Here is a 54,420-nt window from a genome sequence, read left to right on the forward strand (position 1 = left end):
CGACGATCTCCCAGCTTCGGCACAGCGTGTCGAGGCGGGCTCGCAAGAGGGGAAGAAGCTCGCGCAGGTTGCGGGCCTCGTTCAGGCAGGGCAGGACGCAGCTGACGTGGACATCGTGGAAGGCGCAATTCCTGGGAGCGGCCGCCTCGGGAAGAGGCAGGACCACGCCGGGCAGCGCCGGGCCGAAGCCATCCAGATCGTGTTGGACATCCATGAAACACTCGGAAAGAACGACGGGAACGGCGCCAGTATGGTCGGGCGTGCGTCGAATTTTCGTTGAAGGGATGTCGAGTTTCCGTGGCCAGGACCGTTCAGCGGAACGTCAGTTTTCGGGCGCCCCGTAGGTGCGTTCCCCGCGTTCGGCGATCACCTCCAGCAGTGTGCCGGTGAACGCCTCCAGGACCGCCGGTTGTTCCCGCCCGCGCTTGGTGATGAGATGGAAGCCCAGGGACAGCACGGGGTCGGTCAGCAGCGCGGTGACGACCGGCACGTCGGGTCCGACCGGCGCGGCGAACGAGGGAATGATGGTGGGACCGACGCCGGCCGCCGCCATGCCGATCAGCGATTCCAGGTTGTTCATCCGAATGCCGCCCTCCGGGCGCAGGCGTTTCGACGCCGTCTTGCGCTTGTCGATCAACTGCTGGAGTTCCGAGGTGGGGTGCAGTTCGACGAAGGGCACGTCGGGCAGGTCGTCCCAGCGTATGCGCCGGGGCCTGCCCTGCGCCTTCAGCCGCAGCGGGGCGGTGCGGCACTCCACGTACAGGAAGTCGAACTCGAACAGCGGGCGCCGCGAGACCTCGGGCACGTGCCGGGGAAAGATGCCCAGCCCGCAGTCGAGTTCGCCGCTGCGCACGCGGCGTTCGACCTCGGGCTTGGGCAGGTCGAACACGTGCAGGTCCAGCGTGGGCTGGGTGACGCGCAGCTTCATGTATACGTGCGGCATCACGCTGGCGGAGAATATGGGCGTGGCGCCCACGCGCAGCGTGCGCCGCCGTTCTTCCGAGAGCTGGCTGAGGACGGGCGCGATGGTTTCCACCTCGTCCACGACGTGCTGGGCCACGGGCACCAGCCGCTGGCCCGCCGCGGTCAGGTGGACCGAGCGGGTGGTGCGCTCGAACAGCCGGCACGCCAACTGGCCCTCCATGTCCTGCATCATCAGGCTCAGGCCGGGCTGGCTGATGTGCAGCTGTTCCGCCGCGCGGGTGAAGCTGCGCGTATGCACCACGGAAAGAAACGCCTTGAAATGCCGGATCGAGAGATTCATAAGTAACGTAAATCAATAGATATAAGAGATATATTAGACAAATTAAACGGCTGTTCCTAGAATTTCCCGCAAGCAAGCACAGATGCACCCGCCGGCCACGCCGGACGGGGCGACGGGAGACGGGACGATGAACGAGGCGACAGCCAAGCGGCGCCAATTCCGCGAACTACTGGCCAGGGACGAACTGCTGGTCATGCCCGGAGGCTTCAGCCCCCTGCTGGCCCGCATTGCGCAGGACGCGGGGTTCGAAAGCTATTTCATCGCCGGCTCGCAGCTGTGCGCGTTCCTGTATGGCTATCCCGACACCGGCGTGATGGGCATGCGCGACGTGGTCGACCATGCGCGGCACGTCGCGGCCCGGACCGACATCCCCATCTTCCTGGACTTCGATACCGGCTTCGGCAACGCGGTCAACGTCTGGTACGCGGTGCAGGAGGCGGTGCGGGCCGGCGTGGCGGGCTTGCAGATCGAGGACCAGGAGGCGCCCAAGAAGTCCGGGACCAGCGCGGGCCGCCGCTGCATCCCGGTGGACGAGGCCGTGGGCAAGTACCGCGCGGCCGTCGCCGCCCGCGACGAGATCGACCGGGAGTTCGTGGTGTGCGCGCGCTGCGACGCGCTCGGGGCCGCCGGCGAGACCTTCGAGTCCGCGCTGAACCGCTGCGTCGCCTATGCCGAGCAGGGCGGTGTGGACCTGGTCTGGCTCAATTCGGTGCAAAGCCGCGAGCAGTTGAAGATCGCCTGCCGCGAGATCCCGGTGCCGGTGCTGACCATCTGGGGCGGGCAGGGTCCGGCGCCGACGCTGGAGGAATACCGCGAGCTGGGCTTGCGGGTGGTGCTGTATCCGACCATCGCCGCCTCGTCGGGGATGCAGGCCGCCTGGCGCGTGCTGCATGATTTCCGCCGGCGCGGCCAGGCCGCGCTGGCCGACTGGGCCGCCCAGGTCAACGCCTGCCCGGACGGACCGGCCGACTACAAGACCCTGTCGGGCATCCCGAAAGTGATGGAGCTCGAACGCCGGTTCCTGGCCGAGGACAGCCGTCCCGACTATGCAAGCACCTGGGGCCACGGCGGCACGCTGGAGCAGAGCGGCAGGCAGCCCCCGAAGTGACCGGGGCCGGCGCGGCCGGCCCTTTCTTCCTCCTTCCTGGAAACGAACATGGATCGACGTCAATTATTGAAGGTCGCGGGCGGAGCCTTGCTCGCGCCGGCCGTGGCGCGCGGCGACACCTATCCCGGCCGGCCCATCCTGCTGCAGGTGCCGTTCCCGCCGGGCGGCGCGGCCGACGTGATGGCGCGGCTGGTCGCGCGCAAGATGAGCGAAGCGCTGGGCCAGCCCGTGGCGGTCGAGAACAAGCCCGGCGCGGGCGGCATCATCGGCGCGGCGGCCGTGGCCCGCGCGGCGCCCGATGGCTACACGCTGCTGCTGTCCACCACCAGCACCCATTCGCTGGCCGCCGCCATCAAGTCCTCGCTGCCCTACGATCCGGAGAAGAGCTTCGCGCCCATCATCGAGATCGCCAACGGCAAGAGCGTGCTGCTGGTGTCCAGCGCCTCGGGCATCCAGGACGTCGCCTCGCTGGTCAGGCTGATGAAAAGCCGCGGTGCCGACAACAATTTCGGTTCGGCCGGCGTGGGCACCCTGGCGCATCTGAACGGAGAAGCCTTCAAGCGCGCAGCCGGCGTCGAGATGACGCACATTCCCTACAAGGGCATGTCGCTGGCCGTGCAGGACCTGATAGGCGGCCAGTTGACGATGATGTTCGACAGCGCCGTGTCCGCGCTGGCGGTGCTCAAGGGTGGGCGCGTACGCGCGCTGGCCGTGGCCGGGCGCAAGCGCACGCCGGTGCTGCCGGACGTGCCGACGCTGATCGAGGCCGGCGTGCCGGGCTTCGACATGGAAGCCTATTTCGGCCTGTGGGCGCCGGCGGGCACGCCCGCGCCCGTCGTCGAGCGGCTCAACGGCGTGCTCAACGCCGCGATCGCATCGCCCGACCTGCGCTCCGAGATCACCAGCCTGGCCGCCGACCCCGCGGGCGGTACCAGCGCCGCCTTCGCCGAACGCATCGCGCGCGACCGGCGCAAGTGGAAACAGATCATCGCCGACGCGGGCATCACGCCCGAGTAGCGTCCCGCCGCCGTGCGCCGTCCGGGCGCATGGCCATGTCTTTCTTCAGGAGCAGTTCTTGAGCCATTCCTCGTTCCACCTCATCGCGCGCCGCCTTTACACCGCGCTGGTCCTGCCGCTGCGGGACGATCTCGGCATCGACGAGCCGGGCCTGCGCCAACTCGTGCGCTATTACCTGCAACAGCCGAGGTTCGCCGCCGAGGGCGGCCTGATCGCCAATCCCGAGGCGGGCGAAGCCTTCTACCTGACCCGCGAGGAAAAGCGGCGGGTGCTGGAAATCGTGATGGAGGAAGCCGCGGGCCGGATGCCGGTGCTGGCCGGCACCTTCGCCTGGACCACCGCGGAAACCGTGCAGACGGCGCGCGACGCGAAGGCGCTGGGCGCCCAGGGCATCTTCGTGGTGCCGCCGGCCGGTTCCATGGACGTGGCCATCGCCTGGGACTCGGTCCGCTATCCGGAGGTCTGGCTGGACCAGATCAAGGCGCAGGACGCGGCCGTGGACCTGCCCATCTTCACCCATCCCATCACCAGCGCATCGCAGCCCTGGGGACTGGGCCTGCCGCTGGAGCCCACGCTGAAGTTCTGCCGCGAGGTGCCCAACATCGTGGGCTGGAAGACGACCTATGCCTACCAGGGACACCGCATCCTGGCGCGGGCCATGCGCGAGCAGGCGCCCGGCGTCGCGCTGCTGTGCTCGAGCGCGCATTTCTTCCACGAGTACCTGGCCAGCGGCAATTTCGACGGCACCATCAGCGGCTCGTGGAACTATGCGCTGGAGCCCATGCTGGACCACATCGAGGCGATGCGCGCCGATGACCTCGCCGCCGCCCGCCGCATCTGGGACGCGGGCCTGGCGCGCCTGCACGAATACATCTACGCCGAGCCCGGCCGGCTGCACGTGCGCTACAAGATCGCAACCTGGCTGCGCGGCCTGATCGAGTCGCCGCGCATGCGTCCGCCCATGCCCGAGCCGCGCGCCGAGGAGATCGGCCGCATCGACCAGTTGCTGCGCGGCGCCGGCATCGGCGTGGTGCGCGAACCGGCGCAGATGGCCGCCGCCGGGAGGCAGGCATGATGGGCGCGCGCCGCATCGCGGCGCTGGCGCTGGCAGCGTTGCTGCCGGTGGCCGGCCTCCATGCGCAGGAATACCCTGGCAAACCCGTCAAGATCGTGGTGCCGTTTCCGCCGGGCGGCTCGACCGACGTGGCGGCCCGCATTCTCGCGGCCAAGCTGGCCGAGGAGTTCCGGCAGCCGGTCTACGTCGAGAACAAGCCCGGCGCCGGCACCACCATCGGCGCCGCGTACGTCGCTTCCTCGGCGCCCGACGGCCATACCCTGTACGTGACGGGGCCGATCACCCACGCCAGTTCGCAGGCGCTCTACAGGAAGCTGCCCTACGACGCGCTGCGCAGCTTCGCGCCGGTCGGCAACATGACCGTGTCCCCGTTCATCGTGGTGGTCCATCCCGCCTCGCCCGCGCGGTCGCTCAAGGACCTGCTGGAAGCAGCGCGCAAGCAGCCGGGGCGGCTGAGCTACGCCTCCAGCGGCAACGGCGCCGCCCCCCATCTGGTGACCGAGATCATCGCGCGTGCCGCCGGGGTGTCGTTCACGCACGTGCCCTTCAAGGGCGTGGGGCCGGCGGTGGTCGCGCTGCTGGGCAACCAGGTGGATTTCATGATCGCCGACGTCGCCGTCGTGCCGCAGATACGCGAAGGCAGGCTGCGCGCGCTGGCGCTGACTACGGCGGCCGAGTCGCCGCTGGTGCCGGGCGTACCGTCGATGGTGGGGGCTGGCATGCCGGGCGTCGACGTGCCGAGCGGCCTGGCCCTGTTCGCGCCGGCGGGGACGCCGGAGGCGGTCGTCGCGCGTATCAACGCGTCGATGAACCGCGCGCTGCAGGACGCGGAGGTCAGGCAAAAGTTCGCCATGCAGGGCTTCGAGATCCAGACCGGCACGCCGGCCGATCTGGCGGCGATGATGGCGCGCGAGATCGAGCGCTACGGGCAGGTCGTGCGGCAGACGGGCATCAGCATCGATTGACGCGGGCCGCGCCGGCGGGGTCCGCGGCTCAGGCGCGGCGCAGGCAGGCCAGCGCCGCCGCCGACAGCAGCAGGGCGGCGCCGCCGTAGATCAGCACGGCGGGCGCGGCCGGCAGCAGCAGGCCGGCCAGCATCGGTCCCGTGCCCGCGCCGATGTCGCGCCAGACCGCGCGGGAGGCCAGGGCCTGGATGCGTTCGTGACCGGGGTGGCGGTGCGCCACGATGGGGGCCAGCAGCGGCAGTTGCAGGGCGCGCAGCACGACGATGGCGAAGGCGCAGCCCCACAGCCAGCCGGCGCCGAAGCCGACCAGGGCGACCGAGGTGGCCAGCGACAGCACGACCAGCATGTGTTCGGCGCCCAGGCGGTCGGCGATGCGCCCGCCCAGCGGGCTGAGCAGGATCTCGGACAGGTATCGCAGCGCCATCAACACGCCGGCCGCCAGCAGGGCCCAGTCGGGCAGCGCCTCCTGCGCGAGCAGCGACAGGCCGATGATGAACAGGCCGTCCAGCGTCAACCCTTCCATGAAGGACCAGGCATCTAGGCTGCCGGGCGGCCGTATGCGGCGCGCGGCTTGCGGCGCGCTTTGGGGTCGGCGGTGCGCGGGCAGGCGGCGCGCCAGCGGCAGGGCCAGCAGGGCGAGGGCGGCCAGGATGAAGAAGATGAAACGCGGTCCGGCCAGATCCGCCAGCCAGGCACCCGCCGGCAGCGCCAGCATGGGGCCCGCGGCGATCAGGGCGCGCGAGCGGCCCGTGCGCTGGGCCGAGCCGGACAGGCTGGCGGTGGCCAGTGCCAGGGTGGACAGGTTCAGCGCCGCGTAGGACAGGCCCCACAACAGCCGGACGGCCAGCAATAGCCAGAATCCGGGGAACAGCGCATAGCCCAGCGCGCAGCAGGCCGAGGCCAGTACCGCCAGCGTGCAGGCGGCGCGGTCGCCGCGCTCGGCGTACAGCCTTGCGACCCAGCCATAGCCGACTATCCGGACCAGCCGGTTGGCGGCCAGCAGCACGCCAGCCTGCGCGAGGCTGACGCCGAACTGTTGGGCGTGGACGGGAAGCAGCAGGTAGAGGACGGTGTCGGCGGGCAGGCACAGGCCCAGGACAATCGAGGCATCGCGCGAATGGCGATCGGCGGTGGAGGTGTCGGGATCGGACATAGGCCGACATGGTGACGTCCGCATGACAGGGCGACAAACGATTTAAACTGGCGCCACACGTGAGAAAATTGCACGCATGCACCATCGTCCGCCGCCCCTCAATGCCGTCCGGGCCTTCGTCGCCGCCGCCCGCCATCTCAGTTTCACCCGCGCCGGGCAGGAGCTGGGCGTGACCCACGGCGCGATCAGCCGCCAGGTCCGGCAACTGGAGGACTACCTGGGCGTCGAACTGTTCGAGCGCCGGACGCGGCAGATCGTGCTGACCGCGGCCGGCGCGCAGTTCCTGGCCGATACCGCGCCCGCGCTGGCCAGCATCTCGGCCGCCGCCGAAGTCTTCGTCGGGCGCAGCGCGCCTCGGGTGGTCAGGATCAACGTGCGCCCGAGCTTCGCCGTGCGCTGGCTGATTCCGCGCCTGCCGGATTTCGTGGCCCGCCATCCACAGGTCAAGCCGGAAGTGGTGACCAGCACCCTGGCGCCCGAGAAGGCGCTCGAAAGCTTCGACGTGGCCATCCGGCGCGGCCGCCGCGGCTGGCCGCCCTCGATCGAAGCGCGCGGCTTCATGCAGGACGAAGGCCTGGTCGTGGCCGCGCCGGAGCTGCTGCGGGTCCGGCCGGTCGATCGGCCCGCCGACCTGGCCGGACATGTCCTGCTGTATTCCCGCTCCCGCCGCGCGGATTGGGAAGCCTGGTCCGCGCAGGTCGGCCGGCCGCGCGCGCGCAAGCAGCAGACGCTGCAGTTCGATCACCTGCATTTCGTGATGCAGGCGGCACTGGATGGATTGGGGTTGGCGCTGGCCCCGGTTTCGCTGCTGGGCCACGACCTGGCCAGGGGCCGTCTGGCGGCGCCCCTGCCCGACCTGCGGCTGGTGCTCGATCGCTACTATTACGGCGTGGCGCCGGACGCGGGGCCGCCCGCGCAATTGTTCGTGGCCTGGCTGCAGGACGTGGCGCGGGCCGAGACGCGGCAATTGCTGAAGCTGGCGGGCGCCGCCGCCAGCTGAGCGGTCCGGTCAGGCGCGCGTGACCTCGCTGTCGATCTTGATCGTGGTGCTGGTCATCAGCTTGTGCACGGGGCAGCGGTCGGCCACCGCGTGCAGCTCTGCCACCTGTTCGTCGGTCAGGTCGCCGCTCAGCACCAGGCGCGCGGTCAGCCGGTATTCGCCGCGCCGCTCGTCCTTGTCGTCGCGCACGATTTCCACGTCCACGCCATCCAGGGGAATGTTCTTGCCCTTGGCGTAGACCATCAGCGTCAGCGCCTTGCAGCCGCCCAGCGCGGCATCGAAATAGTCGTGCGGGGACGGGCCCTCGCCCTTGGGGGCGGGCATGTCCAGGGGCACGTCGTGGGCGCCCAGGGAGATGGTGTAGCGCATGCCGCCGGGCATGTTCGATTTGACGTGTACGCTCATGATTGCTCCGTTGCGGGGGAGGCGAGTGGGGATTCGGGCGTCTCGCGGTAGGCCTGCCAGGCGTCGTGGCCGCCCAGCAGCGCCCAGGTGCTGGTATAGCCGGCGGCACGCAGCTTGGTCGCCAGCATGGCCGCCGAGATCTCGTTGGGACAGGCGCAATACACCACGATGTCGGTGTCGTAGGGGCCGAGTTCCAGGCCGTCCAGCGGTGCGTGGATGTCCACCGCGATGGCGCCCGGCAGCGGATCGTCGGGCTGGGGCCGCACGTCCAGCAGGATCGGCCGGCGGCCCGCGCGTTCCCAGGAGGCGAGTTCGTCCACCGCCAGGCGGGGAACGGTGCGCAAGTACTTGATGACGCGCCACCGCTGGACCAGCCGATAGGCGATGTACAGCGCCAGCAGCGTGCCCAGGAACAGGATGCCCATCTGGCCGTATTGGTCGATGGCCAGCAGGATGTCGGCCACCACGGGATGGAAGACCGCGCCCAGCAGGATTGCCGAACCGCCCCAGATCAGGGTGCCGGCGATCTCGTAGCCGACGAAGGTGCGGTAGGGCGCGCGGGTCAGGCCGGCCATCACGGTGCTCAGGGCGCCGGCGCCGGGCAGGAACTTGGCCACCAGCAGCAGGCGCGGTCCCACTTGCAGATAGCGGCTCTGGGTCTGGCGTATGCAGGAGTCCTGCGAGAGCGAGATGCGGCAGATGGTGCTGAGCAGCCGCGCGCCGTGGCGCTGTCCGGCCGCGTACCAGGCACTGTCGGCGATCAGGCTGGCCGCCACGGTGCCGGCCAGGATCAACGGCCACGAGAGCTGGTCCTGCGCGGCCAGCGCGCCGGCCACGACCAGCAGCGGATAGGCGGGTATGGGCAGGCCCGCCTGTTCCAGCAGCACGTTGAAGAAGACCAGCCATGCTCCGTAGAGCACGAGCAGCGTCTGTAGATCGGCCAAGTGGGCCTCCTGGATGAGTTCTCTAGGAGAGGATAGGGGCGCTCGCGGCCGAAACAAGCCCACGGGCCGTGGGGGATTTCGCCCCGCGCCGGCCCACCTTACCACAGGCCACGGGCGGCTTTCCCGGCCGCCCGCCGGTTCATTCGGCCGTGATGTTCGCCGCCTTCACCACGTCCGCCCAGCGCTGGGCATCCTTGGCGACGAGCTTGCCGAATTCGGCCGGCGAGGCGGTGGCCGGCACCATGCCCTGCGCCTCGAACGCGGAAGCCGTGGCGGACGATTTCAGCGCCTGCGAGATTTCCTTGTTCATGCGGGCGATGATGTCGGGCGGCGTGCCCTTGGGCGCGAACACGCCGTACCACATGTCCACGTTGCCGCCCTTGATGCCCGCTTCCTCCAGGGTCGGTACGTCGGGGAGCTGGGCCAGGCGCTTCGCGCTGCCGGTGGCGATGGCCTTGAGCTTGCCGCCCTTGATCTGCGGCAGGGCCACGTGCACCGGCAGGAACATCGCATCTATGCGTCCGCCCAGGATGTCGGTGACGGCGCCCGCCGTGCCCTTGTAGGGCACGTGCATCATCTGGGCCCCGGTCTGTTGCAGGAACAGCGCCATCGACAGGTGGTGGGGCGTGCCCACGCCGGGGGTGGCATAGGTCAGCTTGCCGGGTTCGGCCTTGGCCGCGGCCACCAGTTCGGCCACGGTGGCGGGCTTGCGCGAGGTGGGCGACACCAGCAGCAGGGTGCCCCACGAGGTCAGCGCCACGGGGTCGAAGTCGGCCACCGGGTCGTAGGGCAGCGACTTGTACAGGCTGCGGTTCATGACCAGGGTGTTGACCTGCACCATGAAGGTATAGCCGTCGGGCGCGGCGCGGGCGGCGCGTTCGCTGCCGATGTTGCCGCTGGCGCCGGCCACGTTCTCGACCACGATGGGCTGGCCCAGGGTCTTGCCGAGCTGGGTGGAGAGCTGGCGGGCGACGAGGTCGATGCCGGTGGCAGGGGTGTAGGGAACGATGAAGGTAATGGGGTGGTCGGGCCAGGCGTAGGCGCTGGCGCACGAACCGGCCAGGGCGAGGGCGCCCAGCGCGCGCAGGTATCTCGGCATCTCGATGTCTCCTTGGTAGGGTCTCCTGCCAGTATGCGGAAAGCGATATGCTTTGGAAAATGAATTTTTGTTCTCATCCATATCAAGCGCGATATGGCTGGGGTGACCCTTTCGTTTCCGGTTTCCGCCCATGGATTGGACCCACCGCCTGCGGCTGCGCAATCTCCAGATGCTGCTCAGCCTTGCCCAGACCCGCAACATCAGCCATTCGGCCGCCGCGCTCAACACCACGCAGCCCGCGCTGTCGAAGTGGCTGCGCGAGCTGGAGGACGACATCGGGCTGCCGCTGTTCGAGCGGCATGCGCGCGGGCTGCGCCCGACGTCCTACGGCGAGGCGCTGATCGCCCACGCGCGGCGCATCGAGACGCAGCTGGATCGCGCGCACAGCGACATGGAGGCGATGCGCGAAGGGGGCAGCGGGCAGGTCCTGATCGGCACCTCGGGCGCGGCGGCGCCGGACACGGTCCCCCTGGCGATGCTGGCCCTGCTGCGGCGCATGCCGCAGGCCCGGATACGGGTGGTGGAAAGCACGATGGACCAGCTCATGGAGCAATTGGCGCGTGGCGACCTGGACATCGTGGTGGGGCGTTCGGCGCCCGAGCTGCACGATCCGGCGATCCGTTCGGAGGCGCTGTACCTGGAGCCCATTCATTTCGTGGCGCGGCCGTTGCATCCCTTGTTCGAGGCGAGCGAGCCGACCTGGGATGCGGTGATGCGGCATCGGTGGATCCTGTGGCCCCGGGGTACGCCCATACGCAATGCGCTGGACGCGGCGCTGGCGGCGGCAGGGCGGAGCCTGCCGGTCGATTACGTGGAGTCGAATTCGGCGACGCTGAACATCACGCTGCTGGCGCACAGCGACATGGTGGGGGTGGCTTCGCATCGGGCGGCGATGCGGCTGGTGACGATGAACGCGGTGCGGATCGTGCCGCTGCGCCTGTCGGGATTCGGGTCGGTGGAAATGTATTGGCGCAATGACGCGTTGCGGCCGGCGGGGGTGGAGGCGGCGTTGGAATGCCTGAGGGAGGTCGTGCGAGGGCAGGGGGAGCCCTGAGTCCTTGAGACGGCGGTATCCGGAGCGTATCGGCCCCAGGATGCGGTGGATCCGGCTCCCCCGGTCCACCCGCATCGCCCCCTGGGGGGGCGCTTCAGCGCGTAGGGGGGGGACTCTTCTTTTCTTTTTCTTCTTTGACGCGGTAGACCAGGACGGCGACGTGGGCCAGGGACAGCACCTTGGCGGTGACGCTGCCCAGCAGCAGGCGCGAGAGGCCGCTGCGGCCGTGGCTACCGATGAAGATCAGGTCGCAGCCGGTTTCGGCGGCGGCCTGGACGATGCCGTCGGCGACGTTGAAGTTCGAGACGGACAGGGCGGTGCTCTTGACGCCGGCGGTGTCGGCACGGCTGGTGACGGCGTCGAGGTACTTGGCGGCCTGTTCGGCCGAAGCTTTCTCGTAGGCGTCGTCGGTGATCGCGTAGGCGGCGGCCATGCCGTCGAAGCCGATGGTGGCGGCGAAGGGCTGGGTGACGTGCAGGGCCACGATTTCCGCGTTCACGGAGCGGGCGAAGCTGACGCCGGCGTTGGCGGCCTGGGCGGACAGCGGCGAGCCATCGGTGGGGATCAGGATTTTCTTGAACATGACGTTTTCTCCTTGAAGATCACGAAGATGACCGCTCGAACGCCGGTGCAATGGCGCGGGCGTTTTTTCGTTACCGCGCAGTACACCACATCTTGAGCGGCTATGTCTTGATCGGTATCAAGCCAATACCTTGCGCAGGAAGCCCGAGATGTCTCCGAGTTCCGGCGCACAGACCGAGTGGGGCATGGGATAGGCATGCCATTCGACGTCGTAGCCTTCCTGGCGCAGCAGGTCGCGCGAGGCCGTGGCGCGCTCGAGCATGACGATGGGATCGGCCGTGCCGTGGCCCATGAAGATGGGCGTATGGGCGTTGGCGGGGCTGCGTTCCGCGGCGAAGGTGGCGGCCAGCGGCAGGTAGCCGGACAGGGCGACCAGGCCGGCGAGTTTCTCGCGCAGGCGCAGGCCGGTGTGCAGGGTCATCGCGCAGCCTTGCGAGAAGCCGGCCAGCACGATGTGCTCGGTGGCGATGCCGCGCTGGTTCTCGTGCGCGATCAGGTTCTCGACGTGGCGCTGCGAGGCACGGATGCCGGGATCGTCCTCGCGCCGGACGAGGTCGCTGACGATGATGTCGTACCAGGCGCGCATCGCCATGCCGCCGTTGATGGTCACCGGCTGCACGGTGGCGTGCGGGAAGACGAAGCGCACCGGCGGCAGGCCGCGCAGGTCCAGTTCGGGGACGATGGGTTCGAAGTCGTGGCCGTCGGCGCCCAGGCCGTGCAGCCAGATCACGGCGCGGGTGGGGTTCGGGCCGGTTTCGGCCTGGACGCATTCGAGCAGGGTATCTGTCATGGCGTTCTCGATGAGAGGGGCCGGCGCTCAGGGCGCGGGGCGGATCGCCGTCTTGGGGCGGAACGCCTTGCACACGGTTTCGTCGGTTTCGACGTAAGGGCCTTCGATGAGCTGGATGCAATAGGGCACGGCGGCGAAGATGCCGGGCACCACCAGCTTGCCGTCGGCCTCGCGCAGTCCTTCCAGGGTCTCGCGTATGGCCTTGGGCTGTCCGGGCAGGTTGATGATGAGGGCGGCGCCGTCCGCCGCCGACGTGCCGCGTTCACGGATGACGGCGACCTGGCGCGACAGGATGGCGGTGGGCACGAAGCGCAGCGAGATCTGGCGCATCTGTTCGCCGAAGCCGGGCATCTCTTTCGTGGCCACCGCCAGGGTGGCCTCGGGCGTGACATCGCGCCGCGCCGGGCCGGTGCCGCCGGTGGTCAGGATCAGGTCGCAGCCGAGTTCGTCGCACAGTTCCGCCAGGGTGGCGGAGATGGCCGGCGCGTCGTCGGCGACCAGCCGCTCGACGTAGCGCACCGGCGTGCGCAGGGCGCCGTCCAGCCAGGTCTTGAGCGAGGGGATGCCTTCGTCGGCATAGACTCCGCTGGAGGCGCGGTCGCTGATGGACACCAGGCCGCACAGCAGTTCGTCGGGATGGTTGCGCACGAGGCGCTTGGCGGAAGTGGTCATGGCGGCGGTGGGATCAGTGTTCGTCTTCGTCGTCGGCCGGGGGCGGCGACCCGGCATCGGGAGCGGCCTGCAGCCGCTTGATTTCCTGGAACAGCGCGCGATAGTGCTTGCGCTGCGGCTCGCGCCCGGGCAGCAGGGCGGCGTTGGCGGCCTGTTCCTTGCGCGCACCGCGTATCAGCGCCCGCAGGGGCTGGGCCTGGGCGTGGGGGTACAAATCCATGAAGCCCGTGAAATGTTCGTCGCTGGCCAGGAGGCGGTCGCGCCATAGTTCGAGCTGGTGGAAGGCGGCGATCTGTTCCATGGATTCGCCATCCCACTCGGCCAGCATGGCCTGGATGGGTTCGACGTGCGCCTCGCGCATCAGCTTGCCGACGTACTGCAATTGCCGTCGCTTGCCCTCGTGGGCGGTGATGCGCTGGGCCTCGCGTATCGCGTCGTACAGGCGTTCGGCCAGGGGAAGTTGCCGCAGCTTGGCGTCGGGCAGCCCGACCAGGCGTTCCCCCAGGTCCTGCAGGGCGGCCATCTGCCGCTTGAGCTGCGACTTGCTGGGGGACTGGTATTCGCCGTCCGGATCGGCTTCTTGCACCGGGACCAGGGGCGATGGACTACGTTTGGAGCGGGACATGGAAAATGGCGTGCTTCGACGGTAAGAAGGCTGACACCAGCTATCATAAAGCCTTGCCTTCCTGCCCGGGCCGCCCGCCCGCGTGTCCGGGCCGCCTCCTTCCCGAAGAAACTCCATGGCCACTTCCCCGTCCCGCAAGAAAACGACCGCCGCGCCCACCCGTCCCGCGCTCGATACCGACCCCGCCGCGTTCCGCCAGTTGATCGAACGGGTGCTGGACGAGTCCAGGCGCGTCGGCGCCACCGACGCCGCGGCCGAGGTGTCCGAAAGCCAGGGGCTGGCCGTGTCGGTGCGCCGGGGCTCGCTGGAGACGGTCGAACAGACGCGCGACCGGTCGCTGGACATCACCGTGTACGTGGGGCAGCGCCGGGGCTCGGCCTCGACCTCGGATTTCTCGGACCAGGCGGTACGCGATACCGTCCAGGCCGCGTACCACATCGCCAGCCATACCGCCGAGGATCCGGCCGCGGGCCTGCCCGACGCCGATCTGCTGGCCACCGAATTCCCCGACCTGGATCTCTACCACCCGTGGAACCTGCCGGCCGAGGCGGCGGCCGAACTGGCGCTGCAGGCCGAGCGCGCGGCCCTTTCCACCGACAAGCGCATCACCAACTCCGACGGCGCGTCGGTGTCCTCGTACGAAGGCCACTTCGTCATGGGGAACACCCGGGGCTTCCTGAACGGCTACCCGTATTCGCGGCATTCGCTGTCGGTATCGCCCATCGCCGGGCGGGGCGGCAACATGCAGCGCGACGACTGGTACACCAGCGACCGCGACTGGGCGCGGCTGGCCGATCCCGCCAGCGTCGGCCGCTATGCGGCCGAACGCACGCTGTCGCGGCTGTCCGCGCGCCGCATCCCCACCGGCAGGTATCCGGTGCTGTTCGAGGCGCCCCTGGCCTGCGGCCTGCTGGGCTCGCTCACCCAGGCCCTGAGCGGCGGGGCGCTGTACCGCAAGTCCAGCTTCCTGGTCGACAGCCTGGGCCGGCAGGTCTTCCCCGGGCACATCGACGTGCTGGAAGACCCCGCCATCAAGGGTGCCCAGGGCAGCGGCGCGTTCGACGACGAAGGCGTGCGCACGCAGGCGCGCAAGGTCGTCGACGGCGGCGTGGTCCAGGGCTATTTCCTGTCCAGCTACACGGCCCGCAAGCTCGGCATGGTCACGACCGGCAATGCCGGCGGTTCGCACAACCTGGTGCTGGCCTCGCGCAAGACGCGGCGCGGCGACGATTTCCGCGCCATGCTGCGCAAGCTGGGCACCGGCCTCCTGGTGACCGAGCTGATCGGGCAGGGCATCAACTACGTGACCGGCGACTATTCTCGCGGCGCGTTCGGCTACTGGGTCGAGAACGGCGAGATCCAGCATGCCGTGCAGGAGATCACCATCGCCGGCAACCTGAAGGACATGTTCGGCGGCATCGCCGCGGTGGGGGCGGACACGCTCACGCGCGGCACCAAGACGACCGGGTCCATCCTGTTGCCGGAAATGTCGATCGCCGGACGCTGAGGGTCTTGCCGCCGGAGCGGGGCCGTCCGGCGTTTCGTGCGCCAGTCATCGGGGAAAGCCTATGAACGCAAAGCCTTTGCATCGCATCGTCATCGCCGGCGGCGGCGCGGGCGGACTCGAACTGGCCGTGCGCCTGGGGCGGCGCCACGGCCCCGAGCACGTCACGCTGGTCGACGCCACGCCCTTCCACATCTGGAAGCCCTCGCTGCACGAGGTCGCCGCGGGCACCGTGGACATCCACCGCGACGGGCTTTCCTACGCGATGCTCGCGCACGACAACGGCTTTCGCTTCGTGCTGGGAGAAATCCGCGGCGTCGACCGCCAGGCGCGCGACGTACAGGTGGCGGCCCTGCGCGATGCCGACGGCACCGTCATCCTGCCCGAACGGAACGTTCCCTACGACACGCTGGTGCTGGCCGTGGGCAGCCTGGGCAATTTCTTCAACACGCCGGGCGCCGACCAGCATGCGATCTCGCTGGACACCACGGACGCCGCCGAGCGCTTTCGGCTCGCGCTGCTCAAGGCCATGGCGCGCGCCTCGGCCGGCATCGACGAGGCCACGCCGGGCATCGTCAACGTGGTGATCGTGGGCGGCGGCGCCACGGGCGTGGAGCTGGCCGCCGAACTGCACGAGGCGGGCAACACGATTTCGGCCTACGGGCTGCCCGGCATGACGCGGCAGAACCTGCGCATCACGTTGATCGAGGGCGGGCCGCGCATACTCGGGCCGCTGCCCGAGCGCGTCGCCAAGGCGGCCGAGGAACTGCTGGTGGAACGGGGCGTGACGGTGGTGGCCGACTGCCGCGTGTCCGAGGTCACGCCGCATACCGTGGTGGCCCAGGACAAGGTGTTCGACGCCGACCTGTGCGTCTGGGCGGCGGGCATCAAGGCGCCGTCGCTGCTGTCCCGGCTGGGGCTGCCGTTGAATCCGATGCAGCAGGTCCAGGTGGACGAGACGCTGCGCACCCAGGATCCCGACATCTACGCCCTGGGCGATTGCGCCGCGGCGCCGTGGCGCGAGACCGGCAAGACCGTGCCCGCGCGCGCCCAGGCCGCGCACCAGCAGGCCTCGTATCTGCTGCCGCTGCTGTCCGCCCGCATACGCGGGGAGTCGGCGTTCGCGGCACCGTTCCGCTTCCGCGATTTCGGCTCGCTGGTGTCCATCGGCCATGCCGAGGGCGTGGGCAGCCTGATGGGCAATCTTTCCGGCCGCAAGCTGCTGGTAGAGGGCTGGATCGCCCGCATGATGTACGCCGGCACGCACTGGTCGCACTATGCCGCGGTACTGGGCTGGTGGGGCGCCAGCGTGCGCTCGCTGAGCCGCTTCCTGAGCCGTCGTTCGCAGCCCCGCGTCAAGTTGCACTAGTCCCCGCCATTTGCTTTCCAGCCCAGGGTTTATCCCTGTCCCGGGTTCCATTGACAGTCAAAATTTGCATGATAAAGTCATGCAAATAGTCATGATCCACACAGCGGCTGGAGCGACATGAAACTCAGAATCGATGCCCATCCCGACCCCATGATGGGGCTGGTTCCCCTGTTCACCGCCATCGACGCCGGCCTGTTCGCCAAGCGCGGCATCGAACCCGTTTTCGTCCAGCGGTCGGCGGTGCAGGCCATCGAGGACATGCGCGCCGACCGCATGGACCTGACCTTCTCCGGCCCCACGCTCACCATCATGGCGCGCGAGCGGTTCGACCTGCCGTCCCGCTTCGTGTCGGCGGCCGCGCTGCGCGGCACCTACGCCGGCCGCAGCGCCGACTTCATGAATCTCATTGCCCGCCATGACGTGGCCATCGAGCGGCCGTCGGATTTCGAGGGCAAGCGCCTGGGCGCCTTCGCGCTGGACGGGGGCATCACGCATTCGGCGCCGCTGCACCTGTTCAACCAGCATGGCGTCGACGTCTCGCGCGTGCAGTGGGTGCCGATGCCCTTTCACAAGATGCCCGACGCGCTGGCCGCGGGCGAGATCGACGTCGCCATCTGCGTCGAGCCGCTGGTCACCCTGATGCTGCGGCGCGGCCTGGGCCGCGCGGTGGACGAGGTGCTGGGCGAGGGTTCGCTGGCGATGGCCAGCACGGGCAACCCGTCGCTGGTGTCGAACTGGTGGACCACGCAGGCGGCCTACGCGCGTGAACCGGAACTGTTCGCCGCCACGGCCGACGCGCTGGCCGAGGCCGTGGGCGTCGTATACGCCGATCCGTCGGCCGCGCTCGACGCGATGGCCCGGCATACAGGACAGGACTCCGCGCTGCTGCGCGAGATCGGGTTCAAGACCACGCTCTTCCATCCCTTCGGCATGGACGATCCCGAGGTCAAGGCCATGTACCGCGGTTGGGTGACCGTGCTGCGCGGTGCCGGCCTGCTCGACCACGACATCGACGTGGAGCAGTTCTTCTGATTTTCGGAGCCGCCGCGCGCGGATGGGTTTTTTCACTGTCGGGAGATCGTCATGAAGCAGTCCAGTTCCAGGGTACGCCGCGTGCTTTTGCTTTGCGCGGCATTGGCCTGCGCGCAGCCGGGACTCGCCGGCGCCCAGCCGGCCGGCCCCGCGCCGGAGAAGGCCGTCATGTTCATCGGCTGGCGGGCCGAGGCCGAGTGGGGTGGTTTCTTCCAGGCCGTGGCCAAGGGCATCTACCGCAAGCACGGGCTGGACGTCGAGATCCGCCTGGGCAATCCGCAAAGCAATCCCACGCCCATGCTGCTGGCCGGACGCGTGGATTTCACGGCGGGCAGCAGCGGCACCTCGCTCAACGCGGCGCGCGAAGGCGCGCCCCTGATGTCGGTGGCCGCGATCTTCCAGAAGGATCCGCGCGTGCTGATCGCCCATCCCAACCAGGGCGTGGACAAGATCGAGCAGATCAAGGACCGCACGGTGCTGGTGGGCGCGCTGGGCATGGCGACCTTCTGGCCCTACCTGCGCGGGCGCTTCGGTTTCACCGACGACCAGGTCAAGCCCTATACGTTTTCGCTGGCGCCGTTCCTGGCCGACAAGAAGGTGGTGCAGCAGGGGCTCATCACCAACGAACCGCTGGCGCTGAAGAAGGCGGGCGTCGAGAACCCGGTGTCCTTCCTGCTGGCGGACTATGGCTGGGACCCGTACATGACCACCATCGTCACCACCCGCGACAACGTCGAGAAGCGGCCGCAATTCGTGCAGAAGTTCGTCGATGCGTCCATCGAGGGCTGGTACAGCTACCTGTACGACGATCCGTCGGCGGGCAATGAACTGATCAAGCGCAACAACCCCGAGATGACCGACGAACAAATCGCTTTCGCGATCAATGCCATGAAGGAGCGCGGCCTGATCGATTCCGGTGATGCGAAGCGCCTGGGCATCGGGGCGATGACCGACGCGCGCTGGGAGCATTTCTACCGGTCCATGGTGGACGTGGGCGTGCTGCCCACCGGCCTGGACGTGCGCAAGGCCTACACGCTGAAGTTCGTCAACAAGAAGGTCGGCATGCGATGACTGAAACGGCCATGGATACCGACCGGGTGCTGGAACTGCGGAACATTTCCAAGCGCTTCGGCAACGGCACGCTGGCGGTCGAAAACCTCAGCCTGTCCCTTGCGCGGGGAAGCTTCGTCAGCCTGCTCGGGCCCTCGGGGTGCGGCAAGAGCACGGTGCTGCGCATGATCGCCGGACTGTCCGAGCCGACCGCCGGCGAGGTCGTGCGGCAGGGCACCAGGGGGGCGGTCGGCTTCGTCTTCCAGGAGCCCACGCTGATGCCGTGGGAGACGGCGCTGTCCAACACCATGCTGCCGCTGGACCTGGCGGGCGTGCCGCGCGACGAGGCCCGGCGGCGCGCCGCCGAGGCGCTCGAGAAGGTCGGGCTAAAGGGGTTCGAGCAGGCCCTGCCAAGAGAGCTTTCCGGCGGCATGAAGATGCGCGTCTCCATCGCCCGGGCCATCGTGACCCGGCCGCAGGTCCTGCTACTGGACGAGCCGTTCGCGGCGCTGGACGAGATCACGCGGTTCAAGCTGAACAACGACCTGCTGCGGCTGTGGCAGGACCAGCGCTTCACCGCCGTGTTCGTCACGCATTCGGTGTTCGAGTCGGTGTATCTGTCCCAGCGGGTGATCGTCATGGCCGCGCGGCCGGGCCGGCTCCATGCCGACCTTCCCATTTCCCCCGATGCGGCGCGCGGCGAATCGTTCCGCACTTCGGCCGAATACGCGCACCTGTGCAGGCAGGCCTCGGAAGCCCTCGAAAAGGCGATGAACGCATGAACCCCAAGCTCCGTACCGCGCGCATCGTCCTGCCCGTCGTCATGGGCATCCTCTGCCTGGTGGCCTGGGAGGCGATCGTGCGCGGCCTGCGCATCTCGCCGCACATCCTGCCCGGCCCGGCCGATATCGGCCGCGCGCTGGTCGAGGACTGGCCGCTGCTGTCGGCGGCGCTGTGGGTCACGCTGAAGATCACCGCGTCGGCCTTCGTCAGCGCCGTGCTGGTGGGCGGCGCCATCGCGATCCTGTTCAGCCTGTCCAAGTGGATAGAACTGACCTTCTTCCCCTATGCGGTCATCATGCAGGTCACGCCGGTGGTCGCCATCGCGCCGCTCCTGATCATCTGGGTGGACAACGTGCAGGTGGCGCTGCTGATCTGCGCGTGGCTGGTGGCCTTCTTCCCCATCCTGTCGAACACCATCGTCGGCCTGAACAGCGCCGACCACAACCTGCGCGATCTGTTCCGGCTTTATGGCGCGACCCCGGGCCAGACACTGCGCCGGCTGCGCATTCCGTCGGCCATGCCGTACTTCCTGGCGGGCGTGCGCATTTCGGGCGGGCTGTCGCTGATCGGCGCGGTGGTCGCGGAATTCGTCGCCGGGGCGGGCGGGCAGGGTTCGGGCCTGGCCTATCGCATCCTCGAGGCCGGCTACCAGTTGAAGACGCCGCGCATGTTCGCGGCCCTGCTGATGATTTCCTGCACCGGCGTACTGATCTTCCTGGCGACCTCGTGGGTGTCGCAGCGCATCCTGCGGCGCTGGCACGAAAGCGCCATGGAGCGCGAATCTTGAAGTCGCTGGCCGCGGAGCTGGAACGGGCGGCGGGGGCCTACGTCCTGCGCGGCGCGCGGGTGCCCGCGGCGCTGCTGCCCGCCACGCTGGCCGGACTGGCCGATGCGCAGGGCCTGGCGGGCGTCGACCTGGCGGTCGACGGGGGCCGGCTGGGCGCGGTCGCGCCCGCCGGGACGCTGCAAGCGGGCGAGGGGCCGGACCTGGCCGGCCGGCAAGTCTGGCCGGCCTTCCACGACCTGCACACTCATCTGGACAAGACGCATACGCTGGCGCGCGCGCCCAATGCCGATGGCACGCTATTGGGGGCGGTCAAGGCCGTGATGGCCGACCATGCGTGCTGGCGTCCGGGCGAGCTCGAGGCGCGCGCCGGCTTCGCCCTGCGCTGCGCCTGGGCGCACGGCACCGCCGGCCTGCGCACGCACCTGGACGCGGCGGGGCCGCAGGCGCGCATGGCCTGGGACACCATGCTGGCCTTGCGGGCGAGCTGGGCTTCCCGCGTGCGGATACAGATGGTGGCCATGGCGCCCATGGAAACCTATCTGGGCGAGGGCGCCGAGGACTTCGTGCGCCGCGTGGCCGAGACCGGCGGCGTGCTGGGCGGCGTGACGCGCGTGCCCGGGCTGCCGCCGCCCGCGGCACGGCAGCGCCTGGCGCAGGCCCTGGATGCCTTGTTCGACTGGGCCGTGCGCTACGGCCTGGACGTGGACCTGCACGTGGACGAGTCCTGCGAGCCCGAGGCCGATTCCCTGCTGGAGGTCGCGCGGCGCGCCCAGGCGCGCGACCTGGGCGGGCGGGTCGTATGCGGCCATTGCTGCAGCCTGGCCGTCCAGGCGGATGAGACCCGCGAACGGGCGCTGAATGCCTGCCGCGACGCGGGCCTGGCCATCGTCAGCCTGCCGCTGGTCAACCTGTTCCTGCAGGACAGGGCGCCCGGCCGCACTCCCCGGCTGCGCGGACTGCCGCCGCTGCAGGAAATCTCGGCGCGCGGCATTCCGGTGGCGTTATCGAGCGACAATTGCGCAGATGCGTTCCACGCCTACGGAGACTACGACATGCTGGAAGTATTCCGCGAAGCCGTGCGCAACGGCCACCTGGACCGTCACGCCGGCCACTGGTCCGCCAGCGTGACGGCGACACCGGCGGCCCTGATGCGCCAGGCCGGATCGGGGCGGCTCGAACCGGGCCAGCCGGCCGATTTCGTGATCTTCGACGCCCGCGGCATTCCCCAGTTGCTGGCCCGGCCCCAGTCCGACCGCCTGGTCGTCCGCGACGGCCGGCTGCTGGCCGTGTCGCCGCCGTCGTTCGACGAACTCGACGCGGCGCTGGCGCGCGCGGGGACGGAGTAGGCCATGGCGCGATCCTCATCGGCGAACCCGCCGCGGCGGCCCGGGCAGTCCCAGGCCTTTCCGGAAGGCGGCCTGCTGGCGCCCCGGGTCAGTACCCTGAGCAAGGCGCTGACCCGCAGCGCCGTCCAGTTCGCCAAGGCGCAGTACGGCCTGTCCCAGGTGGAATGGCAGGTGGTCACCCTGCTGGGCGTGTTCCAGCCGGTGTCCATACGGGAACTGGCCTATCACGCCATGCTCGATGCCGCGCAGATCAGCCGCGCGGTGTCGTCGCTGGTGGAGCGGGGCGACGTCAACCGCGCGCGCAGCGCGCGCGACAGCCGCGAGGCGGAACTGTCGCTGACGCCGCAGGGGCTGGCCATGCACGCCGAGCTGACCGCCGCCGCCCAGTCGCGCAACCGGCACGTATTGGGTGAGCATTCCGCGGCCGACGTGGCCCGGTTCTTCGCCATGCTGGACAGCTTCATCGCGCGGGCCAGGCAACTGAGCGACCAGGAATGAGGCGCGGGGCCGGTGGCCGGCCAGCCGGCCGGTCCCTACAATAGCCCCCACTTCATTTCCCGGACGGAGTCCCAGCATGGATGCACGCGACGCAATGGCCGGCCGCCCCGGCGGGCGCAATCTGATCACCGACGTCGCCGGCCTGCGGGTGGGGCAGGCGCACGATGCGCGGGCCTGCACCGGCGTCACCGTGATCCTGCCGGATGAACGGGCCATGGCCGCGGTGGACATCCGCGGCGGCGGGCCGGGCACGCGCGAGACCGATACCCTGGGCGCGTCCAACCTGGTGCGCTCGGTCGATGCCATCGTGCTGGCCGGCGGTTCGGTCTACGGCCTGGCCAGCGGCGACGGCGTGGCCGCGTGGCTGGGGGCGCAGGGCCGCGGCTTCACGCTGCTGCACCAGCCCGGCGTCCCGCCTTCGCCCATCGTGCCGACCGCGGTGCTGTACGACCTCGCCAACGGCGGCGACAAGCAATGGGGCGAGACCCCTCCCTATCGCGACCTGGCCATGCGGGCCGCCCGGGCGGTCCAGTCCGGTTTCGACCTGGGTACGCATGGCGCGGGCTTCGGCGCGTCGGCGGGGTCGCTCAAGGGGGGATTGGGGTCGGCGTCCTACGTCACGCACGACGGCATGACCGTGGGCGCCATCGTGGCCTGCAACAGCTTCGGTTCGGTCGTGGCGCCGCAAGGGCGGCGTTTCTGGGCCGGAGCCTTCGAGATCGGCGAGGAGTTCGGTGGCCTGGGGCCGGCCAACACCCGGGCCGAGGGCGAGAACTGGGAGTTCGCCAAGCTGGATCCGCGCCCGCGCGCCAACACCACCATCGCCTGCATCGCCACCGACGTCGCGCTGTCGCCCGACGAGCTGCAGCGCGTGGCGACCATGGCGCAGGACGGGCTGGCCCGCGCGATCCGCCCCATCCACGCGCCGTTCGACGGCGATACGGTGTTCGCGATCTCGACCGGCCGGCGCGAGGCGCCGGCGATGGAAGGCCCGGTGGATCCCCGGCCCTTCATCGTCTGCCGGCTGGGCGCGCTGGCCGCCGACGTGCTGGCCCGCGCCATCGCGCGCGGGGTGTACAGCGCGGTTACGCCGGAGGGGATGACAACGCCGGCGTGGTCGAGTTTCTGAGTCGTACAGGTCTAAGGGTCTCCTCAGAGGGAACTTGCTCCCGCAGTAGCTTGAATGGTACATTTTTTTGGTATATATCATTCTGGGAGGTCTTCATGGATACTGCCAAGATCTTCTGGTCCGGCCGTTCGCAAGCGGTGCGGCTACCCAAGGAATACCGTTTCGACACTGAGGAGGTCCGCATTCGGCGTCAGGGGAATGCCGTCATCCTGGAACCGGTCGCACAGAACTGGGCCTGGCTCGATGCCGTCATAGGGCCGGTCGATGAAGATTTCGAACGGGCCGCCACAGAAGCGGCCCGGGAGCAGGAGCGTCCCGAGCTGGACTACTTCAAGTGAAATACTTGCTTGACAGCAACGCCGTCATTGCGCTTCTGAAGGGCCATCCCGGATTCCTGGAGCGACTCCGGCGCCACAAACCCGCGGATTTCGCGCTCTCCGCTATCGTGGCCCACGAACTTTTTTATGGCGCGTACAAAGGACTGCGGACTACGCAGAACCTGGCGCGACTCGACGCCCTGCAATTCGAAGTTCTCGCCTTCGATCAGGAAGATGCGCGGCAGGCTGGCGAGCTGCGCGCGACGCTGAACGCTGCCGGAACACCGATCGGCCCGTACGACGTGCTCATCGCCGGTCAGGCGCTGGCGCGTGGTCTGACGCTCATCACGCACAATGTACGCGAGTTCCAGCGCATACCCGCGTTGCGGGTCGAAGATTGGGAAGCATAGCCGGCCGGCTCAACCCTCTGCGCGCCACGTCCCCGACTTCCCGCCTTTCTTCTCCATCAACCGCACGTCGGTCATGGCCATGCCCCGGTCCGCCGCCTTGCACATGTCGTAGATCGTCAGCAGCGCGACGTTGACGGCGGTCAGCGCCTCCATCTCGACGCCGGTGCCGCCCACGGTCTCGGCGCGCACGGTGCAGTGCACGGCGCCGGCTTCGTCGTCCAGGGTGAAGTCACAGGCGACGTGCGTCAGCGGAATCGGGTGGCACAGCGGAATCAGGTCCGAGGTCTTCTTGGCCGCCATGATGGCGGCGATGCGGGCGATGCCCAGTACGTCGCCTTTCTTGGCGCTGCCGTCGCGGATCAGGCCCAGCGTGGCCGGCTGCATGCGTATCGTGCCGGCTGCGACCGCTACGCGCGCGGTGGCGGGCTTGGCGCCCACGTCCACCATGTGGGCCTGTCCGGCCGCGTCGAAGTGGGTCAGGGGGGATTGCGACATCATGCGTCTCCGGTGGCGATGGGCGAGCCGGGGCGGCTGCTCCATTCGCTCCACGAGCCGGGATACAGCACCGCCCCGGACAGGCCCGCCACTTCCATGGCAAGCAGGTTGTGGCAGGCGGTGACACCGGAGCCGCACTGGCTGATGACCCGGTCGGCGGGCGTGCCGCCCAGCACGGCCTCGAACTCGGACCGCAGCTGCGCGGCGGGCTTGAAGCGTCCGTCGGGCTGGAGGTTGTCGCGCAGGAAGCGGTTGGCGGCGCCGGGGATGTGGCCGCCCACGGCGTCCAGGGTTTCGTTCTGGCCGCGGAAGCGGTCGGGGGCGCGCGCATCCACGACCAGGCGTGGGGCCGGCGCGTCCAGGTTGGCCCGCACGTCGTCGTAGGTGGCGGTCCCGACTAGCGGCGGCCGCAGCTTGAACGTGCCCGGGGCGGGCGCGGCGGGTTGACCGGATTCCAGCGGGTAGCCCGCCTCGCGCCAGGCCGCCAGGCCGCCGTCCAGCACCGCGACGGCCTCGTGGCCCGCCCAGCGCAGCAGCCACCAGAGGCGTGCGGCCATGGCGCCGCCGGCGGTGTCATAGCACACCACCTGAGTGGTGTCGGAGACGCCCAGGCGGGCCATCAGGCCGGCGAAGTCCTCGCGCCGGGGCAGGGGATGGCGGCCGTTGTTGCCGGTCTTGGCGCCGCTCAGATCGCGGTCCAGGTGGATGTAGCGGGCGCCGGGAATATGCGCAGCCGCGTGGGCGCGCTCGCCCGCGCCGGTGTCCGCCAGATCGAAGCTGCAATCGCACACGACGGCCGGCGAGGAAGATTGCAGCAGGGCGTGCAGCGCCTGCGCGGAAATCAGGGTGCTGAAGCTCATGGCATGTCCTGTAAGCGTTGCCATGCGGCCGGTCTGGCTCCGGCCGGCATTGGTAAATTTTTCACGTTTCGCCTGGGAAGCGGGAACCCGCCGCCCAAGCTGGCTATCATACCGGTATGCCGAATTCCCAACGTTTCCCGTCGCTGCGCCGCAAGGCCGTGGCGCTGCTGCTGCCGGCCCTGCTGGCGGCGGCCGCGCCAGCGCTGGCGCCCGCCCAGCCGGTCGGGCTGCCCGACCTGGGCGATTCGGCCGCGCAGGAGCTTTCGCCCCGGCTGGAACAGCGGCTGGGCGACGCCATCATGATGGAATCCCTGCGCGATCCGGCCTATATCGACGATCCGGACCTGCTCCAGTATCTGACCGGCATGGCGCGCCAGTTGTCGGCCCATGCCCCCATAGGCACGCCCAACATCAACGTGTTCGCGGTGCGCGACCCCAGCATCAATGCGTTCGCGATGCCGGGCGGTTACATAGGCGTACATACTGGGCTGGTGGTGGCCGCGCAGTCCGAGTCCGAACTGGCCGGCGTGCTGGCGCACGAAATCGGCCACGTGGTGCAGCGGCACATCGCCCGGGGCCTGGTGCAGCAGAAGCAGGACACGCTGATCATGGTGGCGGCCCTGCTGGCGGCGCTGGTGGCGGCGCGCGGCAACTCGCAGGCGCCCGAGGCGGCGATGGCCTTCGGCCAGGCCGCGGCCATCAACTCGCAACTGGGCTTCTCGCGCGAGGCCGAGCGCGAAGCCGACCGCACCGGGTTTCAGATGCTGGAGGCGGCCAACTACAACGTCAACGGCATGGCCTCGTTCTTCGGCCGCCTGATGCAGGCGTCGGGGCTGAACGAGCGGACCGGCCAGGCCTTCACCCGCACCCACCCGCTGTCCATCGAGCGCATGTCCGACATGCAGAACCGGGCGCGCGGCGTGGTGATCCACGACCGTCCGAGTTCCTCGGATTTCCATTTCGTGCGCGCCAAGATGCGCATGCTGCAGGCCAACAGCGGGCAGGACACCCTCGAGGCCATCCGCTATTTCGAGAACCGTACCACCGAGACCCAGGGCATCGAGCGGTCCGCGGCCTACTACGGCATGGCCCTGGGCTACGTGCGCCAGCGCGAGTACGGCAAGGCCAACGACGCCTACCTGGCCGCCACGTCGGGCGCGCGCACCCATTTCATGCTCGAGCACCTGGCCATCGACCTGGCGCTGGCCCGCAACGACACGCAGCAGGCCATGAGCCTGGCGCGCAGCGCCGTCGCGCGGTGGCCCGAGCAGCGCGGCCTGGCCATGGCGATGGCGGAGTCGCTGCAACGCGCCGGCCGCAACCAGGAGGCGGTCGATTTCCTGAAAGAGCAGATGCTGAAGTGGAGCGACGAGCCCCGCTTCTACCAGATGGCCGCGGTCAGCTATTCGCGGCTGGGCAGCGCCGTGAACGAGCGCCGCAACATGGCCGACTACTATGCGATGACCGGCGCCCTGCCGGCCGCGGTCGAGCAGTTGCAGCAGGCGCGCGCGGCCTCCAAGGATTTCTACGAGCAGTCGCAGATCGACGCCAAGGTGCGTGAATACCAGCGCCGGCTGAAGGAAGAGCGCGACCTGCTCAAGCGTTTCCAGAGCTGACGGCCTCGGGCCGGGCCACGAAACCGAACACCTGGGCGGCCGTGCCGCGCAGCGGTGCCAACGGCGCGGGCGCCGCGCCAACCGGCGGATAGACCACCGACAGGGCGGCGGCCGCCTTCGATACCTGGCCGGGGTCGGCCAGCCAGCCGGGCGCGGCGTCGAGCAGCGGCTGCCCCGATGCCAGTTTCATGCGTTCCAGCACGTCGGACAGATAGCGGTCCTCGACCATCGCGGGGCCGTATTCGGTCGCGGCGTAGAGCCTGCCTTCGGCGTCCAGCGCCCAGCGGTCCACGCGGGATACGTCGTGGCCGGCATGGGTGGACAGGGTGCCGGCGGCGTCCGACTGGCGCAGGATCAGCGGCGCCGCGTCCAGCCTGACGAACACGCGCTGCGGGCCGTTCTGGAAGAACCAGCGCCCTTGTTCGTCGTGCGCGTAGTTGCGCCCGATGAAGGCCAGGATGCCGGTGTTGGAAATGGAGACGCCCGGCCCGCCCGCCAGGGCATCGCCGGCGGGGTGCAGGCGCCAGCGGCCTCGGGCATCCAGCGACAACCAGCCATAGGCGTCCGGCACGTCGGGCCAGCGCGCCATGGCGGCAAGAACGTCGCTATCCATGCCCCGCCAGCCACGACTGCGGCGTGATCTGCCGGGGATCCGTGCGCAGCTCCAGCAGCGCCGGGCGGCCGGCCGCCCGGGCGCGCTCGAACGCGGCGGGGAAGACGTCGGCGCTTTCCACCCGTTCGGCATGGGCGCCGAACGATAGCGCCAGCGCGACGAAATCGGGATTGCGCAGGTCGGTGGCGCTGACCCGGCCGGGGAAGCGCTTTTCCTGGTGCATGCGGATGGTGCCGTACATGCCGTTGTTGACGACGATGACGACGACGGCGGAATCGAATTGCAGCGCGGTGGCCAGTTCCTGCGGATACATCAGGAAGCAGCCGTCGCCCGATACGCAGACCACGGTGCGGTCGGGGTGGCGCAGCTTGGCCGCTATCGCCGCGGGCAGGCCGTAGCCCATGGCGCCGCAGGTGGGGGCGAGTTCCGTGCGCGGCTGGCGGTAGCGGTAGAACCGGTGCAGCCACACCGCGTAGTTGCCGGCGCCGTTGGCGATGATGGCGTCATCGGGCAGGGTGCGGTCCAGGTGGGCGATGACCTGGCCGAGGTCGATGCCGCGGGCCTCGGCATGCGGGGCCGGCACGGCCTGGTAGCGCGCATGCAGTTCGCTGGCCCGGCGGGTCCAGTCGTCCCAGGCGCGCGAGGCCGGAGCCTCCAGGCCGCGCAGCAGCGCGGCGGCGGGGGCGGCCGCCGACTGGATGGCCAGGTCGGGCTGGTAGACGCGGCCCAGCTCGGCCGCGTCGGCGTGCAGGTGGATCAGTTTCTGGGCGGGGCGGGGCGGCGTCAGCAGCGTATAGCCGCCGGTGGCGATCTCGCCCAGCCGCGTGCCCACGGCCAGGATGAGGTCGGCATCGCGCACCAGCTCGGCCAGGTCGGGGTTCATGCCCAGGCTCAGGTGCCCGGCGTACTGCGGGAGCCGGTTGTCGAAGATGTCCTGGCGGCGGAAGGCGCAGGCCACGGGCAGGTTCCAGGCCTGGACGAAGGCCGAGAAGTCCGAGGCGGCGCGTTCGCTCCAGTTCGATCCGCCCAGGAGGACCAGCGGACGGCGGGCCTGGGCCAGCATGTCGCGCAGGCGCGGGGCCGCGTCGGGATCGGGACCGCTGGCGGCCGTGGGGGCGATCGCGGCCGGGGCGGACGGGCAGGCGGCGCTCAGCACGTCCTCGGGCAGCGCCAGCACCACCGGACCGGGGCGGCCCGAAGTGGCGCACGCGAAGGCCCGCGCCACGAGTTCGGGGATGCGGGCGGCATCGTCGATGCTGACGACCCACTTGGCGATGCCGCCGAACATGGACGGGTAGTCGATTTCCTGGAAGGCTTCGCGGCCCAGCTCGCGCGTGGGTACCTGGCCGACGAACAGGATGAGCGGCGTCGAGTCCTGCTGGGCGATGTGCACCCCGATGCTGGCGTGGGTGGCGCCCGGGCCGCGCGTGACGAAGCAGATGCCCGGCCGTCCGGTCAGCTTGCCGTCAGCTTCGGCCATGTTGGCGGCGGCGCCTTCGTGCTTGGCGACGACGACGTCGATGTCGGCGTGGGCGTGCAGGGCGTCGAGCACGTCCAGGTAGCTTTCGCCTGGGACGCAGAAGACGCGGTCGACGCCGTTGGCGGTCAGCGCGTCGACCAGGAGGCGGCCGCCGGTGGTGGTGGAAGCGTTGGAAACCGTGGAAGTCGAGGCCATGGATGCGTCCGTGTGGTTTTCTCCATTGTCGAAGAAAACGCCAGGGATGTCAGCGGGGGCTTGCCCCGATGGGGGAACGGGCCCTAGCGGCCGGTCCGGAAGAACTCCGCCAGCCTGCGCGGCAGCCAGTTCAGGTTGCTGGGGAAGCTTCCCGTGGGAAAGCCCGCGTGGCCGCCCTGTGCCGGCTGATGCAGGACCACGTGGCCGGAAGCCTGTTCGGGAGTGGGCAGGTAGCGGCCGGGAAGGAACGGGTCGTTGCGCGCATTGAGCACCAGCGTCGGAATGGCGATGTCCATCAGCAGGGGCTTGCTGGAGGCGCGCGTCCAGTAGTCGTCGACGTCGCGGAAACCGTGCGTGGGCGCGGTGTAGGCGTCGTCGAACTCGTACAGGTCGCGCGCGTTGGCCACGCGTAGCACGTCTATGGTGCCGGGGAAGCGCTGCGCCTTCTGGAGCGTCTTGGACTTCAGCGTGCGCAGGAACATGTGGGTGTAGATCCGGCGGTTGATCAGTCCGGTGCCCAGGGCGCGGCCGCCGGCCATCAGGTCGACCGGCGCCGATACGCCCGCCGCCGCCGCCAGCCAGCCGGCGGTGCCGCCGGCCTCGCCCAGGTATTTCAGCAGCGCGTTGCCGCCCAGCGAGATGCCGGCGGCGTGCCAGCGCATCTGCGGCAGGCGCTGCCGCACGGCGTCCAGCATGAAGCCGACGTCGGCGGAGTCGCCCGAGTGATAGGCGCGGGGCAGGCGGTTCGGCTCGCCCGAGCAGCCGCGGAAGTGCGGCACGACGACGGTCCAGCCGCGCGCGCGGAAATACTGCGAGATGGCTTGCGCGTAGTGGCTGGCGCTGCTGCCTTCCAGGCCGTGGAACAGCACGAGGCCGTCGCGCGACGCGGTGGCGGTGCCGGCTGTTTCGGCCAGCCGCGCGAACAGGTCGGGGCCGACGGCCGTGTCGGGACCGAGGCCGGGCGCCGTCCAGTCGAAGTCGATGAAATCGCCGTCGGGCGTATCCACCCGTTCGCGCTGGAACGAGGTGTGATGGTGCGACGAGAACTGCGACGCGAAGATGGTCTGGCTATGTCCTTCGGGCAACCATGCGGGAGTCGGGCAGGGTGTCGTGTCCAGGTAAGCGGGCATGCGGGATGGGCGGGCGACTCAATGCAAGAGGTCGGGAACGTCCTGAAGCTCGGTCGGGCCGAGATCGGCAGGGGCTTGCGACGAGTGGTGAACGACCAGCCGCCAGCCTGTGGGACCCTTGTGAAAGACATTGGTTGCATAGCAGTTGACGAGCTGCTTGCCCTGGGAGGTGTCGACCATGAGCTGTTCGACCACGGAGTGGACCGAACTCATCATGCTTTGCACGGTGTAGACCCGCGTGGGCCGTATCGGTACCGGGGAGCTACCCAGGATCTCGCGCCACGATTCCATCACGGCGTCGTGGCCGATCAGCCGCGGCCCGCCCGGATGGATGCAGACGATGTCCTCGTCGTCGGCCCAGACCGCCATCAACTGGGCGAGGTCGCCTTGTTCCAGGGCGTCGTAGAACGCCTGCTCGGCTTCTTCGGAGGTGGCGAATAGCGGCGCGCCGCGGGATTTGAGCACCATTTATGCGAATACGATCGTCTTGTGGCCGTTCAACAGGATGCGATGCTCGACGTGCCAGCGGACGGCGCGCGCCAGCACCAGGCATTCGACGTCGCGGCCGACCTGTGTCATGGTTTCCGGCGACATGCTGTGGTCCACGCGGGCGATGTCCTGCTCGATGATGGGACCTTCGTCGAGGTCGGGCGTGACGTAGTGGGCGGTGGCGCCGATCAGCTTCACGCCGCGGTCGTGCGCCTGGTAGTACGGCCGCGCGCCCTTGAAGCTGGGCAGGAAGCTGTGGTGGATGTTGATGGCCCGGCCGGCCAGCGCCCGGCACATCTCGGGCGACAGGATCTGCATGTAGCGGGCCAGCACGACCAGGTCGACGTTCTCGCGCTCGGCGATCTGCAACACCTGCCGCTCCTGCTGTTCCTTGCCGCCCTGCGCGACCGGCAGGTGGTAGAAGGGCACGCCGTACGAAGCCGACAGCAGCGCGAAATCGGGGTGGTTGGAAACCACCGCGGGAATGTCGATGGGCAGCTGTCCGCTCTTGGCGCGGAACAGCAGGTCGTTCAGGCAGTGGCCGTGCTTGCTGACCATCAGCAGCACGCGCGCGCGCCGGTGCGGGTCGCGGATCTGCCATTGCATGGAGAAGCGCTCGCCCACGGCGGTGAATTCCTTGCGCACGGTGTCGGCGTCCAGGCCGTCGGGCACCGAGAAGTGCACGCGCAGGAAGAACAGCCGGGTGTCCTCGTCCCCGAACTGCTGCGAGTCCAGGATGTTGCAGCCGCGCTCGAACAGGAATCCCGACACGTGGTACACGATGCCGGTCGTATCGGGGCAGGCGAGCGTCAGGATGTAATCGTTGTGCTGCACGGGGAGGTCCTGTGAATAAAAAGCAAACCCCGGCGGACCGGGGCAGCGTCAGCTGTGTCCTTCCTGGGACACCGCGGATCCGGCATAGCCGGTCCGCAGGGCATCAATGATGATGTACCTTGGCGCCGTCCTTCAGACGGTATTCGGCGCCACAGTACGGGCACTTCGCTTCGCCGGTCGTCCCGATGTCCAGGAACACCTTAGGGTGCATGTTCCAGAGCGGAGTATGCGGTCCCGGGCACGAAAGCGGAAGCGCGTCGGCATCGACTTCGATGATGGCGTTGGCGGCTTCGGTGGTCATGGCCGTTCCTCCGATCAGACGTGCGTGAGCCAGTGGCCGTACTTGGCGTTGCGGCCCGCGACCAGATCGAAGAAGGCCTGCTGCAGGCGCGCCGTGACCGGGCCGCACTGGCCGGCGCCGATCTTGCGGCGGTCCAGTTCGCGGATGGGCGTGACTTCCGCCGCCGTGCCGGTGAAGAAGGCTTCGTCGGCGATGTAGATGTCGTCGCGCGTCAGGCGCTTGGTGACGACCTTGATGCCCAGGTCGGCGGCCAGGCTGTGGATGGTCGAGCGCGTGATGCCGGTCAGGGCCGAGGCGATCTCGGGCTCGATCAGCACGCCGTCCTTGACGATGAAGACGTTCTCGCCCGAGCCTTCGGCCACGAAGCCTTCGGTGTCGAGCAGCAGGGCTTCGTCGTAGCCGTCCTCGGTGGCTTCCAGGTTCGCCAGGATGGAGTTGGCGTAGGTGGAGGCCAGCTTGGCGCGGGGCATGGTCACGTTGACGTGGTGGCGGGCATAGGACGAGGTCTTGACCCGGATGCCCTTTTGCAGCGCCTCGGCGCCCAGGTAGGCACCCCATTCCCAGGCGGCGACGGCCACGTGGACCTTGGCGCCCTTGGGCGAGACGCCCATCTTTTCCGAACCGTAGAACGCGATGGGACGCAGGTAGCAGGATTCCAGCTTGTTGACGCGGACCACTTCCTTCTGCGCTTCCATCAGGATTTCCCGGCTGTACGGGATCTGCATCTGGTAGATGTGGGCGGAATTGACCAGGCGGTCGGTGTGTTCCTTGAGCCGGAAGATCGAGGTTCCGATGTCGGTCTTGTACGCGCGCACACCCTCGAATACCGCCAACCCGTAGTGCAGAGAGTGTGTGAGCACATGGGTGTTGGCTTCACGCCAGGGCACGAGCTTGCCGTCGTACCAGATGAAGCCGTCGCGGTCTGACATCGACATGATGAGGATCTCCGAAATGAACCAGATATTGTACCAATCTGCGACGGGATCCTGCGGCGAAGCGGGCGCGCAGGGGTCCGCGCCCGATGCTGCCCGGGAATCCGGGGAGATTCGGGTAATCACTTACAATAGCCGTAAGCCGTCACTTTACTCCTTCCCGGCCCGGCGCCGGGATCCAGCCGCCGTTCCCCCATCCCCATGTCCGCCATGCGTCCGTCCGCCGCAGTGCCCGGCCTTTCCCCGCAGGAACGCAGGGCGGCCGTCGTCGCGGGCCTGAGGGCGCTGGCGCCCACCACGATCGCCATCGGCGTCTGGGGCATGGTCAGCGGCGTGGCCATGGTCAAGATCGGCCTGAGCCAGTCCCTGGCGCTGGCGATGACTTTCCTGGTATACGCGGGCTCGGCCCAACTGGCCGCGCTGCCGCTGATCGTGGCGGGCGCGCCGGTATGGCTGGTGTTCGCCGCCGGTTGCGTGGTCAACCTGCGATTCGTGATCTTCGCGGCGGCGCTGCATCCGTATTTCCGCCGCTACTCCCGCTGGCGCCGCCTGGGGCTGGGCTTCCTGACGAGCGACATCGGCTTCGTGCTGTTCATGCCCCGCTACGGCGACGCGGCCGTCAAGGGCACGCCCGAGCAGACCTGGTTCTTCCTGGGCTCGGCGCTGGGCAACTGGGTGACCTGGCAGGTGTGCTCGGTGGCCGGCATCCTGCTGGGCGCCGTGGTGCCGCAGGCCTGGTCGCTGGAATTCGCCGCGGTGCTGGCGCTGATCGCCATCGTGGTGCCCATGGTCGCGAGCTGGCCGGTGGCCGCGGCGGTGGGGGCGGCGGCCCTGGCCGGATGGGCTGGCCAGCCGCTGCCCTTGCGGCTGGGGCTGGTCCTGGCGGTGGTGGCGGGCGTCTGGGCCGGCGTCGCCACGGAGCGGGCGCTCGAGCGCCGCAAGGAGGCGGGAGCATGAGTCCGTCCACCCTGCCGCCGACGTCCGATTCCCTGTACGTCTGGCTGGTCATCATCGCGCTGGCGGTGTGCACCGTGCTCACGCGCGCCGGCTTCCTGCTGCTGGGCGACAACGTGCCCCTGCCCGAGGGCGTCAGGCGGGCGCTGCGCTACGCGCCCGCCGCGGCGCTGGCGGCCGTGATCGTGCCGGACCTGCTGCCCTGGGCGCCGGGCGGCCTGCCGGTGTTCGACTGGCGCGCCCTGGCCGCCGTGACCGCGGTGGCGGTCATGGTGGCCACCCGCAACACGATCGCGATGATAGGCGCGGGCATGGTCACGCTGTGGCTGCTGAGGTGGCTGGCGGGCTGAGCGCCCGCGTGCCCTTTCTCTTTTATTCAGCCTGGATGTTGCGCTGGACCACGACGGCGCGCAGACGGCGGATGTCGTTCTCGACGCGCGCCTGGAATTCGTCGGGCGTGGAGGCCTTGGGCGAACCGCCCCAGTCGACCAGTTGCTGATGCACGGCGGGCGTGTCCAGCACCGCGCGCAACTCGCGGTTCAGGCGGGCGACCACGTCGGCGGGCGTGCCGGCCGGCGCGGCGATGCCCAGCCAGGATTCGAAGACGACGGCGGGCAGCGTATCGGCCACGCTGGGCACGCCGGGCAGCGCCTGCACGCCCTTGGGCGCGGTGGTCGCCAGCAGCCGCACGCGCTGGGACTTGAACAGCGGCGCGGTGTTGGTCATCGTGTCGATCATGACGTCCACGCGTCCGGCCAGCAGCTCGGTCATGGGGCCGGCGCCGCCCTTGAACGGCACGTGCAGCGCGCTGCCGCCGCTTTCGGCCATGATCCATTCGCCCACGAGATGCATGGCGGTGCCGACGCCGACCGAGGTGTAGGTGTAGCGGTCTTTTTCGGCCTTGATGCGGCGGACGAAATCGTCGAAGGACTTGATCGGCGACGACGGCGCCACGGCCAGCGTCAACGGATACGTCGTGATCGTGGAGACCCAGCCAAAGCCCTTGACCGGCTCGAAGGGCAAGTCCTTGCGCATGGCGGCATTGGTGCCGTGGCCGCTGGTCATCAGCACCAGCGTGTAGCCGTCGGGCTCGCTCTTGGCGACCTGGGCCGAGGCGATGTTGCCGCCGTCGCCGGCGCGGTTCTCGACGATGACGGGCTGGCCGACCCGCTCGGACAGCGCCTTGCCGACCAGCCGGGCCACGACGTCGCTGCCGCCTCCGGCCGCGAAGCCGACCAGCAGCTTGATCGGCCGGTTCGGGTAGGTGTTCTGCGCGTTGTTCTGCGCGTGCGCGGGGCCGGCCAGTGCCGCGGCCAGTATGCCCGCCGCAGCGAGGGCCTGGCGGCGGCCGGTGATCTTGTCGTGCATGATGGGTCTCCTCTTCGTCCCCGTTTTCGTGCGGCCCCGTCGGGGCGCGCGTGAGGCCGCTCAGTCCGCCGTCTGCAGGCGGGCGGAAATCTCGCGGCTTTTCTGTTGCAGCACGGCCCCCAGGGCCGCGCCGTTGAGGAACTCTCCACGCTGCTTCGAGCAGACCAGCGAGATCGTTCCGATGACTTCGTCCTCGGCCATCACGGGCACGCCGTAGCCGATGACGTCGGGATCCAGCCCCGCGTGGCTGATGGCGTATCCCGCCTTGCGTATGGCCTTCAGCCCGGTCCACGCGGCGTTCCAGGCTTCCTCGCCGGCACCCGGGTGGGTCTGTTCGAACAGGTTGCGCACGCGCGCCCGCGGCCAGAACGCCAGTACCGACAGCGAAGGCGCGCCGCGGAACCACGGCAGGTTCTTGCCCCGCATGTAGGTCAGTTCCAGCGGCTCGACGCCGGCTTCGTGCGCCACGTTCAGCAGGTGCTCGCCGTAGACGTTGGAAAGCAGCACGTGGCAGCCGGTTTCCTGCGCTAGGTCGCGCAGGATGGGCTGGGCGGCGCGGGTGACCGGATCGGTCTCGCGGATCAGGGCCTCGAGTTCGACGATCCGCGCGCCCACCACGTAGATGCCGCGCGGCAGCCGTATCAGCAATCCCGCCGCGCACAGTTCCTTGACGTAGCGATAGGTGGACGAGGGCGTGAAGCCGAAATGGCTGGCCAGGTCGTCCACCGTCCAGGCGTACCGGTCGTGGGTGTAGGCATCGAGCAGCGTCAGCATGCGGCCCAGGCTGGATGCGCTTTCCGTCATGCGGGCGCCTGCTCCACGCCCATGCGCCGGGCCATGTCGGCCCGCCACTCCTGGCGGCTGCGGAAGCCGGGCAGGGCGCGCGCGTGCCGCTCGGCCCAGGCCATGAGTTCGGCCGGCGGCAGCTCGATGGGCATGGGGACGCGCATGGGCTGCGAGACGTACCAGGGCGTGTCGATGTACAGCTCGAGCCGGTTGCCTTCCGGATCGCGGCAGTACAGCGACAGCGCGTTGCCGTGCGTGACCGGTGCAAGTTCCGCGACGCCGGCGTCCACCAGGCGGCGGTGGTAGCGCTGCAGGGTTTCCAGGGAGTCGGCCATCAGCGACAACTGATTGATGACGTTGAAGCGGACATCGGCGGGCCGCCCCGATACCAGCACGATCTGGTGATGGACGTCCGGATCGCGGCTGGTGAACACCAGTTCGATCGGGCCGTGGGGGCCGTCGAGCATGCCGCGGTCCGTGATGGTGAAGTCCAGGACCTGCGAATAGAAGTCGGCCATGCGCTGGATATCGGTGACGAAGATGCCGACGTGGCTGAAGGAAAGACCGGGTCTTTGGGGCATGGTGGAAAATTTGGCCTGATATATGGCGAATAAACGCCATTGAAAATTGAGTTTTTTGCATATTACGTAAAAAACTCAAAAATAAGACCTGTGTGAAACCCTAGGTGGAATCGGCCGGGGGCAGGCGGCCGCACGCCGCTTCCCGAGGGAAGCGGCGGCAAACAGGAGGAGGGGGGTAGGAGGCGGGGGCGGCAAGGCCCCCGGAGGATTCAGGAACGGGGGCCCAGGACCTGTTCCCACAGCTCGATCACGGCGGCGCGTTCGGCCGTCAGCGCGTCCTGGGGTACGCGGGCTTTTTCCACGTCCTGCAGGCGCAGCGCGTGCTGTTCCCGCCGCAGCGTGCGATAGGCATCGCCCACGCGCCGCGCCAGGTCGGCGGGGATCAGGCCCGCTTCGGCGGCCAGGCGCAGCAGCGCGATGTTGCCGAGGTTCTGCACCAGGATCTCTTGCTCGCGGGCATGCAGCAGGACCAGGTATTGGGTGACGAATTCGACGTCCACCATGCCGCCCGGATCGTGCTTGAGGTCGAAGTCCGGCGTGCGGTTGGGGTGGCCTTCGCCGATCTTGCGGCGCATGGCGATGACCTCGTCGGCCAGTTGGCGGGCGTCGCGCGGCATCAGCAGCACCTCGCGCCGGATGCGTTCGAACTGTCTGCCCACCTCGGGGTCCCCGGCGGCGAAGCGGGCGCGCGTGATGGCCTGATGTTCCCAGGGCCAGGCGTGTTCCTTCTGGTAGCGCTCGAAGGCTTCGGTCGAGATCACCATCAGCCCAGCCTGGCCGTCGGGCCGCAGGCGCAGGTCCACTTCGTACAGGCGTCCCGAGGCGGTCATGGAACCGAGCCACGACAGGATGCGCTGGCCGAAGCGGGCGTAGATCTCGCCGGCGTCCTCGCGCGGGTCGTCGAACAGGAACACCAGGTCGAGGTCCGAGGCGTAGCCCAGCTCCTTGCCGCCGTGCTTGCCGTAGGCGATGACCGCGAAATGCGCGGGCGTGCGGCCTTCGTCCTTGGACACGCTGTACCAGACGCGCTTGAGCGTTTCCTCGAGCATGATGTCGGCGACCATGGACAGGTAGTCGCCCAGCCGCTCCACCGTCAACTGGCCCTCGAGATCCTGCGCCAGCAGATGGAAGCCCCATTGGCGCTGCGTGTCGCGCATCAGGTTCATCTGCCGCTCGACGTCGGGCGCGCCGGTGCCGTCGATCACGCAGGCATCCAGTTCGTCGCTGAGCTTGCGGGCCATGGCGGGCAGGTCGGGCTCGACCATGAGCGTGCGCCAGTCCAGCAATTCGTCCAGCAGCAGCGGGTGCCGGGTCAGGTAGCCCGCGGCCCAGTCGCTGGCCGCGAAGATGCGGGCCACCCGGGCCAGCGTGTCGGGGTACTCGGCCAGCAGCGCCATGTAGGCGCTGCGCTGCGCGATGTGCTCGATCAGGCCGAACATGCGGACCAGCGCGGCGGCGGGCGCCTTGGTGCCGGCGCAGGCATCCACCGCCGCCGGCAGCAGGGCCGCCAGGCGCCGCCGGCTGTTGTCGGGCAGGCTGCGTATGCGTGGGCTGTCGAGCAGCGCGGCGGCGCGCGGCAGCAGGCTGTCGGCCTCGGCCGGCAGGGCCGTGCGTATGCGTTCGACCAACCGGTCCTCGGGGTCGCCCGTCCCGCGCCGGCCCTGGGCCTGTTCGCCGTCGTTCTGGCCGAACACGCCGCGGAAGGTGGTTTCGACGAATTCCCGGTGCGCGGTCAGCGTGCGCTCGAAGTTGGCCGGGTCGTCGAAGCCCAGCGCGCGGGCCAGTTCGGCACGCCGCTCGTCGTCCTGGGGCAGCAGATGGGTCTGCTGGTCCTCGCGGTATTGCAAGGCGTGTTCGACCCGCCGCAGGAAGCGGTAGGCACTTTCCAGCCGTTCGGCATCCTCGGGCCGGACCAGGCCTGCCTCGCGTTCGGCGTGCAGCGCGGCCAGCAGGCCGCGTTCCTGCAGCGTCGGCGTGCGGCCGCCGCGTACCAGCTGCGAGAGCTGGACCACGAACTCGATCTCGCGGATGCCGCCTTCGCCCAGCTTGACGTTATCGGCCTGCGTGGCCTGTTCGCCCGTGCCGTTGTACGAGCGGCGGTTCCAGTCCTCGCGTATGCGTTCGCGCAGCGCGCGCAGCGCCGCCAGCGCGTCGAAATCGAAATACTTGCGGTAGACGAAGGGCCGCCGCAGCGCCTCCATCTGCGCCGCCTGGGCGGCGGGGTCGCTGCCCTGGAAGGCCTGGGCTTCGATGCGGCGCGCCTTCAGCCAGGCATAGCGTTCCCATTCCCGCCCCTGCGACACCAGGTAGTTCTCGAAAGCGTCCAGGCTCCAGGCCAGCGGTCCGGCGTCGCCGTCGGGCCGCAGCCGCAGGTCGGTGCGGAATACGTGGCCGTCGGCGTCGATCTCGGCGATGACCGGCATCATGCGCCGCGTCAGCCTGCCGTAGAACTCATGGTGGGAGATGGGCCGGCGCCCGTCGGTCTCGCCCTCGTCGCCATACAGCATGACCAGGTCGATGTCGGACGAGACGTTCAGTTCCTCGCCGCCCAGCTTGCCCATGCCCACGATCAGCATTTCCTGGGGCAGGCCCGAGGCGGCCTCGCGCGGGATCCCATGCACCTCGGCCAGTTCGGCCGCGACGCTGCGATAGGCCTGTTCGATGGCCAGGTCGGCGAGCCGGGTCATCGCGCCCACGACTTCCTCCAGCGGCGCGAGGCCCGCCAGGTCGCGCGCCATGACGGCGCAGAACACGCGCTCGCGCAGCCTGCGCAGCACCGCGCGGCAGTCGGCCACGGGCAGCGGGTCGGCCGACGCCGCGCCCCGCGCCGTGCGCAATTCGTCGAACCAGGCGGCCAGGGCCTGGGCGTCGACCGGCCGGGTGGCCGCGTCGGCCAGCCAGCGCCCGTAGTCGGGCTGGGCGTCTATGCGTCGGCGCAGATGGCCCGACCAGGAAAGCGCGGGGGTGAGCAGCGAGGTGTCTGTCATGGCGAAAATTGTGGCAGTGCGTTACAGAATTGTGCGCCACGAAGAAGTTTTGCGCATAAGCCAGCATAAGACATGCGGGGCGGTATAAGCTTCCATTTTCCCATTCCTCCACCCAGGCCCTGGCGGCCGCTTCGACGGAACGACTGCGTTTCGCCGTTTCTTCGTGCATATCGACCTAGCTTATCTCTATCGCCTCGTCGTGCGGCCCCTGGTCTGGGTGATCCTGGCCGCCTATTTCCTGTTCGCGGTTGCCCTGGTGGTGGTGCGCTACGGCGTGCTTCCCGCCATCGACGACTACCGGCCGGGCATCGAACGCATGGTCGGCCGGGCGATCGGGGCCTCGGTCACCATCGGCAGGATCGACGCCGAATGGCTGGGCCTGCATCCCAGCTTCGAACTGTCCTCCGTCCAGGTGGCGGATTCCTCCGGCCAGCCGGGGCTCAGCCTGCCTCGCGTGTCGGCCATCCTGTCCTGGCGCAGCCTGCTGGTGCTGGAGCCGCGCCTGCTGCGCCTGCAGCTCGATGCTCCCGAACTCGACGCGCGCCGGGATGCCCAGGGGCGCTACTGGATCGCCGGCTGGGAAGTCGACCCCCAGGCCCGGGGCGGATCCCGCGAAGGCCTGGACTGGCTGCTGGCCCAGCGCGAAGTGGTCGTGCGCGGTGCCCGCCTGCGATGGAACGATGCCCTGCGGGAGGCGCCGCCGCTGGAAATCGGCAACGTGGCCTTCGTGATGCGCAACACCGGGCACCGCCATCGCGCCGCGCTCAGGGCCGAACCGCCCGCCGCGCTGGGCTCCATGCTGGACGTGCGCGCCGACTTCACGCACGGCTGGTTCACGCTGGATGCCGCCGATCCGCAGCAATGGCGGGGATCGCTGTACGCGGCGCTGGATCGCGTCGACCTGGCGGGATGGCGGCCCTGGCTGGACCTGCCGGGCGAACCCTCGCAGGGCACGGGGACACTCCGGACCTGGATCGACTATGACCGCGGACGCGTGCGCGCCGGCACCGCGCAGCTGGCCGTGCGCGACCTGAGCGTGCGGCTCGGGCCGGAACTGCCGCCGCTGGACATCGCCAGCCTGGCCGGCCGGGCGGAACTGGCGCCGGTGGCCGGCGGCGGGTACAGGCTGGACCTGGCCGGCCTGGATGCGGCGACCGGCGACGGCCTGGTGTTGCATCCCCAGCGGCTGGCCGCCACCTGGACCCCGGGGCGCCAAGGCACGCCGCCGGCCACGCAGATCGAGGTGGACGGGTTCGATCTGGCCACCGGCCTGCACCTGGCGGACCGCCTGCCCCTGCCCGGGACGGCGCGCGAGAAGCTGGCCGAGCTGCAGCCACGGGGCCGGATCGATGCGCTGCGGCTGGGCTGGCAGGGCGCGCCCACGCGGCCCGAATCGGTATCGGGCCGCGCGGCGTTCTCCGGCCTGTCGATCGCGGCCGCGCCCGAGCCGCCGGTGAACGACGGCAACCATCCGCAGCGGCCGGGTTTCTCCAACCTGCAGGGCAGCATCGAGGTGGACGCGCAGGGCGGACGCATCGACGTCCATGCGCGCGACGCCGTGCTGCGCTTTCCGGGCGTGTTCGCCGAGCCCGACCTGCCCATGGACGTCTTCAACGCCCGGGCGGCGGCGCGCAAGGGGGCCGACGGCGCCTGGATGGTCGACGTCGAGCACCTGGATTTCAGCCGCCGCGGCGTGGAGGGCAGTTTCAGCGGCAACTGGAGCAGCCATGGCCGCAGCCCCGCCGGCACGCTGGACCTGAGGGGCACGCTGGCGCGCGCCGACGTGCGCGAGGTCTACCGCTACATCCCCATCGTGGTCGGCACGGACGTCCGGGCCTGGCTCCAGCACGCGCTGGTCTCGGGCCAGGCCGAGAACGTGGCCGTGCGCGTGCGCGGCGACCTGGACACCTTTCCCTACGGTACCGACAAGTCCGGCGAGTTCCGGGTGGCGGGCAAGGTCCGGGGCGTGACCCTGGACTACCTGCCAGAGCCGCTGGCCGAGGGCGACTTCTGGCCCCGGCTGGAGGACCTCGTGGGGGATCTCGTGTTCGATCGGGTGTCCATGGGGGTGGACGTCCGTTCCGGCCGCGTGCGGGTCGACCGCTCGACCACCGTGGCCATGGGGCGCACGCGCGCCGCCATCGCCAACCTCGAGCACGGGCCGCTGCTGGAGATCGATGGCGAGACGCGCGGGGCGGCGCCGGCGTTCCTGGCCTTCGTCAAGCGCTCGCCCGTGGGCCGCATGATAGGCGGCGCGCTGGACGATGCCTCGGCAAGCGGCAATTTCGTGGTGCCCTTGTCGCTGCGCATTCCGCTCGACCACGCCGACTCCGCCCACGCCGAGGTGCAGGTCAAGGGCGAAGTCCGGTTGTCGGGCAACGATTTCTCGCTGGCGCCCGCCGTGCCGCCTTTCTCGCGGCTGACCGGGACGGTGGCGTTCGACCAGCACGGCGTCGCCTTGCGCGACGTGGCCGGCACGGCCCTGGACGGTCCGTTGCAACTGTCCGGCGGCCCGCAGCCGGATGGTACCGACCTGCTGCGGGCCGAGGGCACCGCCTCGGCCGCGGCACTGGCGTTCTGGTGGAAGGCCCCGGGCATGGCACGGCTGTCTGGACGCACGGCCTACAAGGCCTCGGTCCGGATCCCGCCGGGCAAGATGCCCACGGTGCTGGTGGAATCCGACCTGGTGGGGCTGGCGGCCGATCTGCCCGCGCCGCTGGGCAAGACCGCGCAGGAGGCGCGTCCGTCACGGCTGGAATGGAGCGGCACGGCCGCCACGGCCGACCGGCCCAGGATGGACTGGTTCGCCGGCAGCGCGGGGCCGGCGGTCAACCTGCATGTCGAGCGCGACTACGCCGCCGACGGCGCCGTGGCCGCCATGCGCGGCGCCATCGGCATCAACCGTGCCGCCACGATCAGCGGTCCGGGGCTGAGCGTGAGCGCCTCGCTGCCCGAGGTGGACGTGGACGGGCTGCGCAAGCTCGCGGCGGAGTTCGAGCCGCCCCGGGACGCCGCGGCGGGATCCGGCCAGGAAGGCGGCGTGGACGTCCCGCTCAACCGCATCAGCCTGTCGACGCCGGTGCTGCGCGTGCACGGCCGCCAGCTCGACAAGGTCACGCTGTTCGCCGTGCGGCAGGAGACCGGCGGCAATGCCAACTGGCGGGCCGATGTCGAATCGGCCCAACTGGCCGGCCGCCTGTCGTGGGCCGAGACCCGCGGCGGGAACGGGCCCAACCGCCTGAGCGCGCGGTTGTCGCGGCTGGTGGTCGACAGCGAGACCGAGGACGCGGATCGTGGCGGCGCGCTGGACGAGTCCGCCGCGGACGACCAGGAGGTGCCGGAAATCGATCTGGTGGCCGAGCACTTCGAATTGTTCGGCAAGGCCCTGGGGCGGCTGGAGGTCCTGGCCCAGAGCATGGACCGGGGCCGCGAGTGGCGGCTGCGCCGCTTGAACGTGAAGAATCCGGATGCCGAGCTGGACGGCTCGGGCGTCTGGAAGCTGGAAGCCGGCGCTCGCCCCGGGGGGCGGCGCGCAATGTCGCTCGACGTGGTGCTCAAGCTGGCCGACACCGGCAGGTTCCTGGAGCGCATGGGCGTGCACGGCACCATGGCGCGCGGGTCGGGCAGCATGTCGGCCCAGGTGTCGTGGCAGGGCCTGCCCTACACGCTGGATCTGGCCAGCCTGTCCGGCAAGGTCGAGCTGGCGCTGGACAAGGGGCAGTTCCTCAAGGCCGAGCCGGGCATCGCCAAGCTGCTGGGCGTGCTGTCGCTGCAATCGCTGCCGCGCCGGGTGACGCTGGATTTCCGCGACATCTTCAGCGAAGGCTTCGCCTACGACACGATACGGGCGCACGCCGCCATCGCCAATGGCGTGGCGCATACCGACGATTTCAAGATGAACGGCGTGAACGCCACCGTGGTCATCGCCGGCGATGCCGACCTGGCGCACGAGACCCAGCGCCTGCAGGTGCTGGTGGTGCCCAAGCTCGATGCCGGCGCCGCCTCGCTGCTGTACGGGCTGGCGGTGAACCCCGCCGTGGGGCTGGGCGTTTTTCTGACGCAGTTGCTGCTGAAGGATCCGTTGTCCAAGGTCCTGGCCTATCAGTACGAGGTCACGGGCACCTGGGCCGATCCGCAGGTGGCCAAGGCCGGCAGCACCAAGGTCGACGCGGCGGGCAAGGAAACGGCGCCGCCGGTGGCCGAGCCGGCGGCACCCCCGCCGTGATTCTGCGCGACAATAGCCGGATGCCCGTGCCCTACACAGCCAGGAATCCCCGCCCATGACAGTTTCCGACGCCGCCGCCGTGCGCGTGGCGGCCATCCAGATGGTTTCGACCCCGGACGTGGAGCGTAATCTCGCCGACGCCGAAGCCCTGATCGCCGAAGCCGCCGGCCAGGGCGCCAATCTGGTGGCCCTGCCCGAGTATTTCTGTTTCATGGGGCGCAGCGACCGCGAGAAAGTGGCCATCCGCGAACGCGAAGGGCGCGGGCCGGTCCAGGACTTCCTGGCCGCCCAGGCGCGCCGGCACGGCATCTACCTGGCGGGGGGAACCCTGCCGCTGGAGTGTCCGGATCCCGACCGGGTCTACAACACGGCCTTCGTCTACGGTCCCGATGGCGCGGCGCTTGCGCGCTACGACAAGATCCACCTGTTCAATTTCCGCCGCGGCGCCGAGTCCTACGACGAGGCGCTGAGCATCCGGCCGGGCGCCGCGCCCGTGGGCTTCGACGCGGCCTGGGGCCGGGTCGGCCTGTCCACCTGCTACGACCTGCGGTTTCCCGAGCTGTACCGGGCGCTGGGGCAGGTGGACTTGATTTTGGTGCCGGCCGCCTTCACCTACACCACAGGCCAGGCGCATTGGGAAATCCTGCTGCGCGCCCGCGCGATAGAAAACCAGTGCTACGTGCTGGCGCCGGCGCAGGGCGGCACGCATCCCAACGGGCGCCGGACCTGGGGCCACGCGATGCTGGTCGATCCCTGGGGTGCGGTGCAGTCCGTGCTGCCCGAGGGCCCGGGCGTGGTCGACGGCCTGCTGGACCCCGCCCGCATCGCCGAGGTGCGCGCCGCGCTGCCCGCGCTGCGCCATCGTGTACTGTAGATCCCGTGGCGCCCGCCGCGTTTCGCAACGATTTCCTGATTACCCATCCATGCAACTCGTAGAACCGAACATCCAGTCCCTGGCCATCGCCAAATCCCTGCTCCTGGACCCCTGGGGCCTGGACGAGGCGGATCTCTCCCGCGCGCTGGGCGAGATCTTCGCCCACAAGGTCGACTATGCCGACCTGTACTTCCAGTACACCCGCAGCGAAGGCTGGAGCCTGGAGGAAGGCATCGTCAAGACCGGCAGCTTCTCCATCGAGCAGGGCGTGGGCGTGCGCGCGCTCAGCGGCGAGAAGACCGCCTTCGCCTATTCGGACTCGCTGTCCCAGGATGCCCTGCTGTCGTCGGCCCGCGCGGTGCGCACCATCGCGCGCCAGGGCGCCGGCCGGGTCAAGGTCGCCAGCGGCTATCGGCCCACCGAGGGGCGTTCGCTCTACCTGCCGCAGGACCCGCTGGTCTCGCTGCCGGCTCCGGACAAGGTCGCGCTGCTCGAGCGCGTGGAACGGATGGCGCGGGCCAAGGATAGGCGGGTGGTGCAGGTCATGGCCGGCCTGGGCGCCGAATACGACGTCGTCCTGGTTGCCGGCAGCGACGGCCGGATGGCCGCCGACGTGCGGCCGCTGGTGCGGCTGTCCCTGACCGTGATCGCCGAGCAGGACGGGCGGCGCGAAGTGGGCCACGGCGGTGGCGGCGGACGTACCGGCTTCGACTATTTCAGCGACGAGCTGCTGCAGCAGTACGTGGACCATGCCGTGCACGAGGCGCTGGTCAACCTCGAGGCGCGTCCGGCGCCGGCGGGCGAGATGACCGTGGTGCTGGGCTCGGGTTGGCCGGGTATCCTGCTGCACGAGGCCGTGGGCCACGGGCTGGAAGGCGATTTCAACCGCAAGGGCTCCAGCGTGTTCTCCGGCCGCGTCGGCGAACGCGTGGCGTCCAAGGGCGTGACCGTGGTCGACGACGGCACCATTCCCGGCCGCCGGGGTTCGCTCAACATCGACGACGAAGGCAACGTCTCGCAGCGCAACGTGCTGATCGAGGACGGCATCCTGCGCGGCTACATGCAGGACTCGCTGAACGCGCGGCTGATGAAGACGGCGGTGACCGGCAACGGCCGGCGCGAATCGTTCGCCCACCTGCCCATGCCGCGCATGACCAACACCTACATGCTGGCTGGCGACAAGGATCCCGAGGAAATCGTGCGCTCGGTCAAGCGCGGCCTGTATGCCGTCAACTTCGGCGGCGGCCAGGTGGACATCACCAACGGCAAGTTCGTCTTCTCGACCTCCGAGGCCTACATGATCGAGGACGGCCGGATCACCTATCCGGTCAAGGGCGCGACGCTGATCGGCAACGGCCCGGATGCCATGACCCGGGTCGGCATGATCGGCAACGACATGAAACTCGATTCCGGCGTGGGCACCTGCGGCAAGGATGGACAGAGTGTGCCGGTCGGCGTCGGGCAGCCCACGCTGAGGATGGAAGGGCTGACGGTGGGCGGCACCGCCTGATCGGCCGGGCCGGGTGGAGAGCCGGCGGCGGCCGAGCTTTCCACTGGGAGAAAAGTCGGGAAATGTCGATGGACAGTCTCCTGGGCGGATTCGTATATTTTTCGCGAACCGCACGCGGCGAGATGTCGCCGCTGCCCCCATCACCCGCTACTCCCGTCCCGCCGCCATGTTTCTCGATCCCGAGACCGCACCCGGTTTCAAGCGCAGCCTGTTCAACGCCATCGTCGCGCCGCGGCCGATAGGCTGGATCAGCTCCCTCAGCGCCACGGGCGTGGCCAATCTCGCCCCGTTCTCGCATTTCAACCTCGTCTCCACCGCGCCGCCGGTGCTGATCTTCTCGTGCAATGCGGCGGGCGACCGCCCCGAGAAGGACACGCTGGCCAACGTCCGCGCCACCGGGGAGTTCGTCGCCAATCTGGTCACCTGGGACCTGCGCGAGGCGATGAACCAGACATCGCTGAACGTGCCGCACGGCACCGACGAGTTCGCGCTGGCGGGGCTGGAGAAGCTTCCCAGCGTCAAGGTACGTCCGCCCCGCGTGGGCGCCTCGCCCGCCCATCTCGAATGCACGCTGCTGCGCATCGTCGAGATCGAGCCCGAGCGGCCCGGCGAGACCCGCAGCTCGGTGGTGTTCGGCCGCATCGTCGGCGTGCACCTGGACGAGGCGTTCATGACGCCGCAAGGCCATTTCGACGTGGCCCGCACGCGTCCGCTGACGCGCCTGGGCGGCTCGCAGTATTCCTCCGTCGGCGAGCTTGTCGAACTGTCCCGCCCCAACCCCCCGCTCAACTGAACGAGACGCTACGAATCCAGCCATGGCAAGCGACAACGACTTCACGGTGCTGCGCGACGCAGACCTGATCGACCTGGACAACCCGCCGACGGCCGGTGGCCGGCGCATCGGCCGCGCCCAGAACTTCTCGGTCGAATGGATAGACAGCACCCAGCCCCATGCGGCGCGCAGCGAGCACGAACTGCTGCTGTTGCTGCCAGGCGCGGGCGCGCACATCGAATACGAGGGCGGACGGGCCGATGCGCCCGGCCGTTCGCTGTGCATCGTGCCGGCCGGCAACTGCACGATCACGCTGGATGCGCCGGGCCCCGGCATCCTGATCGCCAGTTCGCGCCCGGACCTGGGGGAGCAGGACTACCTGAACGCCGTGGAGCACGACCCGCGCATCGTCGCCTCGACGCCGGCCTTCCGCCGCGTGCGCAAGGCGGGCGAGCTGGTCGTCATCCCCGTCGACGACATCATTCCGCCGCCCGACAAGAAGCGCCTGAAAATGCTGCAGACCGATACCCTCAGCATCAACTGGGTCGAGTACGACGGCCCGCGCGACCGCACCCAGCTCAGCCCCCACAGCCACTCGCGTTTCGAGCAGGGTTCGCTGGCCATCGAGGGCAATTTCGTGCACCACCTGCGCACGCCGTGGGGCAACGACGCGACGCGCTGGCGCGACGATACGCACCTGCAGGCCGATCCGCGCACGCTGCTGGTGATCCCGGTCAATCTGGTCCACACCACGGAAGGCGTGGGGCCGGGATACCACCTGCTGATCGACGTGTTTTCACCGCCCCGGCGCGATTTCATCGCGCACAACTGGATCTGCAATTCCGCCGACTACGAAGATCCGGCTCCCGGCGCCTGAGGCGCGCCGCCCCCATAACGATTCATTCCTGGAGACCTCCATGTTCCGTTCCGAGCTTTCGGCGGCGCGCGCGTACCTGCGCGCCGTCCGTACCGCCGCGTGCCTGCTGGGCGCCGCTTTCGCGTTGCTGGCCAACGTGCCGTCGCAGGCCCAGGGCACGTATCCCGGCCAGCCCGTGACCATGCTGATCGGTTATCCGCCCGGCGCCATCGTCGATACCGTCGCGCGCCAGTTGTCGAACGTGTTGGGCCCCCTGCTGGGCCAGACCATCGTGCCCGAGAACAAGGGCGGCGCGGCGGGCCTGGTCGGCGCCAACCTGGCCTCCAAGGCCAGGCCCGACGGCCACACCATCCTGTTCACCGCCTATACCTCGCTGCAGATCGCCGCGGCCACCAACCAGGGGCTCAGCTTCGATCCGGTCAATGGCCTGCTGCCGGTGGCCTCGGTGGGGCGGCCGACCACGCTGTTGCTGGTCGGCGCCGATTTTCCGGCCAGGACCTTCGAGGAGTTCGTGGCGCTCGTCAAGAGCCGGCCGGGCATCTACAACTTCGGCACCAGCGGCATCGGCTCGCCCAACCATTTCGCGCTGGAGCACCTGAATGCGGCCTTCGGACTGAAGATGACCGCGGTGCCGTACAAGGGCGCGGCCCAGATGCTGACCGACATGCTGGGCGGCCGGGTGCAGGCCATCTTCGGTTCGTCGTCGCTGGCCGCCGGCCACCTGCAAAGCGGCACCGTCCGGGCACTGGCCATCGGATCGCCCGATCCCAGCCCGGCCTTTCCCAAGCTGCCGGTGATCGCCCGCAGCGGCGCGCCGGGCTTCAATGCCAGCGGCGCACTGGGCGTGTTCGCCCCGCCCTCCACGCCGCCCGAGGTCGTCGAGCGGCTGAACACGGCCATCAATGCCGCGCTCAGGGATCCGGCGGTCCAGGGCAAGCTGGCAGACGAGGGGATCATCCTGGACGTGCAGAGCGCCACGGCCTTCGGCAAGAAGTATCGTGGCGAGGCGCAGGACATCGCCGGTTTCATCCAGCGCCATCAGTTGCGCATCCAGTAAAGCCAGGGGACCGACATGCCGCATCTATGGATGGAGTATTCCGACAATCTGGAGTCGCACGCCGATGTCGATGCGCTGCTCGACGACGTGCACCGCGAGGTGGCGGCCGATGGCGTTTTCCCGCTGGCGGGGCTGCGTACCCGCGCGGTGCCGGTCCGGCGCTACCGCATCGCCGACGCCCACCCCGACAACGTCTTCGTGCATTTCGTCCTGCGCACGCTGCCCGGCCGGGACCCGGAGGTCAAGCAGGCGTCGACCGACCGCTTGTTCGCGGCCATCCTCGCACGGTTCAAGCCCTTGTCCGACCGCTTGCCGATCGCGATCTCCATGCATGTGGAAGAGGCTTCCCCCGACCTGGGCTACCGCGTCAGCACCTACCGGCAGCATATGGCGGCGCGCGCCGCCGAGGCGCGGCCGGCATGACCCGGCCGCATCCGGACGCGCCGGACGAACGTGCCCGCGGCGGCATCCGCAGCGTGGAGCGCGCGATCGAACTGTTGCAGGCCCTGAACCGGCAGTCGGTATCGAGCATCGACGACCTGCACCGGCGCACCGGCATCCCCAAATCCACGATCGCGCGGCTGCTGCGCACGTTCGAAGCCAAGGGCCTGGTGGCGCAGTCGGTGCGGTTCGGCGCGTACTACCTGGCTTCGGGCGTGACGTCGCTGTACTGCGGCTACAACCACCAGCCGCAGGTGATCGAGGTGGCCACGCCCGTGTGCGACGCGCTGACGCGCGAATTCAAGTGGCCGGTCACGCTGGCGCTGCTGGACGTCGACGCGATGGTGGTGCGCTACAGCACCATCCCGCAGTCGCCGCTGTCGCTGCTGCATTCGTCGATCAACCTGCGGCGCAGCCTGGTGGGGCGGGCGCTGGGCCTGGCCTACCTCGCGTTCTGCGATCCGCAGGAGCGCGCGTTCATTCTGGACGTGGTGCGCCGCACGGGCCGCGAGGAGGACGAACTTGCGCACGATCCGGAGGGGCTGGAGCGCCTGCTGGAAGAAACCCGCCGGCAGGGCTACGCCCTGCGCGTTCCCGAACTCAGCCAGCAGTCCTGCACGCTGGCGATTCCGGTCTTTCACCGCGGCGGCGTCGTCGCCACGCTGGGCCTGACCTGGTTCTCGTCGGTGATGACGTCGGCCGAGGCGGTCGACCGCTACCTGACCAGGTTGGTCGAGTCGGCCAGCCTGGTCGCCGACGGGTTGGGTCGGCTCAAGCCGGATCCGGCCCAGGGGATCTGAAGAGCCGGTCCCGCCGCGGTCAGGCCACGCCCGAAGCCGGCAGCCGCTCGGCCAGCCGATCGTCGGGCCGCTCGCTCAACATGTCCAGCAGTTCGCGCCGCCGGGCCGCGTAGCCCGGATCGTCGAACAGATTGTCCATCTCGTCCGGATCGTCGGCCAGGTTGTACATCTCGCCCGCGCCGCTGCCCTGTTCATGCGTCAGCTTCCAGTCGCGGGTGCGCACCGTGCGCAGCTTCAGCTCCACGCCGCAGCGCGAGGCCGCCACGTCCCATTCGCTCAACGCGTAGTCCCGGCCGGTGTCCGCGCCTTCCAGCAGCGGCCGCAGGCTCCGGCCGTGCTGCGGTCCCAGCGCGGGGGCGTTCGCATAGTCGGCCATCGTGGCCGCGAGGTCCAGGGTCGAGACCGGATCGCGTACCTGCACGCCGGCTTGCACGCCCGGTCCGCGCGCCACCATGGCCACGCGCAGCAGGCCTTCGTAGGCCATGGGGCCCTTGAGCATCAGGCCATGGTCGCCCAGCCATTCGCCATGGTCCGAGGTGAAGACAACCAGCGTGTCGTCGTCCAGCCCGTATTCGTGCAAGGCCTTCAGGATGCGGCCCACCTGATGGTCCACCAGCGAGATCATGCCGTAGTAGTTGGCGATGATGTTGCGCAGCTGGGCATCGGGCTGGGTCGGGATGCGCGAGAAGTTCTGCCGCAGCGCCTGGACCTCGGCGCTGCCCACCGGCCGGCTTTCCATGGCGGCGCGGTGCCACCAGGGGCGGCGGTCGTAGTCGGTGGTGCGGTGGCGGGGCAGGTCCACGTCGTCCGGATGGTGCAGCCGGGACCAGGGTTCGGGGCAGTCGAACGGGTGGTGCGGATCGGGGAACGAGGCCCACAGGCAGAAGGGCTCGTCGCGGTGCGCGCGCAGGTAGTCGATGGTGCGGTCGCCGATCCAGGTCGAGTTGTGCCAGGCCACGGGCAGGGCCGAGTTGAAGGTCTGCGGCGCGCCGCTGGGCGGACCCAGGTCGGTCTGGTAGAGGCGGTTGCGCATTTCCCCCAGGCCGTCGCCGTAGTGCCAGCGCGAGTGGTGCAGGCCGCCGGGCGGCGGCGTGGGCAGCCAGTAGTTGTGGCCTTCGACGACGAGTTCCACGTGGCCAAAGCCCATGTAGGGACCCGACCAGTCGGGCCCCAGTTCGGCCTCGGTGTGCTGGCACTCGGGCCGGCCGGTGCGGGCGAAGGTGTGGTGCGTGGAGAAGTGCGCCTTGCCGATGAAGCCTGTGGCGTAGCCCGCCGCCGACAGGCTGCCGGCGAAGCCCGCCTTGCCGGTCCGTTCGTCCAGGTCGATGCCGTTGTCGCAGACGCCGTGCGTCAGCGGCAGCAGGCCGGTCAGGATGGAGGCCCGCGACGGCTGGCACACTAGGTTGGGCGTGATGCAGGAAGAGAAGTGCGTACCGGTGCGCGCCAGCTCGTCGATGTGGGGCGTCTTCACGCGCCGTCCGGCAAAGCCCAGGCAGTCGCCCCGGTGCTGGTCGGTGGTGATGAGCAGGATGTTCGGGCGCTTCATGGCTTGTTCTGCTGGCTCTTGATCTTGGCTATGACGGGGGCGAGGCGGCGGGTGTCCGCGACGATGCGCTCGCGCAGCTCCCGCGGGCCGCCTTCGCCCGCGGCCAGGCCCTGGGCCTGCAGCTTGTCGCGCACATGCGGGTCGTGCAGCACCGACCGGACCGAGGCGGTCAGCTTGTCGATCACCGCCGGCGGCGTGCCGGCGGGCGCGAACAGGCCGAACCAGCTGTCGAACGTGAAGCCCTTCACCTTGTCCTTGAGCATGGGCAGCTCCGGCAGGTCGGGGATGGGCGTGGCGGCCGTGTTGGCCAGCCCCTGGACCTTGCCGCCCCGGACCGGCTGGATGGCCGTGCTGGCCGCCAGGAACATCATGTCGATGTGCCCGCCCATCACGTCCACGAAGCCCTGCGGCGCCGCTTTGTACGGCACGTGCTTGAACGACACGCCGGCCTCCTGTTCGAACAGCGCCATGCCCAGGTGGTGGGTGGAGCCTTCGCCGCCGCTGGCATAGGTGATCGTGTCGGGACGGGCGCGCGCCTGTTCCAGCAATTGTTCGACCGACTTGAACGGGGCGGTGGGCGAGGCGACCAGCACGTAGCGCAGGGTGGACAGCGTGGCGACCGGTTCCAGGTCTTTCTGCGGCTGGTACGGCATCTTCTCCATCAGGAAGGGCACCGCGGCGAACGAGGCATCGATGCCCAGCAGCAGGGTATAGCCGTCGGGCGCGGCCTTGATCACCGCCTGGGTGCCGATGATGGTGGCGCCGCCAGGCTTGTTCTCGACGATGATCGGCACGTTCCACTGCTTGCCGAGCTGCTCGGCGACCAGCCGGCCCACCATGTCGGCGGCGCCGCCGGGCACCGAGGGCACTACCAGCGTGACGGGGCGGTCGGGATAGGCGGCCTGGGCACCGGCCGCGAAGGCGAGGGCGGCCACGAGGCCGGTCGCGGATTTCAGCATGGTTGTCTCCTTCGATACGCCCGTTCTGGCGGCGGACGCTTCATCTGCGGCAGATCATGGCCGATCTCGATCATTGCGGTCCAATGATATATTTGGCCATTGTCATATCAGAGTTGGTATGTGATGTCCGACGCTCCCGAGGCCGCGCTGCGCGCGGACTGGTACCTGCGCGGCCGGCTGCGGCTGCGCCACCTGCGCCTGCTGGTGGTGATGGACGACGTGCGCAACGTGGGCGAGGCCGCCCGCCGCATGGCCACGACCCAGCCCGCGGTCTCGCGGATGCTGGCCGAACTCGAGGACATGGTCGGGGCCAGGCTGTTCGAGCGCACTTCGAAGGGGACCTTTCCGACGGTGCACGGCGCCTCGATGATCCGGCACGCGCGCTGGGTGCTGGGCGACCTCGAACGCATGGGACGGGAATGGTCCGAGCCCGGCGGCCTGGGCGTCGAGACCCTGAGCGTGGGCATCAACTCGTCGTCCGCGGCCTTCCTGGTTCCGCGCACGCTGCTGCGGCTGGAACGCCTGGCGGCGGGGGTCAACGTGCTGGTGCGCGAAGGCTCGATCGAGGCGCTGCTGCCCGATCTCCAGACCCGCAAGCTGGACCTGGTGGTGGCGCGGCTGGGGGCCGGGACGGCCGGCGCCGGACTCGCCACGCGCATCCTGTGCGAAGAACCGATGTGCGTGTGCGGGTCGGCCAGCCATCCGCTGGCGGCCAGAAAGCGGCCGTCCTGGCGGGACCTGGCGGCCTACCCGTGGATCCTGCCGCCGCGCGGCAGCCCGGTGCGGGCCGGGCTGGACATGCTGTTCCAGCGCGAGGACGTCCGCCCGGCTTCGCGGGTGGAGTCGGCCTCGGTGCTGAACAACATGGTCCTGATGGACAACAGCCAGGCCTTGTCGGTGATGCCGCGCGCGGTGGCCGCCTATCATGCGCGCCGTCATGCGCTGGCGATCCTGGGGGTGGAGCTGCCGCCGGTGTTCGGCCCCATCGGCGTGATACGGCACGACAGCCTGGAACCCTCGCCCGCCATGCGGGCGCTGGTCGAATGCCTGGAGGAAGAGGCGCAGGCCCTGTCCCAGGCGCCGTGAGGCGATGCGCGCCCGCGTCAATCTGCGATATCATGGCTCTGGCATATACATACAGTGTTGTCTGTAAATGCCTTCTTGCCCAATCCGCCCGCGGCGGAAGCGGACAGCCTCCTTCATGTCCAACTATTCCGATCCTCGCGCCGACACGTCGCTGAAGCTGTGCGAACACTGCGATGCCGTGTTTCGCCGGATCCGGCTCGACCCGGGCGAACGGGCCTATTGCCCGCGCTGCGGGACCGAGCTCTACCGGAACAACGACCGGCGCTACGGGGCCCTGCTGCCGGTGGTGCTGGCCAGCCTGATCGTCTTCATCTGCTGCAACGCCTTTCCCATCGTCACGATGGAGATCCAGGGCGTGAGCACGCGCACCACCGTCTGGGGCGCGGTCCGGGTGCTGGCGCTGGAGGACATGCTGTCGGTCTCGACCCTGGTCTTCGTGACGACCATGCTGATGCCGCTGGTCGAACTGGGGCTTCTGGCCTACCTGCTGGTGCCGCTGTGGCTGGGCCGGATCCCGGCCGGCTTCGGCCCGGTGGTGCGCCTTATCCGGCTGGGCCGGCCCTGGGGCATGATCGAGGTCTTCATGCTGGGCATCGTGGCCTCGCTGGTGAAGCTGTCCGCCATGGCGACCGTGATCCCCGGCGTGGCGCTGTGGGCATTCGGGGCGCTGACCG

At 69.4% G+C, this 54,420-nt stretch carries 55 protein-coding genes (2 of these 55 only partly in view); 30 read left to right on the top strand and 25 right to left on the bottom strand.

Features of this window, described 5'->3' with window-relative positions; genetic code table 11:
- Window positions 1–214: the 5' end (the start) of a glycosyltransferase family 2 protein gene (locus WKR98_RS11205; protein ID WP_341433035.1), read on the bottom strand. It extends 839 nt beyond the left edge of the window; 214 of the gene's 1,053 nt are visible here — the first part of the coding sequence; the start codon lies at window positions 212–214; its stop codon lies off the left edge, out of view.
- A gap of 108 nt (window positions 215–322) precedes the next feature.
- Entirely contained in the window at window positions 323–1,264 is a 942-nt protein-coding gene (locus WKR98_RS11210) for a LysR family transcriptional regulator (protein ID WP_124688166.1), read from the bottom strand.
- 127 nt (window positions 1,265–1,391) lie between these two features.
- Between WKR98_RS11210 and WKR98_RS11215 the strand changes: the two genes are divergently transcribed.
- From WKR98_RS11215 to WKR98_RS11230, 4 genes are read left to right on the top strand one after another with little or no spacing between them, the layout of a single operon-like run.
- Window positions 1,392–2,372, top strand: coding sequence for an isocitrate lyase/PEP mutase family protein (locus WKR98_RS11215; protein ID WP_161567714.1), 981 nt, complete (start codon window positions 1,392–1,394; stop codon window positions 2,370–2,372).
- A gap of 48 nt (window positions 2,373–2,420) precedes the next feature.
- Window positions 2,421–3,389, top strand: coding sequence for a Bug family tripartite tricarboxylate transporter substrate binding protein (locus WKR98_RS11220; protein ID WP_341433037.1), 969 nt, complete (start codon window positions 2,421–2,423; stop codon window positions 3,387–3,389).
- Window positions 3,390–3,447: 58 nt separating this feature from the next.
- Window positions 3,448–4,464 (top strand): dihydrodipicolinate synthase family protein, encoded by a 1,017-nt coding sequence (locus WKR98_RS11225; RefSeq protein WP_341433039.1) that lies wholly within the window; start codon window positions 3,448–3,450, stop codon window positions 4,462–4,464.
- On the top strand, window positions 4,461–5,429 hold the full coding sequence (locus WKR98_RS11230) for a Bug family tripartite tricarboxylate transporter substrate binding protein (protein WP_124688170.1): 969 nt from the start codon (window positions 4,461–4,463) through the stop codon (window positions 5,427–5,429). Before WKR98_RS11225 ends, WKR98_RS11230 begins: the two co-directional genes overlap by 4 nt.
- 28 nt (window positions 5,430–5,457) lie before the next feature.
- On the opposite strand, the gene WKR98_RS11235 is transcribed toward WKR98_RS11230, so the two are convergent.
- Entirely contained in the window at window positions 5,458–6,582 is a 1,125-nt protein-coding gene (locus tag WKR98_RS11235; protein ID WP_341433041.1) for an MFS transporter, read from the bottom strand.
- 76 nt (window positions 6,583–6,658) lie between these two features.
- On the opposite strand from WKR98_RS11235, the gene WKR98_RS11240 reads away from it, so the two are divergent.
- Complete coding sequence (locus WKR98_RS11240) at window positions 6,659–7,582, top strand: LysR substrate-binding domain-containing protein (RefSeq protein ID WP_341433043.1); 924 nt, start codon at window positions 6,659–6,661, stop codon at window positions 7,580–7,582.
- A gap of 9 nt (window positions 7,583–7,591) precedes the next feature.
- Here the strand turns inward: WKR98_RS11240 and WKR98_RS11245 are convergent, their stop codons facing one another.
- From WKR98_RS11245 to WKR98_RS11255, 3 genes are all read right to left on the bottom strand, one after another.
- Complete coding sequence (locus tag WKR98_RS11245) at window positions 7,592–7,987, bottom strand: OsmC family protein (RefSeq protein ID WP_124688173.1); 396 nt, start codon at window positions 7,985–7,987, stop codon at window positions 7,592–7,594.
- Complete coding sequence (locus WKR98_RS11250) at window positions 7,984–8,931, bottom strand: DedA family protein/thiosulfate sulfurtransferase GlpE (protein ID WP_124688174.1); 948 nt, start codon at window positions 8,929–8,931, stop codon at window positions 7,984–7,986. The genes WKR98_RS11245 and WKR98_RS11250 overlap by 4 nt, the downstream gene beginning before the upstream one ends.
- Window positions 8,932–9,070: 139 nt before the next feature.
- Entirely contained in the window at window positions 9,071–10,030 is a 960-nt protein-coding gene (locus WKR98_RS11255) for a Bug family tripartite tricarboxylate transporter substrate binding protein (protein WP_341433045.1), read from the bottom strand.
- Window positions 10,031–10,160: 130 nt separating this feature from the next.
- On the opposite strand from WKR98_RS11255, the gene WKR98_RS11260 reads away from it, so the two are divergent.
- Window positions 10,161–11,084 (top strand): LysR family transcriptional regulator, encoded by a 924-nt coding sequence (locus WKR98_RS11260; protein WP_341433047.1) that lies wholly within the window; start codon window positions 10,161–10,163, stop codon window positions 11,082–11,084.
- 94 nt (window positions 11,085–11,178) lie between these two features.
- Here WKR98_RS11260 and WKR98_RS11265 read toward each other — a convergent pair whose 3' ends face one another.
- From WKR98_RS11265 to yjgA, 4 genes are all read right to left on the bottom strand, one after another.
- Window positions 11,179–11,667 carry a universal stress protein gene (locus tag WKR98_RS11265; RefSeq protein WP_341433049.1) on the bottom strand — a complete coding sequence of 163 codons (489 nt, stop codon included), beginning with the start codon at window positions 11,665–11,667 and terminating at the stop codon, window positions 11,179–11,181.
- A gap of 117 nt (window positions 11,668–11,784) precedes the next feature.
- Window positions 11,785–12,456: an alpha/beta hydrolase gene (locus WKR98_RS11270; RefSeq protein WP_341433051.1), complete on the bottom strand. Its 672-nt coding sequence runs from the start codon at window positions 12,454–12,456 to the stop codon at window positions 11,785–11,787.
- A gap of 27 nt (window positions 12,457–12,483) precedes the next feature.
- Window positions 12,484–13,128: a molybdopterin adenylyltransferase gene (mog, locus tag WKR98_RS11275; protein WP_124688179.1), complete on the bottom strand. Its 645-nt coding sequence runs from the start codon at window positions 13,126–13,128 to the stop codon at window positions 12,484–12,486.
- Between the two features lie 13 nt (window positions 13,129–13,141).
- Window positions 13,142–13,753: a ribosome biogenesis factor YjgA gene (gene yjgA, locus WKR98_RS11280; protein WP_124688180.1), complete on the bottom strand. Its 612-nt coding sequence runs from the start codon at window positions 13,751–13,753 to the stop codon at window positions 13,142–13,144.
- Between the two features lie 115 nt (window positions 13,754–13,868).
- On the opposite strand from yjgA, the gene pmbA reads away from it, so the two are divergent.
- From pmbA to WKR98_RS11335, 11 genes are all read left to right on the top strand, one after another.
- Window positions 13,869–15,260, top strand: coding sequence for a metalloprotease PmbA (pmbA, locus tag WKR98_RS11285; RefSeq protein ID WP_341433055.1), 1,392 nt, complete (start codon window positions 13,869–13,871; stop codon window positions 15,258–15,260).
- Window positions 15,261–15,321: 61 nt separating this feature from the next.
- Window positions 15,322–16,626 carry an NAD(P)/FAD-dependent oxidoreductase gene (locus WKR98_RS11290; protein ID WP_341433057.1) on the top strand — a complete coding sequence of 435 codons (1,305 nt, stop codon included), beginning with the start codon at window positions 15,322–15,324 and terminating at the stop codon, window positions 16,624–16,626.
- A 117-nt stretch (window positions 16,627–16,743) separates the two neighbouring features.
- Window positions 16,744–17,658 (top strand): ABC transporter substrate-binding protein, encoded by a 915-nt coding sequence (locus WKR98_RS11295; RefSeq protein WP_124688183.1) that lies wholly within the window; start codon window positions 16,744–16,746, stop codon window positions 17,656–17,658.
- A 51-nt stretch (window positions 17,659–17,709) separates the two neighbouring features.
- On the top strand, window positions 17,710–18,729 hold the full coding sequence (locus WKR98_RS11300; protein ID WP_341433060.1) for an ABC transporter substrate-binding protein: 1,020 nt from the start codon (window positions 17,710–17,712) through the stop codon (window positions 18,727–18,729).
- An 11-nt stretch (window positions 18,730–18,740) separates the two neighbouring features.
- Window positions 18,741–19,490, top strand: a complete 750-nt coding sequence (locus WKR98_RS11305) for an ABC transporter ATP-binding protein (protein WP_238160308.1) — start codon at window positions 18,741–18,743, stop codon at window positions 19,488–19,490.
- Window positions 19,487–20,278, top strand: a complete 792-nt coding sequence (locus WKR98_RS11310) for an ABC transporter permease (protein ID WP_124688186.1) — start codon at window positions 19,487–19,489, stop codon at window positions 20,276–20,278. The genes WKR98_RS11305 and WKR98_RS11310 overlap by 4 nt, the downstream gene beginning before the upstream one ends.
- Window positions 20,275–21,624 (top strand): cytosine deaminase, encoded by a 1,350-nt coding sequence (locus WKR98_RS11315; RefSeq protein ID WP_341433061.1) that lies wholly within the window; start codon window positions 20,275–20,277, stop codon window positions 21,622–21,624. The genes WKR98_RS11310 and WKR98_RS11315 overlap by 4 nt, the downstream gene beginning before the upstream one ends.
- Before the next feature lie 3 nt (window positions 21,625–21,627).
- Complete coding sequence (locus WKR98_RS11320) at window positions 21,628–22,122, top strand: MarR family winged helix-turn-helix transcriptional regulator (RefSeq protein WP_124688187.1); 495 nt, start codon at window positions 21,628–21,630, stop codon at window positions 22,120–22,122.
- Between the two features lie 76 nt (window positions 22,123–22,198).
- Entirely contained in the window at window positions 22,199–23,251 is a 1,053-nt protein-coding gene (locus WKR98_RS11325) for a P1 family peptidase (RefSeq protein ID WP_341433063.1), read from the top strand.
- 95 nt (window positions 23,252–23,346) lie between these two features.
- Window positions 23,347–23,589 carry an antitoxin gene (locus tag WKR98_RS11330; RefSeq protein ID WP_087837110.1) on the top strand — a complete coding sequence of 81 codons (243 nt, stop codon included), beginning with the start codon at window positions 23,347–23,349 and terminating at the stop codon, window positions 23,587–23,589.
- Entirely contained in the window at window positions 23,586–23,978 is a 393-nt protein-coding gene (locus WKR98_RS11335; protein WP_341433065.1) for a type II toxin-antitoxin system VapC family toxin, read from the top strand. Before WKR98_RS11330 ends, WKR98_RS11335 begins: the two co-directional genes overlap by 4 nt.
- Window positions 23,979–23,987: 9 nt before the next feature.
- Here the strand turns inward: WKR98_RS11335 and moaC are convergent, their stop codons facing one another.
- Window positions 23,988–24,476 carry a cyclic pyranopterin monophosphate synthase MoaC gene (moaC, locus tag WKR98_RS11340; RefSeq protein ID WP_341433067.1) on the bottom strand — a complete coding sequence of 163 codons (489 nt, stop codon included), beginning with the start codon at window positions 24,474–24,476 and terminating at the stop codon, window positions 23,988–23,990.
- Window positions 24,473–25,333: a sulfurtransferase gene (locus tag WKR98_RS11345; RefSeq protein WP_341433069.1), complete on the bottom strand. Its 861-nt coding sequence runs from the start codon at window positions 25,331–25,333 to the stop codon at window positions 24,473–24,475. Before WKR98_RS11345 ends, moaC begins: the two co-directional genes overlap by 4 nt.
- 116 nt (window positions 25,334–25,449) lie before the next feature.
- Here WKR98_RS11345 and WKR98_RS11350 point away from each other — a divergent pair, with 116 nt between their 5' ends.
- Window positions 25,450–26,949 carry a M48 family metalloprotease gene (locus tag WKR98_RS11350; RefSeq protein WP_341433070.1) on the top strand — a complete coding sequence of 500 codons (1,500 nt, stop codon included), beginning with the start codon at window positions 25,450–25,452 and terminating at the stop codon, window positions 26,947–26,949.
- On the opposite strand, the gene WKR98_RS11355 is transcribed toward WKR98_RS11350, so the two are convergent.
- The 7 genes from WKR98_RS11355 to WKR98_RS11385 form a co-directional block, all read right to left on the bottom strand.
- A complete protein-coding gene (locus WKR98_RS11355) occupies window positions 26,930–27,562 on the bottom strand; it encodes a DUF2946 family protein (RefSeq protein WP_341433072.1) in 633 nt (210 codons plus the stop codon). The genes WKR98_RS11350 and WKR98_RS11355 overlap by 20 nt on opposite strands.
- On the bottom strand, window positions 27,555–29,237 hold the full coding sequence (locus tag WKR98_RS11360) for a thiamine pyrophosphate-binding protein (RefSeq protein ID WP_341433074.1): 1,683 nt from the start codon (window positions 29,235–29,237) through the stop codon (window positions 27,555–27,557). Before WKR98_RS11360 ends, WKR98_RS11355 begins: the two co-directional genes overlap by 8 nt.
- A gap of 83 nt (window positions 29,238–29,320) precedes the next feature.
- Window positions 29,321–30,367: a YheT family hydrolase gene (locus WKR98_RS11365; RefSeq protein WP_341433076.1), complete on the bottom strand. Its 1,047-nt coding sequence runs from the start codon at window positions 30,365–30,367 to the stop codon at window positions 29,321–29,323.
- 18 nt (window positions 30,368–30,385) lie between these two features.
- A complete protein-coding gene (locus tag WKR98_RS11370) occupies window positions 30,386–30,835 on the bottom strand; it encodes a YybH family protein (RefSeq protein ID WP_124688194.1) in 450 nt (149 codons plus the stop codon).
- Window positions 30,836–31,690: a formyltetrahydrofolate deformylase gene (gene purU, locus WKR98_RS11375; RefSeq protein WP_341433079.1), complete on the bottom strand. Its 855-nt coding sequence runs from the start codon at window positions 31,688–31,690 to the stop codon at window positions 30,836–30,838.
- A gap of 103 nt (window positions 31,691–31,793) precedes the next feature.
- Complete coding sequence (locus WKR98_RS11380; protein WP_087837101.1) at window positions 31,794–31,991, bottom strand: zinc-finger domain-containing protein; 198 nt, start codon at window positions 31,989–31,991, stop codon at window positions 31,794–31,796.
- Window positions 31,992–32,005: 14 nt separating this feature from the next.
- A complete protein-coding gene (locus tag WKR98_RS11385) occupies window positions 32,006–32,926 on the bottom strand; it encodes a branched-chain amino acid transaminase (RefSeq protein WP_124688196.1) in 921 nt (306 codons plus the stop codon).
- Window positions 32,927–33,133: 207 nt separating this feature from the next.
- On the opposite strand from WKR98_RS11385, the gene WKR98_RS11390 reads away from it, so the two are divergent.
- A complete protein-coding gene (locus WKR98_RS11390) occupies window positions 33,134–33,880 on the top strand; it encodes an AzlC family ABC transporter permease (RefSeq protein WP_124688197.1) in 747 nt (248 codons plus the stop codon).
- A complete protein-coding gene (locus WKR98_RS11395) occupies window positions 33,877–34,227 on the top strand; it encodes an AzlD domain-containing protein (protein WP_124688198.1) in 351 nt (116 codons plus the stop codon). Before WKR98_RS11390 ends, WKR98_RS11395 begins: the two co-directional genes overlap by 4 nt.
- Window positions 34,228–34,249: 22 nt before the next feature.
- Here the strand turns inward: WKR98_RS11395 and WKR98_RS11400 are convergent, their stop codons facing one another.
- The 4 genes from WKR98_RS11400 to glnE form a co-directional block, all read right to left on the bottom strand.
- Window positions 34,250–35,245: a Bug family tripartite tricarboxylate transporter substrate binding protein gene (locus WKR98_RS11400; RefSeq protein ID WP_124688199.1), complete on the bottom strand. Its 996-nt coding sequence runs from the start codon at window positions 35,243–35,245 to the stop codon at window positions 34,250–34,252.
- A gap of 60 nt (window positions 35,246–35,305) precedes the next feature.
- Window positions 35,306–36,049 carry an IclR family transcriptional regulator gene (locus WKR98_RS11405; RefSeq protein WP_341433083.1) on the bottom strand — a complete coding sequence of 248 codons (744 nt, stop codon included), beginning with the start codon at window positions 36,047–36,049 and terminating at the stop codon, window positions 35,306–35,308.
- Window positions 36,046–36,612, bottom strand: coding sequence for a VOC family protein (locus WKR98_RS11410; protein ID WP_124688201.1), 567 nt, complete (start codon window positions 36,610–36,612; stop codon window positions 36,046–36,048). The genes WKR98_RS11405 and WKR98_RS11410 overlap by 4 nt, the downstream gene beginning before the upstream one ends.
- Window positions 36,613–36,821: 209 nt before the next feature.
- The gene (glnE, locus tag WKR98_RS11415) at window positions 36,822–39,599 is read right to left on the bottom strand and encodes a bifunctional [glutamate--ammonia ligase]-adenylyl-L-tyrosine phosphorylase/[glutamate--ammonia-ligase] adenylyltransferase (protein WP_341433085.1); all 2,778 of its coding nucleotides are present in this window, start codon (window positions 39,597–39,599) and stop codon (window positions 36,822–36,824) included.
- 163 nt (window positions 39,600–39,762) lie between these two features.
- On the opposite strand from glnE, the gene WKR98_RS11420 reads away from it, so the two are divergent.
- The 8 genes from WKR98_RS11420 to WKR98_RS11455 all read left to right on the top strand — a co-directional run bounded on the left by WKR98_RS11420 (window position 39,763) and on the right by WKR98_RS11455 (window position 50,155).
- Complete coding sequence (locus tag WKR98_RS11420) at window positions 39,763–43,824, top strand: YhdP family protein (RefSeq protein ID WP_341433087.1); 4,062 nt, start codon at window positions 39,763–39,765, stop codon at window positions 43,822–43,824.
- Window positions 43,825–43,879: 55 nt separating this feature from the next.
- Window positions 43,880–44,698 (top strand): carbon-nitrogen hydrolase family protein, encoded by an 819-nt coding sequence (locus tag WKR98_RS11425; protein WP_341433089.1) that lies wholly within the window; start codon window positions 43,880–43,882, stop codon window positions 44,696–44,698.
- A gap of 49 nt (window positions 44,699–44,747) precedes the next feature.
- The gene (tldD, locus tag WKR98_RS11430) at window positions 44,748–46,208 is read left to right on the top strand and encodes a metalloprotease TldD (protein WP_124688205.1); all 1,461 of its coding nucleotides are present in this window, start codon (window positions 44,748–44,750) and stop codon (window positions 46,206–46,208) included.
- Between the two features lie 166 nt (window positions 46,209–46,374).
- Window positions 46,375–47,001 (top strand): flavin reductase family protein, encoded by a 627-nt coding sequence (locus WKR98_RS11435; RefSeq protein WP_341433092.1) that lies wholly within the window; start codon window positions 46,375–46,377, stop codon window positions 46,999–47,001.
- Window positions 47,002–47,023: 22 nt separating this feature from the next.
- Window positions 47,024–47,857: a hypothetical protein gene (locus tag WKR98_RS11440; protein WP_341433094.1), complete on the top strand. Its 834-nt coding sequence runs from the start codon at window positions 47,024–47,026 to the stop codon at window positions 47,855–47,857.
- 40 nt (window positions 47,858–47,897) lie between these two features.
- Window positions 47,898–48,914, top strand: a complete 1,017-nt coding sequence (locus WKR98_RS11445) for a Bug family tripartite tricarboxylate transporter substrate binding protein (protein WP_341433095.1) — start codon at window positions 47,898–47,900, stop codon at window positions 48,912–48,914.
- A gap of 15 nt (window positions 48,915–48,929) precedes the next feature.
- A complete protein-coding gene (locus WKR98_RS11450; protein WP_341433097.1) occupies window positions 48,930–49,337 on the top strand; it encodes a 5-carboxymethyl-2-hydroxymuconate isomerase in 408 nt (135 codons plus the stop codon).
- Entirely contained in the window at window positions 49,334–50,155 is an 822-nt protein-coding gene (locus WKR98_RS11455) for a DNA-binding transcriptional regulator (protein ID WP_341433099.1), read from the top strand. Before WKR98_RS11450 ends, WKR98_RS11455 begins: the two co-directional genes overlap by 4 nt.
- 19 nt (window positions 50,156–50,174) lie before the next feature.
- Here the strand turns inward: WKR98_RS11455 and WKR98_RS11460 are convergent, their stop codons facing one another.
- The gene (locus tag WKR98_RS11460) at window positions 50,175–51,701 is read right to left on the bottom strand and encodes a sulfatase-like hydrolase/transferase (RefSeq protein WP_341433100.1); all 1,527 of its coding nucleotides are present in this window, start codon (window positions 51,699–51,701) and stop codon (window positions 50,175–50,177) included.
- The gene (locus WKR98_RS11465) at window positions 51,698–52,660 is read right to left on the bottom strand and encodes a Bug family tripartite tricarboxylate transporter substrate binding protein (RefSeq protein ID WP_124688212.1); all 963 of its coding nucleotides are present in this window, start codon (window positions 52,658–52,660) and stop codon (window positions 51,698–51,700) included. Before WKR98_RS11465 ends, WKR98_RS11460 begins: the two co-directional genes overlap by 4 nt.
- Before the next feature lie 123 nt (window positions 52,661–52,783).
- Here WKR98_RS11465 and WKR98_RS11470 point away from each other — a divergent pair, with 123 nt between their 5' ends.
- Entirely contained in the window at window positions 52,784–53,746 is a 963-nt protein-coding gene (locus WKR98_RS11470) for a LysR family transcriptional regulator (protein WP_124688213.1), read from the top strand.
- 115 nt (window positions 53,747–53,861) lie between these two features.
- On the top strand, window positions 53,862–54,420 hold the 5' portion of the coding sequence (locus WKR98_RS11475) for a paraquat-inducible protein A (protein WP_124688214.1). 101 nt of this gene lie beyond the right edge of the window; only the first 559 of its 660 coding nucleotides appear in the window; its start codon is at window positions 53,862–53,864; the stop codon falls past the right edge of the window.

Origin of the sequence: Pigmentiphaga sp. YJ18, from assembly GCF_038066655.1 — a bacterium.
Classification (GTDB): domain Bacteria; phylum Pseudomonadota; class Gammaproteobacteria; order Burkholderiales; family Burkholderiaceae_B; genus Pigmentiphaga.

What these genes read in the sequence shown, in the direction of transcription:
- WKR98_RS11210 (WP_124688166.1), bottom strand. Translation starts at nt 1,264, where the DNA reads ATGAATCTCTCGATCCGGCATTTCAAGGCGTTTCTTTCCGTGGTGCAT.
- WKR98_RS11215 (WP_161567714.1), top strand. Translation starts at nt 1,392, where the DNA reads ATGAACGAGGCGACAGCCAAGCGGCGCCAATTCCGCGAACTACTGGCC.
- WKR98_RS11220 (WP_341433037.1), top strand. Translation starts at nt 2,421, where the DNA reads ATGGATCGACGTCAATTATTGAAGGTCGCGGGCGGAGCCTTGCTCGCG.
- WKR98_RS11230 (WP_124688170.1), top strand. Translation starts at nt 4,461, where the DNA reads ATGATGGGCGCGCGCCGCATCGCGGCGCTGGCGCTGGCAGCGTTGCTG.
- WKR98_RS11235 (WP_341433041.1), bottom strand. Translation starts at nt 6,582, where the DNA reads ATGTCCGATCCCGACACCTCCACCGCCGATCGCCATTCGCGCGATGCC.
- WKR98_RS11240 (WP_341433043.1), top strand. Translation starts at nt 6,659, where the DNA reads ATGCACCATCGTCCGCCGCCCCTCAATGCCGTCCGGGCCTTCGTCGCC.
- WKR98_RS11245 (WP_124688173.1), bottom strand. Translation starts at nt 7,987, where the DNA reads ATGAGCGTACACGTCAAATCGAACATGCCCGGCGGCATGCGCTACACC.
- WKR98_RS11255 (WP_341433045.1), bottom strand. Translation starts at nt 10,030, where the DNA reads ATGCCGAGATACCTGCGCGCGCTGGGCGCCCTCGCCCTGGCCGGTTCG.
- WKR98_RS11260 (WP_341433047.1), top strand. Translation starts at nt 10,161, where the DNA reads ATGGATTGGACCCACCGCCTGCGGCTGCGCAATCTCCAGATGCTGCTC.
- WKR98_RS11265 (WP_341433049.1), bottom strand. Translation starts at nt 11,667, where the DNA reads ATGTTCAAGAAAATCCTGATCCCCACCGATGGCTCGCCGCTGTCCGCC.
- WKR98_RS11270 (WP_341433051.1), bottom strand. Translation starts at nt 12,456, where the DNA reads ATGACAGATACCCTGCTCGAATGCGTCCAGGCCGAAACCGGCCCGAAC.
- mog (WP_124688179.1), bottom strand. Translation starts at nt 13,128, where the DNA reads ATGACCACTTCCGCCAAGCGCCTCGTGCGCAACCATCCCGACGAACTG.
- yjgA (WP_124688180.1), bottom strand. Translation starts at nt 13,753, where the DNA reads ATGTCCCGCTCCAAACGTAGTCCATCGCCCCTGGTCCCGGTGCAAGAA.
- pmbA (WP_341433055.1), top strand. Translation starts at nt 13,869, where the DNA reads ATGGCCACTTCCCCGTCCCGCAAGAAAACGACCGCCGCGCCCACCCGT.
- WKR98_RS11290 (WP_341433057.1), top strand. Translation starts at nt 15,322, where the DNA reads ATGAACGCAAAGCCTTTGCATCGCATCGTCATCGCCGGCGGCGGCGCG.
- WKR98_RS11295 (WP_124688183.1), top strand. Translation starts at nt 16,744, where the DNA reads ATGAAACTCAGAATCGATGCCCATCCCGACCCCATGATGGGGCTGGTT.
- WKR98_RS11300 (WP_341433060.1), top strand. Translation starts at nt 17,710, where the DNA reads ATGAAGCAGTCCAGTTCCAGGGTACGCCGCGTGCTTTTGCTTTGCGCG.
- WKR98_RS11305 (WP_238160308.1), top strand. Translation starts at nt 18,741, where the DNA reads ATGGATACCGACCGGGTGCTGGAACTGCGGAACATTTCCAAGCGCTTC.
- WKR98_RS11310 (WP_124688186.1), top strand. Translation starts at nt 19,487, where the DNA reads ATGAACCCCAAGCTCCGTACCGCGCGCATCGTCCTGCCCGTCGTCATG.
- WKR98_RS11320 (WP_124688187.1), top strand. Translation starts at nt 21,628, where the DNA reads ATGGCGCGATCCTCATCGGCGAACCCGCCGCGGCGGCCCGGGCAGTCC.
- WKR98_RS11325 (WP_341433063.1), top strand. Translation starts at nt 22,199, where the DNA reads ATGGATGCACGCGACGCAATGGCCGGCCGCCCCGGCGGGCGCAATCTG.
- WKR98_RS11330 (WP_087837110.1), top strand. Translation starts at nt 23,347, where the DNA reads ATGGATACTGCCAAGATCTTCTGGTCCGGCCGTTCGCAAGCGGTGCGG.
- moaC (WP_341433067.1), bottom strand. Translation starts at nt 24,476, where the DNA reads ATGATGTCGCAATCCCCCCTGACCCACTTCGACGCGGCCGGACAGGCC.
- WKR98_RS11345 (WP_341433069.1), bottom strand. Translation starts at nt 25,333, where the DNA reads ATGAGCTTCAGCACCCTGATTTCCGCGCAGGCGCTGCACGCCCTGCTG.
- WKR98_RS11350 (WP_341433070.1), top strand. Translation starts at nt 25,450, where the DNA reads ATGCCGAATTCCCAACGTTTCCCGTCGCTGCGCCGCAAGGCCGTGGCG.
- WKR98_RS11355 (WP_341433072.1), bottom strand. Translation starts at nt 27,562, where the DNA reads ATGGATAGCGACGTTCTTGCCGCCATGGCGCGCTGGCCCGACGTGCCG.
- WKR98_RS11360 (WP_341433074.1), bottom strand. Translation starts at nt 29,237, where the DNA reads ATGGCCTCGACTTCCACGGTTTCCAACGCTTCCACCACCACCGGCGGC.
- WKR98_RS11365 (WP_341433076.1), bottom strand. Translation starts at nt 30,367, where the DNA reads ATGCCCGCTTACCTGGACACGACACCCTGCCCGACTCCCGCATGGTTG.
- WKR98_RS11370 (WP_124688194.1), bottom strand. Translation starts at nt 30,835, where the DNA reads ATGGTGCTCAAATCCCGCGGCGCGCCGCTATTCGCCACCTCCGAAGAA.
- WKR98_RS11380 (WP_087837101.1), bottom strand. Translation starts at nt 31,991, where the DNA reads ATGACCACCGAAGCCGCCAACGCCATCATCGAAGTCGATGCCGACGCG.
- WKR98_RS11385 (WP_124688196.1), bottom strand. Translation starts at nt 32,926, where the DNA reads ATGTCGATGTCAGACCGCGACGGCTTCATCTGGTACGACGGCAAGCTC.
- WKR98_RS11390 (WP_124688197.1), top strand. Translation starts at nt 33,134, where the DNA reads ATGCGTCCGTCCGCCGCAGTGCCCGGCCTTTCCCCGCAGGAACGCAGG.
- WKR98_RS11395 (WP_124688198.1), top strand. Translation starts at nt 33,877, where the DNA reads ATGAGTCCGTCCACCCTGCCGCCGACGTCCGATTCCCTGTACGTCTGG.
- WKR98_RS11400 (WP_124688199.1), bottom strand. Translation starts at nt 35,245, where the DNA reads ATGCACGACAAGATCACCGGCCGCCGCCAGGCCCTCGCTGCGGCGGGC.
- WKR98_RS11405 (WP_341433083.1), bottom strand. Translation starts at nt 36,049, where the DNA reads ATGACGGAAAGCGCATCCAGCCTGGGCCGCATGCTGACGCTGCTCGAT.
- WKR98_RS11410 (WP_124688201.1), bottom strand. Translation starts at nt 36,612, where the DNA reads ATGCCCCAAAGACCCGGTCTTTCCTTCAGCCACGTCGGCATCTTCGTC.
- glnE (WP_341433085.1), bottom strand. Translation starts at nt 39,599, where the DNA reads ATGACAGACACCTCGCTGCTCACCCCCGCGCTTTCCTGGTCGGGCCAT.
- WKR98_RS11425 (WP_341433089.1), top strand. Translation starts at nt 43,880, where the DNA reads ATGACAGTTTCCGACGCCGCCGCCGTGCGCGTGGCGGCCATCCAGATG.
- tldD (WP_124688205.1), top strand. Translation starts at nt 44,748, where the DNA reads ATGCAACTCGTAGAACCGAACATCCAGTCCCTGGCCATCGCCAAATCC.
- WKR98_RS11435 (WP_341433092.1), top strand. Translation starts at nt 46,375, where the DNA reads ATGTTTCTCGATCCCGAGACCGCACCCGGTTTCAAGCGCAGCCTGTTC.
- WKR98_RS11440 (WP_341433094.1), top strand. Translation starts at nt 47,024, where the DNA reads ATGGCAAGCGACAACGACTTCACGGTGCTGCGCGACGCAGACCTGATC.
- WKR98_RS11445 (WP_341433095.1), top strand. Translation starts at nt 47,898, where the DNA reads ATGTTCCGTTCCGAGCTTTCGGCGGCGCGCGCGTACCTGCGCGCCGTC.
- WKR98_RS11450 (WP_341433097.1), top strand. Translation starts at nt 48,930, where the DNA reads ATGCCGCATCTATGGATGGAGTATTCCGACAATCTGGAGTCGCACGCC.
- WKR98_RS11455 (WP_341433099.1), top strand. Translation starts at nt 49,334, where the DNA reads ATGACCCGGCCGCATCCGGACGCGCCGGACGAACGTGCCCGCGGCGGC.
- WKR98_RS11460 (WP_341433100.1), bottom strand. Translation starts at nt 51,701, where the DNA reads ATGAAGCGCCCGAACATCCTGCTCATCACCACCGACCAGCACCGGGGC.
- WKR98_RS11465 (WP_124688212.1), bottom strand. Translation starts at nt 52,660, where the DNA reads ATGCTGAAATCCGCGACCGGCCTCGTGGCCGCCCTCGCCTTCGCGGCC.
- WKR98_RS11470 (WP_124688213.1), top strand. Translation starts at nt 52,784, where the DNA reads ATGTCCGACGCTCCCGAGGCCGCGCTGCGCGCGGACTGGTACCTGCGC.